Origin of the sequence: Roseospira goensis (assembly GCF_014197795.1) — a bacterium.
GTDB lineage: Bacteria > Pseudomonadota > Alphaproteobacteria > Rhodospirillales > Rhodospirillaceae > Rhodospira > Rhodospira goensis.
The window spans coordinates 80,545-136,470 of sequence record NZ_JACIGI010000005.1 but is presented as its reverse complement, the minus strand read 5'-3'; the positions used below and the strand labels follow the sequence as shown (position 1 = coordinate 136,470).

Genomic DNA, 55,926 nt, shown 5'->3' with positions numbered 1-55,926 from the left:
CCGCCGGCCAGCGGTCTCGCCCAGGTGCGCCTTCAGGTGAAGGCGTTGAAGGCCACCAGGGTGAAGGTGTCCTTGACCCCCTTGATGGTCTGGACGTGCTCGGTCACGAAGCGACCGACGTCGTAGTCCTTGGGCAGGTAGAACTTGGCCAGCAGGTCGTACTGCCCGGAAATGCTGTCCACCTCCGAGACCTCCTCCAGACCGTCCACCAGGGCGGCGGCCACGTCATAGGCGTGGCCCAGGTCGCATTTGAGGAACACGAAGATCTTCTGCATCGCCTCTGGCCCTGTCTCGCTGTCTGAAAAGGGGCGGCCCGCCGACAAGACGGAGCCGGACCCGGCCGCGCGGGCGGCACCGGCCGGACCGGTCAGACCTTGGGCGCGGCCCGGGAGTCCGTCAAGTCCCGCGTCGTCCGCCGCTGGCCCAGGCCGAGCCGGCCTAGCGTGTCGTGGAACAGCTCGGCGTACGGATCGGCCAGCGCGTCGACGACCGAGAAGTGATGGCGGCCGGGCAGTGTCAGCCAGGTCTCGTTGACACCCAGCGCGGCCCAGCGTTGCGCCAGTCGCGCCGCCTGGCCGTGGAACGCCTCGTGCTCCAGCTCGCCCACCGCCAGGGTCAGCGAGCCCCCGGGTACCGGGTCGCGGAACAGCGGGCTGTTGCGCTCGGCGGCCGGGCCGTCCAGGCCGAGCTTCTCGTTGATGCTGGTGCGCACCAGGGGGCGCAGGTCGAACAGACCGCTGAGGGCAACCCCGCCCTTGACGGCATCGACGGGCATGGCCGCATCCACGTCCGGCCAGCGCGTGCACATCAACTCGGCCACCAGGTGGCCGCCGGCCGAATGGCCCGCGACGATGAAGCGGCGCCGGTCCAGGCCCAGCGGCGTCGCCTCGTGCCAGAGCATCTGCACGGCCTCGCGCACGGCCGCGACGATGACCGGCAACGACGCCTCGGGACACAACGGGTAGTTGACGACCGCCACCGCCGCCCCGGCCTCGATCAGCCGCGGGGCGAGGAAGCTGAACGAACTCTTGTCCATGGACTGCCAGTAGCCGCCGTGCAGGAAGATCAGCAGCGGCCGCGGCAGCATGCCCAGGGCGCCGCCGAACAGGTCCAGGGTCCGGCGTGACCCGTCCCCGTAGCGCAGATCGCGGCGCAGGCTCTCGCCGGCCTCGGTGCGCACCGCGGCGCTGTGCTCGGCCCAGCGGGCGAAGATGGCGGGATGGTCCGGCACGGCGGCGCGGCAGTTGTAGGCCGCCTCCAACGCGGGGTCGATCGCCGGCGTGCCGGGCTCGGTCATGGTCACCCGCCTCCGAACAGGGGTCCCCCACATTGGCCGCGGTGCCGCAGCGCGTGGTCCGCCAGCACGCAGGCCACCATGGCCTCGGCCACCGGCACCGCGCGGATGCCCACGCAGGGATCATGGCGGCCCTTGGTCACGATCTCCGTGGCCGCGCCCTCCAGGTCCACGGTGCGGCGCGGCGTCAGGATCGAGCTGGTCGGCTTGACCGCGAAGCGCGCGACCACCGTCTGACCGGTGGAAATCCCGCCCAGGATACCACCCGCATGGTTGCTGGTGAAGCGCGGCCGGCCGTCCGGGCCGGGGTCCATCTCGTCCGCGTTCTCGACCCCTGTCAGGGCGGCGGCCCCGAACCCGGCGCCGATCTCCACCCCCTTGACCGCATTGATGCTCATCAGGGCCGCACACAAATCCTGGTCCAGCTTGCCGTACAGGGGCGCACCCCACCCCGGCGGGACGCCCTCGGCCTCCACCTGCACCACCGCGCCCACCGAGCTGCCGGCCTTGCGCACCGCGTCGAGACGCTCGGCCCAGCGCGCGGCGGTGGCGGCGTCGGGGCAGAAGAAGGGGTTGCGGTCGACCTCCGCCCAGTCCCAGTCCGGGCGCGGCACCGTCAGGCGGTCGTCCCCCACCTGGACCAGGGCGGCCCGCACGACGACGCCCGCCCCCAGCACCTTGCGGGCGATGGCACCAGCCGCCACCCGACACGCGGTCTCGCGCGCCGAAGAGCGGCCGCCGCCCCGATAGTCCCGGATGCCGTACTTGGCCTCATAGGCATAGTCGGCATGACCGGGCCGGAACTTGGCGGCGATGTCGGAATAGTCCTTGCTGCGCTGGTCGGTGTTCTCGATCAGCACGGCGATGGGCGTGCCCGTCGTCAGGCCGTCGAACACGCCCGAGAGGATCCGCGCCGCGTCCGCCTCGCGCCGCTGGGTGGTGTGGCGGGACTGGCCCGGCCGGCGCCGGTCCAGGTCGCGTTGCAGGTCGGCCTCGTCGAGCGGCAGCCGCGGCGGCGTGCCGTCCACCACGCAGCCGATGGCCGGGCCGTGGCTCTCGCCGAAGGTCGTGACCCGGAACAGCAGGCCGAACCCGTTGTGCGACATGGGCTCAGGCTCCCGCCGTGTCCTTCGGCTTGAACCCGCCCAGCAGGTCGATGATCTGCGGCGCGGAGTCGGGCGCCACCATGCCGACCGTGTGGTAGCCGCTGTCGACGTGGTGAATCTCGCCGGTCACCCCGGAGGCCAGATCGGACAGCAGGTAGACGGCGGCGTTGCCGACCTCGTCTGTGGTGATGTTGCGCCGCAATGGGGCGTTGTACTCGTTCCACTTGAGGATGAAGCGGAAGTCGCCGATGCCCGAGGCCGCCAGGGTGCGGATGGGGCCGGCCGAGATCGCGTTGACCCGGATGCCCTCCGGCCCCAGGTCGTTGGCCAGGTAGCGAACGCTGGCCTCCAGCGCGGCCTTGGCCACGCCCATGACATTGTAGTGCGGCATCACCTGTTCGGCGCCGTAGTAGCTCATGGTCAGCAGGCTGCCGCCGGCCGCCATCAGCGGCCGGGCGCGCCGGCACACCTCCGTGAACGAGTAACAGGAGATGTGCATCGTCTGGGCGAAGTTCTCGGCCGAGGTGTCCAGGTACAGGCCCTTGAGTTCATCCTTGTCCGAGTAGGCGATGGCGTGAATCACGAAATCGAGCGAGCCCCACTCCGTGCGCAGGCGGTCGAACGCCGCGTCCATGCTCGCCGCGTCGGTGACGTCGCAGTCCAGCAGCGTCGACACGCCGATCTGGTCGGCCAACGGCTTGACGCGCTTGAGCAACGGATCGCCCTGATAGGTGAAGGCCAACTCGGCGCCGTGGGCCGCGCAGGCCTTGGCGATGCCCCAGGCGATGGAGCGGTCGTTGGCGACACCCATGACGAGGCCGCGCTTGCCGGCCAGGATGGGAGGGGAAGCCGTCATGCTCATCCTCTTGTTCTTCTGCTCTCGCTGCGGTGAAATCGGCGGGCCGGAACCAGCCCGGGACCAGCCCGGGACCAGCGACGGCCACGGCGCCCGCACCGCGCTACGGTTGCGGGTTGCGGCTGCGGCGGCCAGCGTCGGTCAGCGGCGGCGCCGCGGCACCGTCGACCGACAGGTCCGGGTGACACAGGGTCGGGCGCGACGGCCACAGGTTTTGTGGCGGCGCCCGAGGCTCCACACCCTAGTGCAAATCCTGCACGGAGGGAATCGCTTCGTACCAGCCGGCCCGCGCGAGCCGGCGGCAGCAGAGGACGGGATCCCATGACTCCATCCGCGCCCGCCCCGCCCGACCCCGGAGGCCCGCGAGACCGGCTGGTTCGCCTGCGCGCGGCGGGCGCGCTGCTGGGCCGGATGGTGCTGGACCGCACCGGCCAGGACGACGTGATGCGGGTCGCGGCCTCGCTCAGCTACACCTCGCTGCTGGCGCTGGTACCGCTGCTGGCCATCGCGCTGGCGATGCTGACGGCGTTCCCGGTGTTCGAGGAGGTGCGCGGCACCCTGCTCGACACCCTGTTCGAGGTGCTGTTGCCCTACGCCGACGACACCGTGCGCGCCAAGGTGGAGCAGTTTGTGCAGGCGGCCGGCGGCCTGACGGCGCTGGGCGTGGTCGGCATCGCGGTCACCGCCGTGCTGCTGCTGGTGACCATCGAGGCCGCCTTGAACGGCATCTTCGGGGTGCGCACGACGCGGGCGGTGCCGGGCCGGCTGCTGGTGTACTGGGCCGTCGTGACGCTGGGGCCGCTGCTGCTGGGGGCCAGCGCGTCGCTGTCCGGCTACCTGCACGGCCTGCGCGAACTGGCGACCGACGGCCCGGCGCTGCTGACCGGCCTGGGCGGCCTGCTGGCGCAGGCGGTGCCGTGGGTGCTGGCGGCGGCGGCGTTCAGCCTGCTCTATCTGGTGGTCCCGAACCGGCCGGTGCGGCCGCTGGACGCGCTGGCCGGCGGGATCGTGGCGGCGGCCCTGGTGGCGGGGCTGCGGGCCGGCTTCCTGATCTATGTCACCAACACCGGCGCCTACCAGACCTTGTACGGCGCGCTGGCCGTGATCCCGGTGTTCCTGGTCTGGATGTACCTGTCGTGGCTGGCGGTGCTGGCCGGCGCCGTCATCGCCGCCGTGCTGCCGTCGTGGCGCATGCGGCGGGCGGAGGGCGAGGCGCCGGGCCGGCGCGACCTGATCGCGGCGTTGCGGGTGCTGGCGGTGTTGCAGGATGCGGCCACCCACGGTCCGGGCGCCGGGCCGGCGGGCGGCGAGCGCACCGGCGTGGGTGTCGGCCGGCGCCGGCTGCTGGCCGTGACCGGCCTGCCCGAGGAACGGCTGCGCCGGATCCTGGGCGACCTGACCCGGGCCGGTCTGGTGGCGCGGGCCGAGGGCGGGCGCTGGTTGCTGGCGCGCGATCTGGACGCGGTGACGCTGGACGACCTGCTCGGCCTGCTGCACCTGCGCCTGCCCGAGGCGGGCGGCATCGGCACCGTCGGCGCCGGCTGGGCGGAGGCGATCGGGCGGCGCCTGGACACCGCGCGCGCGGCCGAGCGCGAGACCCTGGCGGTGCCCCTGAAGCCGCTGTTGACCGGCGCACTGTAAGGCGGCGGCGGCGGATCGCTCAGGCGGGATCGCGCAGGGTGACCCAGGCCGGGGTATGGTCGGACGCCTTCGCCTCGCCGCGCGGGACGCGATCGACGCCGGCGTCCTCCAGCCGGTCGGCGGCCAGCGGCGACAGCAGCAGGTGGTCGATGCGCAGGCCGTTGTCCTTCTGCCAGGCGCCGCCCTGGTAGTCCCAGAAGGTGTAAACACCCGGTCGCGGATGCCTCACCGCGATCGCGTCGGTGTAGCCCAGGTGCAGCAGGGCGCGGAATCGCTCCCGGCTTTCCGGACGGCACAGGGCGTCGTCGCGCCAGCCCTCGGGGTCGTAGACGTCGCCGTCGGTCGGACAGACGTTGTAGTCGCCGCCGAGCACCACCGCCTCGTCGTGATCGCGCAGCGCGGCCGCATGGGCGCGCAGGCGCTCCATCCAGGCCAGCTTGTAGGCGAACTTGGGCGAGTCGCTCGGATTGCCGTTGGGCAGATAGAGCGACGCCACCCGCAGGGGCGCGCGACCGCCCACCACCGCCTCGATGTAGCGCGCCTGCTCGTCCTCGCCGTCGTCGGGGCGGTCGGGCAGCCCCCGGGAGACGTCCTCCAGCCCGATTCGCGACAGGATGGCGACCCCGTTATAGGTTTTCTGGCCATGGACGGCGCAGGCATAGCCGAGATCCTCGATCTCCGACGCGGGGAACCCCGCGTCCACCGTCTTGATCTCCTGCAACAGGGCGACGTCGGGCCGCGCCCGCTCCAGCCAGCGCAGGACGGCGGGCAGGCGCGCCTTGATGGAGTTGACGTTCCAGGTCGCGATGGTTGGCATGGGCGCCCATGTACGAGAGGATTGCCGGGAACAGGCGGCCGGGCGGACCGGTTTGCGACCGTCGTCACGGTGCCCGACGCCGCGGCGCGGTATCATCGGGGAGCAGATCGTCCGGCGCAAGGGGACCGCGCGATGGATGCCTTGACCCGAGTCCATGACCACCGCACCGCCGCCCGGCCCCGGCGCGCGGCGCCTCTGGGCGCGCTCCTGCTGGGGCTGGCGCTGCTGCCACCGGCCCTCGTCCCGGCGACACCGGCCGCGGCGGCGCGCTGCCCCGGCGAGGACCGCCCTGTGCAGGTGCGCCTCGACACCCGCTTCGACACCGCCCGCCTCGACCATACCCGCGGCCGCGACACCATCAACCGCCTGCACCAGAAGACCCTGGAGGGCGAGGCCACGATCCCGACCCACGGCAGCGCGGTGGGGCTGACGACCACCCGGTCCGAATTCCGCTTCAACACGCGGACCCAGTACTACCGGCGCAGCGACGGGCGCTACTGCGTCTACCTGCGCGCGGTCGAAGCCGAGTTGAACCAGGTGGACACGATGGTCTATGTCTCGCGGGAGTTCCCGAAAGGGTCGTGCAACTACAACGTAACGTACCAGCACGAGAAGAAGCACGTCGGCATCTACTACTTCACCCAGAAGGACTATGCCCCCCGCATCCGCGCCGCCCTGGCCCGGTTGGTGCGCAACGTCAACCCGCGCATCGTGCGCAGCCCGGCGGACGCGCGCACCGTGCATGCCGCCGAGATCAACGCCGGCATCGCCCCGCTCCTGGCCGAGATGGAAGCCGAGCGCAAGCGCCGCAACGCGCTGCTGGACACGCCCGAGAACTACGCCGCCGAACGCGCCAAGTGCCCGACCTGGTGAGCGCGCGACCGCGCCGGTCTGCGGCTGCCGTTTGCCAACCCTGGCCGTTTGGGATAGTCGGAGGGGGCCGGTGCGCGCGACGGCCCGCCGGCCCTCCCCGCTCGTTGCCGTGCCGTCGCCGGCGAGGCCCCGTGCATGACCCCCGAGTTGTTCCGCCAGCGCCGCAAGACCGATCTGCGCGCCCTGCCCCCCGGCATCGCGCCCTGGATCGCCCCGTCGGGAGAGATGCCCGACGACGAACCGGCCGGGGCCGAACTGCTGCCGTGGCTGATGGATCCGACGCGCACGCCGGCCCCGCTGTACGCCAGCGCCGACACGGCGCGGGCGGCACAGAGTCATGGCGTCACCCGCCTGGCGCTGGAGAGCCTGCTGCGCGACGGCCAGATCGCCGCCCTTCCCGACGGCCCCCTGCCGATGGATATCCGCAACGCCGAGGACTACCGGTTCCAGGATCTCTACCCCCGGCCGCCCCGCTGGCAGACCCGCCGCATCCTGGACTTCCATCCCGGGTGCGGGCGACAACTCAACATCTGGTGCCAGGAGGTGCCGGGGCTGGTGTACTGCGCTCTGGAGTCGGACGAGGCGGCCTATGTCGCGCAGGCCGACTACTTTCGCCGCGCCAACGTGCTCCCGGTGAACGATTACGTGGCCGAGCCGCGCGCCTTCGCCGTCCGCGAAACGGCCGGGGTCTACCATCTGCCGACCTGGCGCTTCGACCTGCTGCCGCCGGGGTTCTTCGACGTCATCATCTGCGTGGACGTGCTGCCGCACCTGGCGCCGCGCCTGGTGCGGCACATGCTGCCGCTGTTCCACCGCTGCCTGGCGACCGGCGGCGGACTGTACATCCGCGACGACGCCGACGCCGGCTTCGACCAGGATCTGGACCGCACCCTGAGCCAACTCGGCTTCGTGCTGGAGTTCCGGCCCTACCTGTTTCCGGGCGAGGATATCCACGGCTTGCCGCGGCTGTGGCGCAAGGTGGACCCGCGCCGGCCGGCCGCCGGGCGGCCCGTCGGGGGGTAGCCTGCGGCGGTCCCACGCCGGAGGGTGGGACCGAGACAGCTTAGGAGTCTTGCGCCCACGCTCCCGCGTGGGCGCCTCGTGGGCGTGCTGTCCCACGCCGCAGCGTGGGACCGAGACAGCATAGGAGTCTTGCGCCCACGCTCCCGCGTGGGCGCCTCGTGGGCGCGCGGTCCCACGCCGGAGCGTGGGACCGAGACAGCTTAGGAGTCTTGCGCCCCCGCTCCCGCGTGGGCGCCTCGTGGGCGCGCGGTCCCACGCCGGAGCGTGGGACCGAGACAGCATAGGAGTCTTGCGCCCACGCTCCCGCGTGGGCGCCTCGTGGGTGCGCGGTCCCACGCCGGAGCGTGGGACCGAGAAACGAAGGGCTCTCGCGCCCCCGCTCCCACGTGGGCGTCTGGGGTGCGTGCGGTCCCACGCGGGAGCGTGGGACCGAGACAGCATAGGAGTCTTGCGCCCCCGCTCCTGCGGGGGCGCCTCGTGGGCGCGCGGTCCCACGCCGGAGCGTGGGACCGAGAAACGAAGGGCTCTCGCGCCCCGCGCCTGCGGGGCGCGTCCGAGGCCCCGTCAGCGCCGCAGCCCCTCGCGCACGATGGCCTGAAGGGCGCGGGTGTCGTTCGGGGCCTCCACCATGCGCTCGGACCGGTCGTACAGGTCCGCCAGCCGCGCCGGCAGCGGCGGGCGGATGCCGGTGGCGCGCTCGACCGCGTCCGGGAACTTGGCCGGGTGGGCGGTCGCCAGCGACACCGTCACGCCGCCCTCGTCGCGGCGCCCGGCCACCTGGCCGGCGACGATGCCGATCGCGGTGTGCGGGTCGACCAGTTCGCCGGTGGTCTGGTGGATGACCCGAATGGCCTCGGTGGTCTCCTCGTCGGTCAGGCGGTGGCCCCGGAACAGCCCCAGAAGCTCCTGGTGCAGGTCATCGGGAATGTCGTAGGCCCCGCTCTGGCGGAACTGCTGCATGGCGGCGCGCACCTCGGCGGCATCGCGGCCGTGGATGTCGTACAGCAGACGTTCGAAGTTGCTGGAGATCTGGATGTCCATGCTCGGGCTGAGCGTGGGCACCACCGTCTCCTGACTCATGGTTCCGGTCTCCAGGAACCGGGTCAGGATGTCGTTGCGGTTGGAGCCGATCACCAGCCGGTCCACCGGCAGCCCCATCTGGCGCGCCACGTAGCCCGCGAACACGTTGCCGAAGTTGCCCGTCGGGACACTGAAGCCAAGCGAGCGATCGGGCGCGCCCAGGGCGACGCCGGCCCAGGCGTAGTACACCACCTGGGCCACGATGCGTGCCCAGTTGATGGAGTTGACCGCCGACAGGCCCACGTCGTCGCGGAAGTCAGCGTCGGCGAACAGCGACTTCACCAGCGTCTGGCAGTCGTCGAAGGTGCCGTTGACCGCGATGTTGTGGACGTTGGGGGCGTCCACCGTGGTCATCTGGCGGCGCTGCACCTCCGACACGCGGCCCTTGGGGTGCAGCACGAAGACGTCGATGGCGTCGCGGTCGCGGCACGCCTCGATGGCCGCCGACCCGGTGTCACCCGAGGTCGCGGCGACGATGGTCACGCGCCGGCCGGCCCGGGTCAGCAGCAGTTCGAACAGCGGCCCCAGGACCTGCATGGCGTGATCCTTGAACGCCAGCGTCGGGCCGTGGAACAGCTCCATCAGCCAGTCATGCGGCCCGATCTGGTGCAGCGGGGCGACGGCGGGATGGTCGAAGCGCGCATAGGCCGCCTCCAGCAGGTCGGCCAGCTCGTCCTCGGTCAGGGCGGCGCCGACGAACCGGCGGATGATGCGGTGGGCCACCTCGGCGTGCGAGCGCCCGCGCAGGTCACGCCATTCGTCCTCGTCGAGCGAGGGCCAGGCCTCGGGCACATAGAGGCCGCCGTCGGCCGCCAGACCGGTCAGGACCACCTCGTCGAAGCCGAGGATCGGGGCATTGCCCCGGGTGCTCACGTAACGCACGGCGACCGTACTCCTTCGGATCGGGATCAGGAAAAAGACCCTTTGGACCCTACGCCGTGGCGGGAAGGCGGGCAACAGGGTGGGACCGGGAAGCATGCGGCGCACCCCCCTTGCGCCGCGCCGGTCGCCGCCGTATAACCCCGGCTCCCGCGCCGCCCGCCCGGTCGGCGCGCGCTCGTCGTTGGGCACCCCTGGAGGCCCGCGACGCGCCTTACGACAGTCACTCAGGAGAACCCCCATGTCCGATATCAGCACGCTGCCGGTGCAGGGGCGCGAGCGGGCCGGTAAGGGCGCTGCCCGCGCGGTGCGCCGCGCCGGCCTGGTGCCCGGCGTCATTTATGGCGACAAGCAGGAACCGGTCCTGATCCAGATGGATCCGCGCCCGCTGTGGGCCGAGCTGTACCGGGGCGGCTTCTATGCCCGCCAGTACCAGCTCGACCTCGACGGCCAGTCCCACCGCGTCATGGCCCAGGACGTTCAGTTCCATCCGGTCTCCGATGCCATCCTGCACGTCGACTTCCTGCGCATCAGCGCCACCTCGCGGGTGACCGCCGAGGTGCCGGTGCGGTTCCTCAACGAGGAGCGCTGCCCGGGCCTGAAGCGCGGCGGCGTGCTCAACGTGGTGCGCCACGACGTCGAGCTGGTGGGCACGCCGGACGTGCTGCCCGACCACCTGGAGGTCGACCTCATCGGCTTCGACGTCGGCGACTCCATCCACATCAGCGCGGTCAAGCTGCCCGAGGGGGTCACCCCGGTGATCGCCGACCGCGACTTCACCATCGCCACCGTCACCGCGCCCTCCGGCATGAAGGCCGAGGCCGGCGCGGCCGAGGAGAGCGAGGAGTCCTGATCGCCGGGCGGGCGGCCCACCGCGGCCGCCCGCGCTGCCGAGGGGTGCGCGTGTCATGCTGCTGTTCGTCGGCCTGGGCAACCCGGGCGCCGACTACGCCCGCCACCGCCACAACATCGGCTTCATGGCCGTCGACGCCATCGCCGCCCGCCATGGCTTTTCGCCGTTCCGGTCCAAGTTCCAGGGCCAGCTCGCGGACGGCCGCCTGGGCGGCGAAAAGGTGCTGCTGCTCAAGCCGCAGACCTACATGAACCTGTCCGGCCAGGCCGCCGGCCAGGCGGCGCGCTTCCACAAGCTGGAACCGGCCCAGGTGGTCGTATTCCACGACGAACTGGACCTCGCGCCCGGCAAGGTGAAGGTCAAGACCGGCGGCGGCGCGGCCGGACACAACGGCCTGCGTTCGCTCGATTCCCATTTGGGCAACGGCTACCGCCGGGTGCGGCTGGGCATCGGCCACCCCGGCGACAAGGCCCGGGTGCACGGCTGGGTGCTGTCGGACTTTGCCAAGGCCGATCGCGCCTGGCTGGCGCCGCTGCTGGACGCCGTGGCGGATCACGCCGCGCTGCTGGCCGAGGGCCGTGACTCCGACTTCATGAGCAAGGTGGCCCAAGCCACCCGCCCGCCCAAGCCTGCCCCGTCGGCCAAGGGGCCGGCGCCGGGGACCGATCCGGTCAAAGGCGCCGACCCTGTGGACGCCGGCGCGCGCCCCGACGACCGGTCGGCGGCCCCGGGCGCGCCGGGCTCCGCCGCCCGAGGCACCGACAGCCGCACGTCCCTGGGCGAGGCGCTGCGCAAGGCCCTGGGCCAGGGCTGACGCGACCGCGACGCCGCGCGGGCCTTGAGGAGCGGGACGGGTCCGGTCGGGGAGCGGGAAGCCTCAGGACTCCAGCGCGAGTGCCTCCGGGATGAAGGACTCGTAGACGAACTTCTCCTCCCGCTCATGGAAATAGACGACACGGGCCATCAGTTCGCCGCGCCCGCTGCGCTCCGAGCCCACCACGGTCATGCGCGGCCCGCCCGAGCGAAGCTGCACCACCTGCCCCTTGCGGAACCCTTCGGCCTCCTTGCGGCCCTCTTCGCTCACCTGTCGCTCCTCCGTCGTGCGCCCGCTTCGCTGTGTCCGGGCCTTGCGCCAGAGCGATAGCGCGCGCCAGCCCATCGGCGCAAGAGGGGCGCGCAAGGGCCCGCGGCGCCGCGCCAGCCGCGCGCACCCCACGTCCGGGGTCGGGCGCCCGACCCCCTTTCCCCGTGCAGCGCAACACGCTAGACAGGGCGCCGGTTCGTGCCCCCGGGTAAGGAGAGCGCGTTTGAGCACCCCGTCCGACGTCCGTCGCGCCACCGTGCGCACTATCGCTGCCCGCAAGGGCGGTGACCCGGTGGTCTGCCTGACCGCCTACACCGCCCCCATGGCCGGACTCCTGGATCCCCACGTGGACCTGCTGTTGGTGGGGGACTCCCTGGGGATGGTTGTCTACGGGCTGCCGACCACCCTCGGCGTCACCGTCGACATGATGATCGCCCACGGCCAGGCGGTGATGCGCGGCTCGCAGCGGGCCTGCGTCATCGTCGACCTGCCGTTCGGCAGCTACCAGGAGAGCCCCCAGCAGGCGTTCCGCACCGCCGCCCGGGTGATGGCCGAGACCGGCTGTGCCGGCGTCAAGCTGGAGGGCGGGCGCGAGATGGCCGAGACCGTGGCCTTTCTGGTGGGGCGCGGCATCCCGGTGCTGGGCCACGTCGGCCTGAAGCCGCAATCGGTCAACGCCGCGGGCGGCTTCCGCGCCCACGGCCGCGATCCCGCCGAGGCCGAAGCCATCGTCGAGGACGCCCGCGCCGTCGCCGCCGCCGGGGCCTTCGCCCTGGTGCTGGAGGGCACGGTGGAGCCGCTGGCGCGCACGGTCACGGCGGCCGTGCCCTGCCCCGTGATCGGCATCGGTGCCTCGCCCGCCTGCGACGGCCAGGTGCTGGTGAGTGACGACCTGCTCGGCCTGTTCGGTGCCTTCACACCGCGCTTCGTCAAGCGCTACGCCGAGCTGGGCGCCCAGGTCTCGGAGGCCGCCGCCGCCTACGCCGCCGAGGTGACCGCGCGCCGCTTCCCCGGGCCGGAACACTGTTTCAAGGGGCCGGCGACCGCCCCGAGCCGCGATGCCGGCGATGACTGACGCCGCGCCCGCAGCCGTGTCGCGCCCGGTGCTGGCGACCGTCGCCAGCCTGCGCGACCAGGTCGCCGGCTGGCGCCGCGCGGGCCGGTCGGTGGCCCTCGTGCCCACCATGGGCGCGCTGCACGACGGCCACCTGTCGCTGGTGCGGCTGGCGGCCGCGCGCTGCGACCGGGTGGTGGTGTCGATCTTCGTCAACCCGACCCAGTTCGGCCCCACCGAGGACTTCGCCCGCTACCCGCGCCCGTTCGCGGCCGATTGCGCGGCCGTCGCCAGCGCCGGTGGCCACGCGGTCTATGCCCCGCCGGTCGAGGAGATGTACCCCGCCGGCATGGCGACCACCGTCACCGTCGGCGGCGTCTCCGAGGGGTTGTGCGGCGCGACCCGCCCCGGCCACTTCCAGGGCGTGGCGACGGTGGTCAGCAAGCTGCTGCTGCAGGCGCTGCCCGATATCGCCGTGTTCGGCGAGAAGGACTATCAGCAGCTCCAGGTCATCCGGCGGCTGGTGCGCGACCTCGACGTCCCGGTGGAGATCGTCGGCGGCCCGACGGTGCGTGAGGCCGACGGGCTGGCGCTGTCGTCGCGCAACCGCTACCTGGCGCCGGACGAACGCGCGGTGGCGCCGCGCCTGCACGCCGAGTTGTGCGGGGTGGCCGCGGCGCTGGCCGAGGGCACACCGGCGGCCGCGGCCTGCACCGAGGCGGTGGCGGCGCTGCACGCCGCCGGCTTCGCCCGCGTCGACTATGTCGAGGTCCGCGCGGCCGACGGCCTCGCCCCGATCACCGGCACGCCCGACGGCCCCGCCCGGGTGCTGGGCGCCGCCGTCCTGGGTCAGACCCGCCTGATCGACAGCGTGCCGGTGTGACCCCGCACCCCGGCGGCGGCCCTTGCGTCAGGCCGCCGGGCGTGCCATCCCCCGCCCCATGACCCTGCATCTCATCAAGCTGTGTGTCGGCATCGAGAGCCCCGACCAGCTCCGCGCGTTTCAGCACGGCCGGCGGCTCGCGGTCGAGGGCGCGCTGGTCCACACCACTCGCATGATCCCGCGGCGCGCCGACGAGATCGTGCCCGGCGGCTCGCTGTACTGGGTGATGAAGGGCGCGATCCGCTGCCGCCGGCCGATCCGCAGGCTGGAGCCGGTGACCGATCCGGAGACCGGCCGCTCGGCCTGCCGCATCCATTTCGACCCGGAGATCATCGACACCGAGGCCTGGCCGTGGCGGCCGTTCCAGGGCTGGCGCTACCTGGCGCCCGACAAGGCGCCACCCGACCGGCCGTCCGCCGGCGCGGCGGCGGACGACGATGTCGCCGCCATGCCCGAGGCAATGCGGCGCGAGTTGCGTGACCTGGGCCTGATCTGACTCTGAGCGCCGGGGCTACGCCGCCAGCCAGGGGAACTGCTGCGCGCGCTGCTGCTCGAACGCCGTAATCGCATCCGCCTTCTCCAGCGTCAGGCCGATGTCGTCGAGGCCGTTGAGCAGGCAGTGCTTGCGGAACGGGTCGATGTCGAAGCGGATGACGCCGCCGTCCGGCCCGCGGATCTCCTGCGCCTCCAGATCCACCGTGACGGTGGCGTTGGCGCCGCGCTTGGCGTCGTCCATCAGCCGGTCGACGTCCGCCTGCGGCAGCCGGATGGGCAGGATGCCGTTCTTGAAGCAGTTGTTGTAGAAGATGTCGGCGAAGCTGGGGGCGATGATGCAGCGGATGCCGAAGTCCAGCAGCGCCCACGGCGCATGCTCGCGCGACGAGCCGCAGCCGAAGTTGTCGCCCGCGACAAGGATGGACGCGCCACGCCAGGCCGGCTGGTTCAGCACGAAGTCGGGGTTCTCGGCACCCGAGTCATCATACCGCATCTCGTAGAACACACTTTTGCCAAGACCCGTGCGCTTGATGGTCTTCAGGAACTGCTTCGGGATGATCATGTCGGTATCGACGTTGACGATCGGCAGCGGCGCGGCGACGCCGGTCAGGGTGGTGAAGCGCTCCATGAGGGTCCTCTCGTGAACGGGGGGGCTGCCCCTCTTGTAGCGCGCGCGCGCCGGGTCGCAAAGCCCATGGCGACGGGGAGCGTGCTCGCCGTCGTCCTCGTGACCGTTGTCGCCCTGGCGCTGAATGCCTTGTATCCCCCCGACCTGCACCGGCTGGCGCCGACGGTCACGGTCACCGACCGCGACGGCCGGGTGCTGCGCGGGTTCCTCAGCCCGGACGAAACCTGGCGCCTGCCCACCACCCCGGCCGACGTCGATCCGCTCTACCTCGCCATGCTGATGGCGTTCGAGGACAGCCGCTTCCGCTGGCATCCCGGCGTGGATCCGCTGGCGGTGGTGCGGGCGACGGGGCAGATGCTGTGGCATGGCGCGGTGGTCTCCGGCGCGTCCACCCTGTCCATGCAGGCCGCCCGCCTGCTGGAGCCGCGGCCGCGCACGCTGCCGTCGAAGCTGATCGAGATGGCGCGCGCCCTGCAACTGACCGCCCATCTGGGACGCGACGGCGTGCTGTCGGCCTACCTCACCCTGGCGCCGTTCGGCGGCAACCTGGAGGGCGTGCGCGCCGCCAGCCTGGCGTGGTGGGGCAAGGCGCCGCGCCGGCTCACCCCGGGGCAGGCGGCGTTGCTGGTGGCGCTGCCGCAGACCCCCGCCGCGCTGCGCCCGGACCGCCACCCGGAGGCGGCGCGGGCGGCGCGGGCCAAGGTGCTGCGCCGCATGGTCGGCGCCGGGGTGCTAACGGCGGCGCAGGCGCGCGAGGCCGAGGCCGAGCCGCTGCCGGCGGTGCGCCAGCCGATGCCCTTCCTGGCCGCGCATCTGGCCCGGCGGCTGGCCGATGACCGGGCGCCCGGCGACTCCGCGGTGATCCGGACCACCCTGGACGCGCCGCTGCAAGGGCGGGTCGAGGCCCTGGTGCGCGCCCACGCCATGGCCCTGGGCGACCGGGTGTCCGTGGCCGCCCTGGTGGTGGAGGCGGACACCGGCGCGGCGCGGGCCTGGGTGGGTTCGCCCGGCCTGCTGGACACCGCCCGGCGCGGCGCCGTCGACATGACCCGGGCGCCGCGCTCGCCCGGCTCGGCGCTGAAGCCGCTGATCTACGGCATGGCCTTCGAGGACGGCCTGCTGCACCCCCTGACCGAGATCGACGACCGTCCGATGGCCTTCGGCCAGGGCTACACCCCGGCCAACTTCGGCTTCGCCCACCACGGCCGGGTGACGGCGGCGGAGGCGCTGCGCCGCTCGCTCAACGTGCCGGCGGTGGCGGTGCTGGACCGGGTCGGGCCGCTGCGCTTCGCCGCCCGCTTGACCACGGCCGGGGTCACGCCGCGCCGGCGGGGCGGGCTGGGGCGGCCCGGCCTGCCGCTGGCGCTGGGCGGGCTGGGGGTCACGCTGGAGGAACTGACCGGGTTGTACGCCGCGCTCGCCACCGACGGCACCCGGCGGACCGTCTGGGCGCGCGCCGACACGCCGCCGCCGGCCGCGACCGCCCGCGTGCTGTCCCCGGGGGCGGCCTGGCAGGTGCGGGCGATCCTGGCCCAGGCCCCGCCGGCCGCCGGCTTCGCCCCCGACGACGCCACCCGCGGCGGGCGCACGGTCGCGTTCAAGACCGGCACCTCGTACGGGTTCCGCGACGCCTGGGCGGTGGGCCTGGACGGCGACCACGTGATCGGTGTGTGGGTGGGCCGCGCCGACGGCACCCCGGTGCCCGGCCACCTGGGGCGCGATACCGCCGCGCCGCTGATGCGGGCGCTGTTCGATCTGCTGCCCCCGCCGCGCCACCCGGTGCCCGGTCCCGCGCCGGCCGGCCTGCTGGGGGCGCTGCGCACGGCGGACCTGCCGCCGCCGCTGCGCCGCCTGGCCCCGCCGGACGGGGGCGGCCGCACCGCGGGATCGGCGGACGGGGCGGGGGTCGATCCGTTGCGCTTGCGTTTCCCGCCCGACGGCGCGACCCTCGACTGGGATCAGGCCGCGCGGGGCCTGGTGCTGGAGGCGGCGGGGGGACAGCGGCCCTACGCCTGGCTGGTCAACGGCCGGCCGCTGGAGACGGCCCCGTGGCACCGCGGCGCCCAGTGGCAGCCGGACGGGCGCGGTGCCGCCCGGGTCACGGTGGTGGACAGCACCGGCCGCGCCGCCAGCGCCGCGGTCTGGCTGGAGTGAGGCCGGCCACACCGAAGGGGGAGAGCCATATGATGCGGCACGCGGTCCCGAGGGGGCTCGCCATCGCGGGCCTGATGCTGCTGGTCGGGGTCGCCATGGCGGACCCGGCCCCGGCCGCAGAGACCGCCTGGTCGCGCCAGACCACACCGGCGCCCGGTGCGGCGCGGGTCATCGGCGGCTACACCGAAGGCTGCATCGCCGGTGCCGTGGCGCTGCCGCTGGACGGCCCCGGCTATACCGTGCTGCGGCCGCAGCGGCTGCGCTATTTCGGCCATCCGAGCCTGATCGCGGTGATCCGGGACCTGGGCGCCCGGGCCGACGCCGAGGGCTGGGGCACCCTGCTGGTGGGCGACCTGTCGCAGCCGCGCGGCGGCCCCATGAGCTACGGCCACGCCAGCCACGAGGCCGGGCTGGACGCCGATATCTGGCTGCGTCTGCTGCCGCCGGGTCAGCGCCTGAGCCCGGCCGAGCGGCGCGATCCCACCCCCGTCTCGATGGTGCGCGCGGGGGCGACCGCCGCCGACCGCGACCGCTGGTCGCCCACCCACGGCGCGCTGATCCGCGCCGCCGCCCGGGACCCCCGGGTCGCGCGCCTGTTCGTCAATCCGGCGATCAAGGCCACGCTGTGCGACGCCTTCCCGCCGGACCGGGCCGGCAACGCCCGCTGGCTGCGCAAAGTGCGGCCCTGGTACGGCCACGATTCGCACGTGCATCTTCGGCTGCACTGCCCGACCGACAGTCCGGCGTGCGTCCCGCAGGACCCGCCCCCGCCCGGCGCGGGCTGCGAGCCGGCCGGGTTCGCCTGGTGGTATGAACGGATCGCCGCCCGCCTGGCCGAACAGGCGCGACAGGCGGTCCCGGCGGCCGCCCCTGTTGCACGACCGCCGCAGTCCGTTCCGCCGGCGTGCGCCGCCCTTGTGCCGGCTCGCTAAGGACCCGGGCTGCCCTTATCTTGAGTCGACCAGCCGCGGGCCGGCCGGGACGGCGGCGGAACGTCCCGGGTCCGACGGCGTGCTTTCGCGGCAACATGGTCGAGGGCAGCATGGGCAACGACGGGTCGGGGGCGGGCACGGAGCCCCGCGGGCGCGCGGGCACGGGGGCATGGGCGGTGGCGGCGCCGTGGGGCCGTGGCCTGCGAAGGGGGTTCGCCGGCCTGATCGCGGCCGGCCTGCTGGCCGGGTGCGTCACCGCGCCGGACGGCGGACCGAACGCCGGCACGCCCGGCGGCCTGAGCGCCCTGGTCACCACGCCACGGCTGGCGGCCGCGTTCGAGGTCGGCACCAACACCGCCGCCGGCACCACCGCCGAAACCGCCGCCGAAACCGCCGCCGGCACGACGGCCGACACCCCCAGCGAGGCGCCCGCCGCCGCACTGGCGCGGCTGGTCGAGAGCAACGCCGCCGTTCTGGCGCCGCAGACCGCCTTCGCCCGGGCCTTCTACGACCGCAGGGACTTCCGCCCGGCCTGGACCGACACCACCGGCTGGACGCCGCGCGGCCGTCAGGTGCACGCCGTGCTGGCCACGGCGTGGGCGGACGGCCTCGCCGACATCGCCGCGCCGGCCGCGCCCCCGACGGACGGGCGCCTGGCGCCGGCCGCCCTCGCCCGCCACGATGCGGCGCTGACGGCGGCGCTGGCGGACTACGCCCACGCCGCGCTCGCGCAGCGGCCGGCCTGGGCGCCCAAGGTCGCCAACGGCGTCCTGGGCGCCCTGGAAGCCATTGCCGCCGATGACCCCGCGGCCGACCGGCCCGGCCGCCTGTTCCGCCTGCTCGGAGAGGACGACCGCCAGGCCCGGCTGCGGCACGGACTGTTGCGCTACGCCGCCCTGGCGGCGGCCGGCGGCTGGCCGACGGTGGCGGCGGATAGTCCCACGCTGGAGCCGGGCGAGCCGCATGCCGAGGTAATCACCCTGCGCGCCCGCCTGGCGGCGACCGGCGACCTGGCCATCGGCACGGTGACGGCCACGGCCACGGCGACGGCCATGGCCACGGCCACGCCGGACGGTGCCGGGCCGTCCGATGCCGGGACCCCGGACGCGCCGGTGCTGGACCCGGCCCTGGTCGCGGCGGTCAAGCACTTCCAGGCCCGCCACGGGCTGGCCGTGGACGGCCGGGTCGGGCCGCGCACCCGCGCCGCCCTCGCCGTCCCGGCGGAGACCCGGGTGCGCCAGATGGCGCTCAACCTGCGCCGGCTGCGCGCGCTGCCGCCGGACCCGGGCGGGCGCTCGATCGAGGTCAACATCGCCGGCGCGGTCCTGGAGGGCCGCGAGGACGGCGTCACCACCTTCCGCACCGACGTGATCGTCGGCATGCGTGACCGCCCCACGCCGGAGCTGCACAGCGCCATCGACCGGCTGGTGCTGAATCCCACCTGGACGGTGCCGACCAGCATCGCGCGCAAGGACATCCTGCCCAAGCTGCGCCGGGACCCCGCGTATCTGGCCCGCAACAATTTCCGGGTCTTCGACGGCTGGAGCCGCGACGCCGCCGAGCTGGACCCGGCCACCATCGACTGGACCGCGGACGACGTGAACATCCGCACCCTGCGGCTGCGCCAGGCGCCCGGCCCCGGCAACGCGTTGGGCGAGATCAAGTTCATGTTCCCCAACCGCCACGGCGTCTATCTGCACAGCACGCCGAGCCGGGGGCTGTTCGCGCGTTCGACCCGCACCTTCAGTTCGGGCTGCGTGCGGGTGCGCGACCCGCTCGATCTGGCGACCTTCCTGCTCGACGCACCCGAGACCTGGACGCCGGAGACGTTGAAGGCCCGCATTGCCGCCGGCGGCACCCGGACCGTGCGGCCGCCGCAGTCGGTGCCGCTGGCGATGATCTACCTGACCGCCTGGGTGGATGCCGACGGCACGGCGCAGTTCCGGCGCGACGTCTACGGCCTCGACACGCGCGCGCTGGAAACGCTGGCGCGGGCGTTCTGACGGCGCACGGTGACCGCTGGACTCAAGGCCGTGCGCCCCCTCCTCCCGTCGCCCCCCAGGCCGCATGCCGCGGTCTCGGCCGGCGTCCTCCGGGACCGCGCGGCCGGCCCGAAGACGGGTCGTCCCTGATGGACGGCGACACAGTGTCAACAATCCCATTGACAGCCCGCCCGCCACTTCGCAGGATGACGGCCTGCCCACATTGTGGGCGCTGAAGGTTCGACGATCAAAATACCGGCACTGTTGGCCGGACCGGCATCATGCGCCTCGCGGCCCGCGGTTCGATACTGCGGGCTCGGGGCGTTTTTTGTTTGCGCGTCTGTCGGTCGCGGGCACCGGTGCCCGACCGGGCGGACCATCAACCCAGGGCGCGCGCCCGACCCGAGCGGGGGGCCGCGCCGGACCAGGAGACGGGCCACGGTGACAGGGGACACGCGGACATACCCGGTCGGCCTGCTGTACTCGACCACCGGCACCTACGCCGCCATCGCGCGCGACGCCCTTGACGGCGCCCTGATGGCCGTGGACGAGATCAACGCCGACCCCGCCTTTCCCTTCACCCTGGCTCCGGTGGCCGCCGACCCCGGCGGCGTGACCGAGACCTATCACCGCGACTGCGCGGCCATGCTGCGCGACTCGGGCTGCCGCCACGTCATCGGCACCATCACCTCGCTGAGCCGCAAGGAGGTGCTGCCGATCATCGAGAAGCATGACGCCCTGTTGTGGTACATGTGCCCCTATGAGGGGTTCGAGTGCAGCGAGAGCATCATCTATCTCGGTGCCAGCCCCAACCAGCACATCGTGCCGCTGTTCGCGCATGTGCTGCCGCGCTACGGGCTGCGCGGCTACCTGACCGGCTCGAACTACATCTGGGGCTGGGAAACCAACCGCATCGCCCGCGAGCTGATCATGGCCAGCGGCGGCGAGGTGGTGGCGGAACGCTACCTGCCGATGGGCTCCGAGGACGTTGACCGCCTGATCGCCGAAATCCGCGACAAGCGCCCCGACTTCGTGCTCAACAACCTGATCGGGCCGTCCAGCTACGCCTTCTTCCGCGCCTACGCGGCGCTGGCGGCGGCGGACCCGGCGTTCCGCCCGGACCGGCGCCCGATCGTGAGCTGCAACCTCACGGAATGCGAGCTGGGCCTGGTCGGGCCGGCCGGCCTGGGCCACCTGTCCACCGCCATCTGGTTCGACGACGGCGCCAGCCCGGCGGCACAGGCCTTCGGCCCTCGGGCGCGGGCGCGCTTCGGGCCGGATCGGCGCTGTTCGGCCAACCTGGTGAATGCCCACGCGGCGGTGCGGCTGCTGGCCCACGCCATCCGCGATGGCGGCGACGCCGCCCCGGCGGCGGTGCGCGACTGGGTGTGCAGCCACAGCGTGGACACCGCCCTGGGGCCGCTGGCCGTGGACGCCCGCACCCAGCATACCCCGCAGGTGCCCCACCTCGGCCGCATCGCCGACGGCGGCCGCTTCGAGGTGCTCGCCCGCGCCGCCGCCCCGGTGGAGCCCGACCCCTACCTGACGACCCTGAACGCCGCCCGGCTCACCCAGCCCGGCGGGTTGCCACCGGCGCTGCGCCCGTTCGGCGAGGCGGCGCGGCCGCCCCTGCGCGTGGTGACCCCATGAGCGGCCGGCGCGTCCCGCTGCCGAACTTCCACGGCGCCCGCGCCGTGGTGCTGCACCGGCGCTCGCCGCAGGTCGAGCCGCTGACCCGCCAGCTCGCCCGCATCGGCCTGGAGGTCACGACGGTGTGGCCGGACCTGGGCGCCGACCAGGTGGCGGCGGCCGATGTGGTGTTCTTCGACGGCGACATGTGCTGCGACGGCCAGTTCCCGTGGCCCGCCGGCGATCCGCCGGTGCCGCTGATCGCCCTGGCCGCGTCGGAGGCGCCGGGCCGCCTGGAATGGATGCTGGCGCAGGGGATCTGCGCCCACCTGCCGAAGCCGGTCGGGACCGGCGGCGTGTTCAGCGCCCTGGTGCTGGCCAGCCACGCCTTCGCCCAACGGCGCGCGCTGGCCGACGAGGCCGCAGACCTGCGCGACCGCCTGCGCCGCCGGCCCCAGGTGGCGCGCGCGCTGATGCGGCTGATGGCCGAGGAGGGACTGGACCAGGACGCCGCCTACCGGGCGCTGCGCGCCGCCGCCATGCAGCAGCGGCGCAGCATCGAGGACTATTGTGCGGCGCTGCTGGTGGGGGACGGCGGCGCGTGGGAGCCCGCCCATGGCAGCCAAGCGGAGGGAGGCCGATGAGCGTTCTGGGCGAGCTGGTGCGGCGCAAGCTGGCGCTGTTCGGTCTGGTCGTCATCACGGTGGTGGTCGGCGCGGCCCTGCTGTCCCCGTGGATCACGCCCTATCCGCCCGACCAGCAGATGTTCGACGGTCTCACCCTGGAAGGCGCGCCGCTGCCGCCCAGCGCCCAGTTCTGGCTGGGCACCGACCTGCTCGGCCGCGACCTGCTGTCGCGCCTGATCGAAGGGGCGCGGACCTCGCTGGTCATCGGCGTGGTCGCCAACGGCGCGGCCGTGTTCATCGGCACCCTGGTGGGGGTGACCGCCGGCTTCTTCGGCGGCTGGATCGGCACCATCCTGATGCGCGCCACCGACCTGATGATGGCCTTCCCGGCGCTGCTGCTGGCGATCGTGCTGGCCGCGCTGTTCACGCCGTCGCTGTGGATCGTCGCCCTGGTCATCGCCATGGTGAATTGGGTCCAGGTGGCGCGGGTGATCTACACCGAGACCCGCTCGCTGTCGGAACGCGACTTCATCGAGGCCGAATGGGGCATCGGCGCCGGCCGGGGGCGCATCCTGGTCCGGCACATGATCCCGCACCTGGTCTCCATCATGGTGGTGTGGGGGACCCTGGGCATCGCCACCACGGTGCTGCTGGAGGCCACGCTGTCCTACCTGGGGGTCGGCGTGCAGCCGCCGACGCCGAGCTGGGGCAACATCATCTTCGAGAACCAGACCTATTTCACCAGCGCGCCCTGGCTGGTGTTCTTCCCCGGCATCGCCATCATCCTGCTGGCGCTGTCCTTCAACCTGGTCGGCGACGCCCTGCGCGACATTCTCGACCCGACGCAGAAGGGACGCCACTGACATGGCCGCCTACATCGCCCGGCGGCTGCTCCAGGCCGTCCTGATCCTGATCGGCGTCAGCTTCGTGACGTTCGTGCTGCTCTACCTGGTGCCGGCCGACCCGGCACGGCAGATCGCCGGGCGCAGCGCCACCGCCGAGACCGTCGCCAACATCCGCGCGCAACTGGGCCTGGACCAGCCGTTCTACGTCCAGTACGGCCGCTACTTCATGAACATGATCCAGGGCGACCTGGGCCGCTCCTACCTGCAGAAGACCGAGGTGGCGGCGCTGATCGCGGCGCGCCTGCCGGCGACCCTGCAACTGATGGCCGGCGCCCTCTTCTTCGAACTGCTGCTGGGGCTGACCACCGGAATCCTCGCCGCCCTGAAGCGCGGCACGGCGATCGACAACGCGCTGATGGTGGGGTCGTTCATCGGCGTCTCGGCGCCGCAGTTCGTGGTCGGCATCCTGCTGCTGTACGTGTTCGCGGTACAACTCGGCTGGTTCCCCATCGGCGGCTACGGCACGCTGGCCCACCTGGTGCTGCCGGCCATCACCCTGGGCATCCTGGGCGCCGGCTGGTACTCGCGCATGATGCGCTCGTCGATGCTCGACGTGCTGCGTCAGGACTACATCCGCACCGCCCGCGCCAAGGGGCTGGACCGCGCGCGCGTCGTGGTGCGCCACGCCCTGCCCAACGCCATCCTGCCGGTGATCGCCATGATCGGCATCGACATCGGCCTGTTCATGAGCGGCATCGTGGTCGTCGAGTCCGTGTTCGGCTGGCCCGGCATCGGCCAATTGGCCTGGCAAGCGATCCAGCGCGTCGACATCCCCATCATCATGGGTGTGACCCTGGTCTCGGCGGTGGCCATCGTGCTGGGCAACCTGCTGGCCGACCTGATCGCGCCGTTCATCGACCCCCGCATCAAGCTGCGCTGACTCCCCGCGCGGGAGCGGCCGGCCGGCGGGGACCCCTGTCCCGCCTCACGGGACCACCTGGAGGGAATTTTCCTCCGAACTAGCAACCCTAGCGGAACAGACGAGGTCACCATGACGTTTGGATGGACACACCTGATGGGCGCCACCGCCCTGGTCGCGGCCGGCCTGACCGGCGTCGGGGCCGGCACCCTGAGCCTGACCCCCACGGCCGCGCTGGCCGAGGAGATCAAGCAGGGCGGCACCATGACCGTCACCTACAAGGACGACGTCTCCACGCTCGACCCGGCCATCGGCTACGACTGGCAGAACTGGTCCATGATCAAGAGCCTGTTCGACGGCCTGATGGACTACGACCCCGGCACCACCGACCTGACGACCGACCTGGCGGAGAGCTACACCGTCTCCGAGGACGGCCGGACCTACACCTTCAAGCTGCGCGAAGGGGTGATGTTCCACAACGGCCGCGAGATGACCGCGGCCGACGTCAAGTATTCCCTCGACCGGGTGGTGAACCCCGAGACGCAGAGCCCGGGTGCCGGCTTCTACGACAGCATCGAGGGCTTCGCGGCCGCCAGCGCGGGCGAGGCCGACGGCCTGTCCGGCGTCGAGGTGGTCGACGACTACACCGTCCGCTTCACCCTGTCCCGCCCGGACGCGCCGTTCCTGCACAAGCTGGCGCTCAACTTCGCCCACGTGGTGCCCAAGGAAGCGGTCGAGGAATGGGGCGCCGACTTCGGCAAGCATCCCGTCGGCACCGGCGCGTTCAAGCTGGCGGAATGGACCCTGGGCCAGCGGGTCGTGTTCGAACGCAACCCGGACTACTATCATGAGGGCATCCCGCGCCTCGACCGCATCGTGTTCGAGGTCGGCCAGGAGCCGATCGTGGCCACCCTGCGCCTGCAGCGCGGCGAGGTGGACATCGCCGGTGACGGCATCCCGCCGGCCAAGTTCCTGGAGGTCACCCAGGACCCGCAGTACGCCGACTTCATCGTCAAGGGCAACCAGCTCCACACCGGCTATGTGACGATGAACACCCGCATGGAGCCGTTCGACGATCCGGCGGTGCGCAAGGCCGTCAACATGGCCATCAACAAGGACCGCATCGTCCGCATCATCAACGGCCGCGCCACCCCGGCGAACCAGCCGCTGCCGCCCCTGATGCCGGGCTACGCGGAGGACTACGAGGGCTATCCCTACGATCCCGAGGCGGCCCGGGCGCTGCTGGCCGAGGCCGGCCTGGCCGACGGGTTCCCGACCGAGCTGTTCGTCGCCAACACCGACCCGCAGCCGCGCATCGCCCAGGCCATCCAGCAGGATCTGGCCGAGATCGGCATCCGCGCCTCGATCAAGTCGCTGGCCCAGTCCAACGTCATCGCCGCCGGCGGCGAGGAGGATCAGGCGCCGATGATCTGGTCCGGCGGCATGGCCTGGATCGCGGACTACCCGGATCCGTCCAACTTCTATGGTCCCATCCTGGGCTGCGGCGGCGCCGTGCCGGGCGGCTGGAACTGGGCCTGGTACTGCAACGCCGATCTGGACGCCAAGGCCGCCGAGGCCGACGCCATGGCCGATCCGGCCCAGGCCGATGCCCGCATCCAGATGTGGCGCGACATCTACCTGAGCGTCATGGAAGACGCCCCCTGGGTGCCGGTGTTCAACGAGCAGCGCTACACCCTGCGCTCTCCCGTCCTGGGCGGCGACGACGCCCTGTTCGTCGATCCCGTCCACGTTCCCGTCCACTACGACTATGTGTATCGAACCGATGTGCAATAACGCGCCCGCCTACACCATCCACGGCGTTCATCATCACTGTGGCTGGGACCGCGCCCTCGCCCCGGTGCGGACCGTCTCGCCCGGCACCACGCTGGAGTTCGAGTGCCTGGACGCCTCGGGTGGTCAGCTCACCCGGACGAGCACCGTCGCGGATGTGCCCAACCTGGACTTCGGCCGCATCAATCCGGTCACCGGCCCCGTCTACGTCGACGGGGCCGAGCCGGGCGATGCGCTCAAGGTGACGATCGAGAGCTTCCGGCCCTCCGGCTTCGGCTGGACCGCCAACATCCCCGGCTTCGGGCTGCTGGCGGACCAGTTCGAGACGCCGGGCCTGCACCTGTGGTCCTACGAGGCCGACAGCCTGGCCCCGGCGCTGTTCTCCAAGGTGGCGAAGGTGCCGCTGAAGCCGTTCGCGGGCACCATCGGGCTGGCGCCGGCGGCGCCCGGGCCGCATTCCGTGGTGCCGCCGCGCAACGTCGGCGGCAACATGGACATCCGCGATCTGGCCGCCGGCACCACCCTGTGGCTGCCGGTGGAGGTGGCGGGGGCGCTGTTCTCCATCGGGGACACCCACGCCGCCCAGGGCGACGGCGAGGTCTGCGGCACGGCCATCGAAAGTCCGATGAACGTGGTCGTCACGCTGGAGGTGGAAAAGGGCGCGGCGCCCAAGATGCCGCGCTTCAGCACCCCGGGGCCGGTCACCCGGCACCTGGACGCCGCCGGCTACGAGGTGACCACCGGCGTCGGCCCGGATCTGTTGGAGGGCGCGCGCGCCGCCCTGTCGCAGATGGTGGACTGGCTGGCCAGGACCCAGGGCATGGATCCCCTCGACGCCTACATGCTGTGCTCGGTCTGCGGCGACCTGCGCATCAGCGAGATCGTCGACCAGCCGAACTGGGTGGTGTCGTTCTACTTCCCGCGCGTCGTGCTGTCCTGAACGCGCATCCGGCGGCGGGGGCGCGGACCTCCGCCGCCGGCCCTTTTTCTCTTCCGCATTCTCGTTCTCTTCTCCTGCAACCGTCGGACGGGGCCATGACCAGCGAGCGGCAACAGGACAACGACACGGCGGCGGCGCCGGTGCTGACGGTGCGGGGCCTGCGCACGCAGGTGGCCACACCGCGCGGCCCGAAGATCGTGGTCGACGGCCTGGACCTCGACCTGCACCCCGGCGAGGTGCTGTGCATCGCCGGCGAGAGCGGCAGCGGCAAGTCGATGACCTCGCTGTCCATCATGGGCCTGCTGCCCCAGCCGATGGCGCGGGTGGTCGGCGGCTCGGTCACGCTGGACGGGCGCGAGCTGGTCGGCCTGGGCGAGCGTCAGATGCGCGCCCTGCGCGGCGCCGAGATCTCGATGATCTTCCAGGAACCGATGACCTCGCTGAACCCGGTGCTGACCATCGGCCGCCAGATCACCGAGGCGATCGAGGCCCATCGCCCCTTGGGCCGGGCGGAGGCCCGCACCCGCGCCATCCAGGCGCTGGAAGCGGTACGCATCCCCGAGGCGGCCCGGCGCCTGACGCAGTACCCCCACGAGCTGTCCGGCGGCATGCGCCAGCGCGTGATGATCGCCATGGCGATGGCCTGCGGCCCCAAGGTGCTGATCGCCGACGAGCCCACGACGGCACTCGACGTCACCATCCAGGCCCAGATCCTGGAGTTGATGCGCGACCTGCGGCGCGACTCGAACACCGCCATCATCCTCATCACCCACGACATGGGCGTCGTGGCGGAGATGGCCGACCGCGTCATCGTCATGAACCAGGGCCGGGTGGTGGAGAGCGGCCCGGTGCTGGACATCTTCGAGCGCCCGCAGGCCGCCTACACCCGCGACCTGCTGGCCGCGGTGCCGCGCCTGGGCGCCAACGCCGGCCGCGACGGCCCGGCGCGCGGCCAGCCGGGCCGGCCGGCGGAGGCCGCCCCGGCCGCCCCACCCGCCGAGCCCGCCCCGGTCGTGCGGGTGCGCGACCTCACGGTGCGCTTCGACATCACCGGCGGCCTGCTGCAACGGGTGGTCAACCGCGTGCACGCGGTCGAGGGCGTGTCCTTCGACCTGACCCCGGGCGAGACCCTGGCGATCGTGGGCGAGAGCGGCTGCGGCAAGTCCACCACCGGCAAGGCGCTGATGAACCTGATCCCGTGGCAGGGCGAAATCGTCATCGACGGCACCGCCACCCACGGCCTGAGCCGGCGCGCCATGCGCCCGGTGCGGCGGCATATCCAGATGGTGTTCCAGGACCCCTACGCCTCGCTCGACCCGCGCATGACGGTGGGCGAGCTGGTGGCCGAGCCGCTGGTGATCCATGGCCTGGCCTCGGGCCGCGAGTTGGACGACCGGGTGGCCGAGCTGTTCCGCCGCGTCCGGCTGGAACCGGAGCAGCGCCACCGCTACCCCCACGAGTTCTCCGGCGGTCAGCGCCAGCGGGTGTGCATCGCCCGCGCGCTGGGCCTGTCGCCCCGGGTGATCGTGGCCGACGAGTCGGTCTCCGCGCTCGACGTCTCGGTGCAGGCCCAGGTCCTCGACCTGATGCAGGAGCTTCAGGACGAGTTGGGTCTGTCCTACCTGTTCATCTCCCACGACATGGCGGTGGTGGAGCAGATCAGCCACCGCGTCGCCGTCATGTACATGGGCCGCATCGTCGAGATCGGCCGTCGCCGCGATGTCTTCGACACCCCGCGCCATGCCTATACGCAGAAGCTGTTGCAGGCGGTGCCGCTGCCCGACCCGCGCAACCGGCGCGACCATTTCCGCAAGCTGGACGGCGAGATCCCCAGCCCGGTGCGGCCGCTGGACTACGCCCCGCCGCCGCAGTACTTCATGGACGTCGGCCCCGGTCACCGGGTGGCCGCCGACCCGCTCGGGGCGGCCCCGTGACGCGGGCGTGGCGGGAGCCGGTTCAGCGCCCGATCATCGGGCCGATGCTGCGGCACAGGTGCACCAGGCGCGGCCCCAGGTCCTGTTGCAGCCGCGCCGGCTCCAGCGCGAAGGCCGGGCCGGCGCAGTTCATCGCCATCACCGTGCTGCCGTCCGCCGACAGCAGGGGCACGCCGACCCCGCGTACGTCGCGCTTCCACTCGTGATCGACGTAGCAGAAGCCGCGGTCTTCCACCTCGGCGATGGCGTCCTTGATACGCCCGTCCAGCTCGGGCCAGTCGGCGCCGTGCACGCGCTGGAGATGGAACAGGATCACGTCGCGTTCGGCCTCGTTGAGGCCGGCCAGAAACGCCCGCCCCAGCGCCGTGGTGGCGATGGGAACCCGGCTGCCGATGTCGAGCCGCAGCGTGGTCAGGGCGCTCGAACTGCACTCGTCCACGTAGATCATGCTGAGGCGGTCGCGGCTGGCCAGCGCCACCGACGCGTTGGCGTGATTGGCGAGTTGCTGCATGTAGTCGTGCGCGATCTGGCGCACCCGCATGTTGGACAGCACGGGATAGCCCAGCGCCAGGATGGACGGCGCCGGCTCGTATTTGCCCAGCCGCTTGATGAAGGTGAGATAGCCCAGCTCGGTCAGGGTGTAGGTCAGCCGCGAGACCGTGGCCTTGGGCAGCCCGGTGATCTCGGCCAGTTCGCTGTTGCCCAGCGGTCCCTGGCCGGGCCGGAACGCCCGCAGGATCTCCAGGCCGCGCGCCAGCGCCCAGACGAACTTGCGGTCGCTGGCGTGCCGCGCCCCCAGGTCACCGTCCTCGTAGAGCAAGGGCACGGTGGAGCGCGACGCAGCCCCGGCGGCGCCGTCCCCGTCCGGGGCGGCCGCGGGTGTCGGGGTCTCAGGGGAGCGGGACTTGGCGCCCGTCTTGCGGGCGCGGGGGGCGGTCTTGGCTTTCCGTCTCTCGTGTTCGTCCATACCGATCCCTGGTGATGCGCGTCTGCGGTCCCTGCGGCCGAGCCCGCCCGGTCAAACGATGGCGCGGGAGGAGGCGCCGTCCTCACCCGCCCGGCTGCATGCGGCTCCGGCGGCCGGTCCCGACGACCGGTGGTCCAGGGTAGCGGCCCCGTCCCCCCTTCGCCATGGCGTTCCGCGGGACGACGGAAGCGGCCTGGCATACCGCCCGCGGCGCCCGGGGCGCCCGAGCCGGCGCCGCGGCGGGCGTAGGGGCCGCGTTGTGGTCCGTATCAGTCGGCCACGGCCGGGGCTGTCAGCGCCAGTCCGAGCGCGGCGCGGCGACGCAGCCACGGGCTGGGGCGGTAGCGCGGATCCCCGGTCAGAGCGCGGATCGCCTCGAGGATGGCCAGTACGGTCGCCGGTCCCAGGTCGTCGCCCATCTCCAACGGACCCCGGGGATACCCGAGTCCCAGGCGCACCGCCCGGTCGATATCGCCCGGGGCGGCGATGCCCTGCTGCGCGATGTCGCAGGCGATGTTGACGATGGTCGCCACCACCCGCTGGGCCACGAAGCCGGGGCTGTCGGCGATCACCGACACCGCCGCGCCGCTGGCCGCGAGGGCGGCGTGCGCGGCGTCGCGGGCGGCCGCGGTGGTCGCCGGCGTGGTCATCATGGTGAGGCGGGCCGGGGTGGCGAAGGCCATATCGACCGCGACCGTGCGCGCCGCCGGCACCCCCTGGCGCACCGCCTCGGCGGTGGCATCGGTCCCCACCGGTGTGACCAGGCAGACGCTGTCCGGGCCGGGCACGTCGCCGTCGTCGAGCGGAACATCGGCCCCGGCCAGGGTTGCCCGCAGCGGAGCCGCGAACCGGGGCACGGCCGGGCTCACCCACAGCGGCACCTGACGCAATGGCGGGGCCGACGGCTCGGCCGGGGTCTCGCGGGTGCCGTCGTGATAGCGATAGAAACCCTGGCCGGTCTTGCGGCCGTACAGGCCGGCCGCGACCTGCTGTGCGGCGAGCGGCGTCGGCCGAAAGCGCGGTTCGTCGAAGAACTGGCGGTAGATCTGCTCCATCACGGGAAACGACACGTCGATCCCGGTCAGGTCGAGCAGTTCGAACGGTCCCATGCGGAACCCGGCGCAGTCGCGCAGGATGCGATCCACGGTGACCGGGTCGGCGACACCCTCCTGCACCACCCGCAGCCCCTCGGTGTACAGCCCGCGCCCGGCGTGGTTGACCAGGAAGCCGGGGGTGTCGAGGACATGCACCGCCGTGTGACCCCAAGCTTCGGCCAGCCGCGCCAGGGCGTCGGTGACCGCCGGCGCGGTGCGGCTGCCCCGGATCACCTCGACCACCGTCATCAGTGGCACCGGGTTGAAGAAGTGCAGGCCCGCCACCCGCTCCGGCCGCCGACACCCCGCGGCAATGGCCGTCACCGACAGCGACGAGGTGTTGGTGGCCAGGATGGCGTCATCCGCCAGGATGCCCTCTAGGTCCGTGAACAGCGCTGTCTTCACCTCCAGGCGCTCGGCGGCCGCCTCGATCACCACCGCCGCCGGCGCCAGTGCCTCCAGGCTGGGGGCGGCGTGGAGTCGATCGGTCGCGGCCTCGGCGTCCGCCGGCGTCATGCGGCCCTTGGTCGCGGCGCTGGCGAAGCGCGCGGCCACGAAGGCCCGCGCCGCCGACACCACCTCCGGGGCCACATCGTACAACAGCACCGGCGTGCCGGCGGCGGCGGCGATCTGGGCGATGCCGCGCCCCATCGTGCCGGCGCCGACGATGGCGACGGGGCGGGCGGGATCGGCGAGGGACGCGGTCATGGCGCGGGCTCTCCCTGAAGGCAGCGGTGGAGACGGCGGGCGGAGCCTGCCATGCGCTTTGCGGAAATACAATCCGCTTAGCGAAACAGTCACCGTTGTGGTCGCATGCGGGCTATGTCATAACACGAACCGTCCCGCCCGTGCCCCCGTCCCCAGGAGGTCCCATGGCGCTTCCGGAGTCGTTCCGCCACAGCCTGCGCCTGCCGGTCGTCGGCGCCCCGATGTTCCTGGTCTCGCGGCCGGCGCTGGTGATCGCGCAGTGCCGGGCCGGCATCGCCGGGGCGTTCCCGGCCCTCAACGCCCGTCCGGCGGAAACCCTGGACCCCTGGCTGACCGAGATCCGGACCGCCCTCGACGCCACCCCCGGGGCGGCGCCGTTTGGGGTCAACCTGATCGTCCACCGCACCAATCCACGCCTGGAGACCGACCTGGCGACCGTGGTGCGCCACCGCGTGCCCTTCGTCATCACCTCGATCGGGGCGCCGGACGCCATCGTCGACGCCATCCACGGCTACGGCGGGCTGGTGTTCCACGATGTCACCACGCTGCGCCACGCCCGGCGCGCCATCCGCGCCGGGGTCGACGGCTTGATTCTGGTCGCCGCGGGGGCCGGCGGCCATGCCGGCACGCTGAGCCCGTTCGCGCTGCTGCCCGAGGTGCGCGCCCTGTTCGACGGCACCCTGATCCTGGCCGGGGCCATCGGCGACGGCGCCGCCATCCGCGCCGCCCGGATGCTGGGTGCCGATCTGGCCTATATGGGGACACGCTTCATCGCCACGCAGGAGTCGGCGGCGGGCGACGCCTACAAGCGCATGATCGTCGACTCCGCCGCCGCCGATGTGGTCTACACCCCGGCCTTCACCGGCGTGGCCGGCAACTATCTGCGCGGCTCGATCGCCAATGCCGGGCTCGATCCCGACGCGCTGCCGCCGCCGGGCGCGCTGGCGGTGGGCGACCACGGCAAGCGGCCCAAGCAGTGGACGGAGATCTGGGGCGCCGGCCAGGGTGTCGGGAGCATCACCGATGTCCCCACCGTGGCCGCGCTGGTCGACCGCCTGGCGGCCGAGTACGCCGAGGCCGGGCGCGCCGCCGCCACCGACCCGTTCGACACCACCCCCGGGGCCGCCCCCGCCCGGGCACCGTATGCCGGCCGCGTCAGCGGACCCTGAGGACGCGACACCCGCCGCCAGGTCGCCCGCCCGCCGGTCGTGCCGAGTCTGTCGCGCCGGCCGCTCAGAGGCCCAGCCCCTGCTCGGCCTCGCGGATCATGGCGCGGGCGATGACAAGCTGCTGGATCTGGGTGGTGCCCTCGTAGATGCGGAACAGGCGGGCATCGCGGTACAGGCGCTCGACCGGGGTGTCGGCCATGTAGCCGGCGCCGCCGTGGATCTGCACCGCCCGGTCGGCGACGCGGCCGACCATCTCGCTGGCGAACATCTTGGCGCAGGCGGCCTCCTTGGAGACGCGCGCGCCGGCGTCGTGGCGGCGCGCGGCGTCCAGGGTCATGCAGCGCGCGGCGTACAGCTCCGCCTGGCTGTCCGCCAGCATGGCCTGGACGAGCTGGAACGCGGCCACCGGCTGGCCGAACTGACGCCGCTCCATGGCATAGCCCAGAGCCTCGTCCAGCAGCCGCCGGGCGGCGCCGACGCACACCGCCGCGAGGTGGATGCGGCCGCGGTCCAGCACCTTCATGGCGGTCCGGAAGCCCTGGCCGGCCTTCTCCGGGCCGCCGATGATGGCCTCGGCCGGCACCCGCACGTCGTCCAGGATGACGTCGGCCGTATGGGCGCCGCGCTGGCCCATCTTGCGATCGCACGGCCCGATGCTGAGGCCGGGCCGGCCGGCCTCGACCAGGAACGCCGAGATGCCGTCGGCCCCCGGCCGGTCGGGCTCGCTGCGCGCCATCACGGTCAGCAGCCCGGCTTCGGGCGCGTTGGTGATGTAACGCTTGGTGCCGCGCAGCAGGTAGTCGCCACCGTCCCGGCGCGCCACGGTGCGCAGCGCCGCCGCATCCGAGCCGACGTCGGGTTCGGTCAGGCAGAAGGCGGCGATCAGGTCACCGGCGGCGATGGCGGGCAGGTAGGCCCGCTTCTGCGACTCGGTGCCGTCGATGACGATGCCCTGCGAGCCGATCCCGTTGTTGGTCCCCAGCATGGAGCGGAACGCCACCGAGGCCCGGCATAACGCGAACAGGATTTCGGCCTCCGCCTCCAGGGGCAGGCCGAGTCCGCCGTAGGCCTCCGGCACCGACATGCCGAACAGGCCCATCTCCTGCAGCAGCGCGCGGATGTCGTCGGGGATGCGGTCGGTCTCGACCACCGTCTGTTCGGCGGGCATGAGCCGTTCGGTCACGACGCGATGGACGGTCTCGGTCAGGGACCGGACGAGGGCGGTGTCCATGGGTATGCGGTCCTCCGGTCGGACGCCAGGGGGGGAGGGACGCGGTCGGGCGCCCGCGATCGAGGCGTCGCCGCCGCCTTTTGCAGAATTGCATTTTGCCAGACGGAATTCAAACGTCGATCGAACCGTTTCCGGCGCGGGGGCTACGCCCGTCCATCCCGACCGCGACCACGCGGAGGGGCACCCGCCGATGTCCGTTGCGCACAGGGCTTGCCACGGAGCGCGCATTTCGGGCATTGTGATTCCATTCTGAGGCTCCTCGTTCTGCTTAGTGAAATGGGGTTCTGCATGCGGCGTGTCGCGGTCATCGGTGTCGGCCAGACCAGCTACGGCCTGAGCCCCGAACGCACCCTGAAATCCCTGTTCGCGGAGGCCGCCCGCGCCGCCTTCGCCGACGTCCCGGGCGGACTCGATCCCGGGGCGGTCGACGAGGCCTATATCGGCAGCCTGTCCACCGGCGGCTCCCAGCTCGGCAACTTCGCCCCGCTGATGCTGGAGTCGGCGGGCATGACCGGCGTGTCCGGCCGCCACGTCGAGAGCGCCTGCGCCTCGTCCGGCTTCGCCTTCCGCGATGCCTACCTCGCCGTGGCCTCGGGGGCGGCCCGCATCGCCGCCGCCGGCGGCATCGAGAAGATGTCCGACCTGCCGCGGGAGCGGACCCGGTCCTGGCTCGGCGTCTCCGGCGACGTCGAGTGGGAGCGCCTGGCCGGCACCAACTTCCCCGGCATCTACGCCATGATGGCCCGCCGCCACATGCACGAGCACGGCACCACCAAGGCCCAGATCACCGCCGTCGGGGTCAAGAACCGCGCCAACGCGGTTGCCAATCCGACGGCGCAGGTGCGCAAGGCCATCACCCTCGATCAGGCCCTGGCCATGCCGATGCTGGCGGACCCGTTCTGCCTGGCGGACGCCTGCGGCATCACCGACGGGGCCTCGATGGTGCTGCTGTGCGACTGGGAGACCGCCCGCGCCTTCACCGACACCCCCGTCGAGGTGGTCGGCAGCGGCGCCGGCACCGATTTCGTCGCCATCCACGACCGCCCCTCCCTCACCCGCCTGCCGGCGGCGCGCAAGGCGGCCTGTCAGGCCTACGCCCAGGCCGGCCTCGGCCCGGCGGACATCGACCTGGCGGAGGTGCACGACTGCTTCACCATCGGCGAGATCCTGGCCTACGCCGACCTGGGGTTCTGCGACGAGGCCGAGGCCGGCCGGCTGGTCGCGGACGGCGTGACGGCCCGCGACGGCCCCCGGCCGGTCAACGTCTCCGGCGGCCTGATCGGCAAGGGTCATCCCATCGGGGCCACCGGCACCGGCCAGATCTACGAGCTGGTGCACCAGTTGCGCGGCACGGCCCGGGAGCCGAGCCGTCAGATCGCCGCGCCGCGCTACGGCCTGGCGCACAACGTGGGCGGCTCCGGCGGCAGCGTCGCCGTGCACATCCTGAAAGCCGCCGACTGAGGGGACGCACCATGACCGCAGCACCCGTCGGCCTGTCCGCCTATGCGGCCCGCCTGCCGCGCCTGCGCCTGCCGGCCGCGGCCTATCGCGATGCCTGGGGCACCTGCGCCGCGCGCGGCCTGGAGCGCAAGGCCGTCTGCGCCTACGACGAGGACGCCGTCACCCTGGCGGTGGCGGCGGCCCGCGCCGCCCTGACCCACAGCGCCGCGCCCGCCCCTTTCGACGCCCTGATTCTGGGCGCCACCAGCCTGCCCTACGACGAGAAGCCCTCCGCCGCCACCGTGCTGTCGGCGCTGACCGCCCGGCGCGACGTGCGCGTGGTGGAGATCGGCGGCAGCCCCCAGGCCGGCCTCCAGGCCCTGCTGGTGGCGTGGGAGTACTGCGCCGCCCATCCGGGGCGCTCCGCCCTGGCGGTCGCGGCCGATGCCCCGGCGGCGCCGGCCGACGTGCCGCACGAGCATGCCCTCGGCGCCGGCGCGGCGGCCTTCCTGGTGGGGCCGGACACCGCGGCCGCCACCCTGTGCCATTGCGCCGCGGTGACCCTGGAGACCTTCGGCGCCCGGCTGCGCCGGCGCGGCGAGGCCACCCTGCGCGACCTGGAACTGCGCACCGACACCGTGGCGCCGGCCCTGGCGGACCTGCGCGCGGCGGTCGCGGACTGGGGGCCGCCGGATCGGCTGGCCGTCGGCGGCGACGCCGCGGCGGCGCGGCGCGCCGGGGGTGTGTTCGGTCTCTCCGCGCCGGCGCTGTCCGCCCCCTGGGCGCGGATCGGGGACTGTGGCGCCGCCCTGGCCCCGCTGGCGCTGTGTGACGCGCTCGACCGGGCGGCGCCGGGCGAGCGGGTGATGGCCGTCGCCTTCGGGGCCGGCGCCCTGGCCCTGGACCTGACGGCGGGGCCGGGCCTGGCCAGCGGGCGCGCCGACACGGACTCCGTGGCCGTCCTGGCCGACGGCGGCGAAGAGATCGGCTACGTCGCCTACCTGCGCCACCGCCGCATGCTGTCCAGTCGTCTGGGAGGCACCGCATGAGCGCCTACATCTCGCTGCCCATGTTCGGGGCCGGCACCGGACAGCGCCTGCGCCTGGAGGCCGGGCGCTGCCGGTCCTGCGCGGCGCTCGTCTACCCCCAGCGGCCCCAGTGCCCGGGCTGCGGCGATGACGCCTTCGATACCGCGCCGCTATCGGGCACCGGGACCCTGTACACCTACACGGTCATCGCCGGCGGCGGGGCACCCGCCGAGTTCGACGACCAGCAGACCATGACCGGCCCCCTCACCGTCGGCGTGGTGGCGCTGACCGAGGGGCCGCACGTGATCGCCCAGATCGCCGACGCCGACCCGGAGACGCTGGAAATCGGCATGCCCCTGCGCGCCGTGGTGCGTCGCCTGTTCGACCAGGAGGGCGTGGTGCGCTATGGGACCAAGTTCGTGCCCGCCGCCGACGCCTGACCACCCCGTCCCGTTCTCCCGTTCAAAGGGCTCCCCCCAATGACCGGTGCCGTCCCCTTTCCCCGCGACGCCATCAACGCCATGCTGGAGCGGCTGCGCGGGCACCCGTTCCATGGCCCGCGCCTGCCGGCGCGGGTCACCGACGCCGCCGATTTCGCCGCCACGGTGCCGCTGATGCGCCGCGAGGACCTGCTGGCGGAACTGCGCAAGCCCGGACTCGGCGCCTTCGCCTGCCCGCACGCGGTGCGCATGAACTTCTCGCCCATGGGCGGTGGGCTGGCGCCGATCCTGCACACCGCGGGCGATCTGGCGGCGCTGACGGCGGCCTGCCGCACCCACCTGGACGCCTGCGGGATCGGGCCCGGCGACGTCTGCGCCGTCACCTTCGGCTACCACCTGTTCGTCGCCGGCCTGTTCTACCAGACCCAGATGGAGACCTGCGGGGTGACCTGCCTGCCGCTCGGCCCCGGCGAGGCGGCGCGCACCGCCGGCCTGTGCGCCGAGGCCGGGGTGACGGTGCTGGCCGGCAACCCCAGCTTCGCGCTCACCCTGCGCGAGGCCGGGATGCCGCCACCGCGGGTGTTCTTCGCCGGCGGCGAGCCGTTCACCGGCAACCGCCCCCTGTACGCGGCGGTGCGCGCGGCGATGCCGGACACCCTGCTGATCGACTCGTTCTCGCTGTCGGAGGTGCTGCCGGTGGCCCGCACCGTCCCCGGCGGCACCGGCGTCCATGTGTTCGACGAGTTGGTCTATGCCGAGGTGATCGACCCCGACAGCGCAACCCCGTTGCCGCCGGGCACGCGCGGCGAACTGGTGCTGACCCATCTGGTCAAGGAGGCCCAGCCGCTGGTGCGCTACCGCACCGGCGACCTGACGGTGCTCACCCACACCGCGCCGCTGCATGGCCGCACGGTGAACCTGCCCCGGGTGGTGTTCGGACGCACCGACAGCATGGTCAAGGCCAGGGGCGTGAAGCTGTACCCGTCGGAGCTGCGCAGCGTGCTGCTCGGCGTGCCCGGCGTGACCGGTGGTCATCGGCTGACGGTGCGCACGGTGGACGGACGCGACCACCTGACCCTGAGCGTGGCCGGCACCCTGGACGACGCCACCGCCGAGGCCGTGCGGCGGGCCTTCAAGAGCCAAACCCTGGTCTCGCTGGACGCCCTGGAGACCGTGGACACGCTGCCGGACGGCCCGGCGATCGCGGACGCGCGCTGAGCGCCGACTACCCCCCACGCGCCGGGACTCCGCACCCCGCCCGGCCCCTTCGCCCTTCGGGAGGAGCCCCCGTCATGACCGCACCCCTGCCCTGGCGTCTGGTGGTGGATCGCAACGCCTATACCGACTTCTCGGTGTCGGTCTCGCCCGCCGTCGAACGGGCGGTGGCGCGCGGCAGCGTTCCGCCCACCGTCTATCTCAACATCTTCGACCGCGACAGCCTCACCATCGGCGTCAACGAGGACCCCACCCAGGTGCTCGACCTGGCGTTCTGCGACGCCCATGGCATCGAGGTGCGCCGCCGGGTCAACGGCGGCGGCGCCATCTACGCCGGCGCCGGCTCCATCTTCGTCTGCTTCTATCTGCCCACCGCCCTGCCCGGGGTGCCGGACACCGCCCGGGCGGCCTTCCCCCAGGTGCTGGGCGCGGTGGCCGAGACCCTGCGGCGGCGCTATGGCGTGCCGGCGCGCTACCGCCCCCTCAACGACGTCGAGGTCGAGGGCCGCAAGCTGATGCCGACCTCGCTGAAGATCGAGGACGGCGTCATGACCCTGCGTGTGCTCATCAACGTCACACCGGTCGACACCGCGGTGGCGGCCCGCGCCATCCCGCTGCCGCCGGAGAAGACCCGGGACAAGGTGCACAAGGACATGGCGAGCCGCACCACCTGCCTGGAGCGCGAGGCGGGCCGGACGTTCACCGAGGCCGAGCTGGAGCGCCTCACCCGCGAGGTCACCGAGGACGCCTTCGGGGTCGCGGACCTGCGACGTCAGCCGCTGTCCGACGCCGAGCGCGCCGACGCCGCCGACCTGCGCGCCCGCCTGACCGCCGATGCCTGGTTGTACGGCAAGACCGAGGCGCGGCGCTTCGGCGACCTGACCGGGGCCGCCGTGGGACGCGGCCGGGTCAAGGCCGTCGGCGGCCTGATCTGGACCGCCCTCAAGGTCCGCGACGGCACCGTCGCCGCCGCCCTCGTCAACGGCGACTGGCACCCGCGCCCGACCGACAGCGTGGCCTGGCTGGAACAGGCGCTGGCCGGCTGCCCGGCGACCACCGAGGCCCTCCGCGCCCGCGTGGCCGCGTTCCTGGCCCGCGACGACGTCGAGTTCGCCGGCATCGAGGCCGAGGACCTGGCGGCCGCCTTCGACAGGGCGCTGGCCGACCTGTGCCCGGCGACGCCGGGCTGACCACACCTCCCCCCCACCCATTCCCAAAGGAGAGACCCGCCATGACCGAGGTGGTGGTGCTGGAGCGGCCCCGCGCGGGCGTCGCCGTGCTGCGGCTGAACCGGCCGGAGGCCCGCAACGCGCTGTCGATGCCCGTGCGCGAGGCGCTGGCGCGGCACCTGACGGATCTGGCCGGCGACGACGGCGTGCGGGCCGTGGTGCTGACCGGCGGCCCCGACGTGTTCGCCGCCGGCGCCGACATCAAGGCGATGGCCACCGCCGGCCCGGCCGAGATGATGCGCCGCGGGGTCGAGCGCCTGTGGGCGCCGATCAAGGACTTTCCCAAGCCCCTGATCGCCGCCGTCAACGGCTGGGCGCTGGGCGGCGGGTGCGAACTGGCGATGCACGCCGACATCATCATTGCCGGGGCCAGCGCCCGGTTCGGCCAACCGGAGATCAAGGTCGGCATCATGCCGGGCGCCGGCGGCACCCAGCGGCTGGTGCGCGCGGTCGGCCGGTACAAGGCCATGAAGCTGTTGCTCACCGGCGAGCCGGTGGACGCCGCCGAGGCCGAGGCCATGGGCCTGGTCTCCGAGGTGGTGCCCGACGCCGAGACGCTGGGGCGGGCGCTGGACCTGGCCGCCGCCATCGCCGCGCTGCCGGCCCTGGCGGTCTGCAAGATCAAGGAGGTGGTGCGGGCCGGCGCCGATCTGCCGCTGGACGCCGCCCTGGTCCTGGAGCGTCAGGCCCTGCACCTGCTGTTCGACACCGCCGACCAGAAGGAGGGCATGGCCGCCTTCATCGAGAAGCGCAAGCCGGCCTTCAACCAAACACCGGCGCCCTCGCCGGCGCCCTCGTAGGGGGGATGGCGGGGCCGCACCCGGCCCCGCCGCCGTCCGTCAGGCCATCGCCCCCAGTGACGCGCCGCCGCAGACGTACAGCGTCTGCCCGGTGATGAAGCCGGCCTCGGGGGCGGCGAAAAAGGCCACCGCGCGCGCCACCTCGGCCGGCTCGCCCAGGCGGCCGAGCGGGATCGCCTCCATCAGGCGGCGGGTCTGCGGCGCGTCCGGCGGATTGCTGGCGCGGAACAGCGCGGTGGCGATGGGGCCCGGGGCGACGGCGTTGCAGGTGATGCCGTGCGGGGCCAGTTCCTGCGCCCAGGTGCGCACCAGGCCGATCATGCCGGCCTTGGTGGCGGCGTAGGCGGTGCGGTTCGGCTTGCCCAGGGCGGCGCGGCTGGCGATGCCGACGATGCGCCCGGAGCCGGCCTGCCGCATCGCCGGCACGGTGGCGCGCGCCGCGAGGATGGCCGAGTTGAGGTTGACGTCGGCCAGCCGGCGCAGGTCCGTCCAGGCGGTCTCGTCCAGGCTGGCGTTGATGCACTGGCCGACGTTGGCGACCAGGAGGCCGAAGGACCGCGTGGCCGTCACCTCGGCCAGCACCGCCTCGGCCGCCGCCGGGTCGGCGAAATCGACCGCCACGGTCTCGACGCCCGGCGGCGGATCCGGCACCGGGTCGCGGTCCAGGTTCAGCACCCGGTAGCCGTCGGCCGCCAGGCGGTCGACGATGGCCCGGCCGATACCGGCGGACCCGCCGGTCACCAGGGCCTGGCGGGCGAGGTCGGGCGCCTCGCCGGCGGGCGTGGCGGACGGGGACGGGAGCGGGGACGGAATGGAGGATGGGGGACCGGACATGACAGGCTCCTGCGGGAGGGGAGGAAGGACACGGACGCATGACCGTCGCGGCCGGTGAGCGCGGGCACCGCGGACGGGACCGGCTGGCCGGCGGCCTGATCGTCGTGGTCTGGGCCGGTGTGCTGGTGCAGGCCCTGGCCGGCACCTCCGCACCCGGACCGGTGGCCGTGACGCTGGTCGCGCTGGCCGCCTATCTGCTGACCCAGGCCGGCTGCCTGAGCCGCACCGCCTGGGCGCACCTGTCGGTCGGCGCGGCCGTGGCGCTGACGACGGTCGTTCTTCTCGACGATCCCGGCCCGACCCTGGTCACCGGCCTGGGCCGCGCCGCCTTCCTGGCCGCCCTGTTCGCGGCCCTGGGGACCCTGCGCGAGGCGGCGCGCGCCTCGCCGATGGTGCACGAGACCGGCCGCATGCTGACCCAGCAGCCGCCGGGCCGGCGCTACGTGGCGATCACGGCGGGGGGCACGCTGTTCGGGGCGATCCTCAACTTCGGCGCCATCGGGCTGCTGGGCGGCATGATCCAGGACGCCAACACGGTCCAGGCCGCGCGCGGCGAGGCCCGCATCCGCGCCATCCGCGAGCGGCGCATGATGCTGGCGCTGCTGCGCGGTTTCTCGGTGCTCATGTTCTGGTGCCCGCTGACGGTGGCCTACGCCATTGTCGGCGAGACCCTGGCCGGCGCCCATTGGACCGGCCTGATGACCCTGGGTCTGGGCATGGCGGTGATCGTCATGGCGATCGGCTGGACCCTCGACCGCCTGACCATGCCGCGCCCCCGCGCCGTCGGCCCGCGGGCGCCGTTTCGGTGGCGCCGGTTGGGGCCGCTGCTGGGCCTCCTGCTGCTGGTGTTCGGACCCGCCGTCGCGGTCGAACAGCTCACCGCCGGCCGCCTGATCCATGGTGTCATCCTGGTGGTGCCGGTGCTGGCCACGGCGTGGCTGACCCTGGCCCGGGGACCGGCGGGAGCGGCGCGGCGGCTGGGCCGTTACCTGGCGACGGCGGTTCCCAACCAGCGGGCCGAAATCGCCGTGCTCGGCAACGCCGCCTTCATGGGGGCGGCGATCGCCGGCGTGTTGCCGGCCGTCGGGCTGCACGATCCGTTCGCCGGCCTGACCGGCCTCGGCATGCCGACGGTGCTGGTGCCGGCCGTCGTGCCCTGGCTGGTGGTGGCGGCGGGCCAGGCCGGCGCCAACCCGCTGCTCACCGTCACCGTGCTGGTGGCGCTGATCGGCGATCCTGCGGCCCTGGGGGTCAGCCCAACCGTGCTGGGGCTCGGGCTGGTGATGGGCTGGGGGCTGACGGTGGGCTCGTCGCCGGCCACCGCGGCGACCATGATGATCGGGCGCATGACCGACCGCAGCGCCGCCGCCGTCGGGCGGGGCTGGAACGGCGGTCACACCCTGGTCAGCCTGACCGCCGTCTCGCTCGCCCTGGCCGGCCTGCATCTGGCGTGGCCGTAGACCCGGCGCCGCCGGGCGGCGCGCGCTCAGGCGCCGGCGGCGGTCGCCAGGTCGCACGGCGCGCCGTCCAGCAGCACGGCGGCCGCCGCCGCCTCGGCCGCGTCATCGGCCGGCGCCAGCGGATCGGGGGCCGTCAGCCGGTGATCGAGCACCAGCCGCGCCAGCAGCAGCCGGCGGGCATCGCCCGTGCGGGCGTGCAGCGCCGCCCCCTCCAGGGCCAGCACCGCCGCCGCGGCGGCATGGTACAGGCCGCTGGCCGCCTGCCGCGCCAGCCGCTCCCCGGCCGGACCGCCGTCCCGCGCCTCCTCGACCAGCGCCACGGCGCGGTCGAGGCCGTCGGTCAGGCGCGCCAGCAGCGGCGCCGGCACCGCCTCGGCCGCCAGCCTCTGCTTGAGACCGCCGGACAGGGCGCGATGGGCCTCCACCGTGCGCGCCGCCCGCAGCACGTCCAGCGCGACGATGTTGCTGGTGCCCTCCCACACCGAGCCCAGCAGGGCGTCGCGCACCAGGCGCGGGTTGACCCACTCCTCGATGTAGCCGGCGCCGCCGCGCACCTCCAGGGAATCGGCGGTCACGGTGCGGGCGTCGCGACAGGCGCGGAACTTCAGCAGCGGGGTGAGCGCCCGCAGCAGGCGCCCGGCCTCGCCGTCGCCGGCGTCGGCGCGGGCCATGACGGCGGCGGTGAACAGGCTCAGCGACAGTGCCTGTTCGGTCGGCAGCAGCAGCTTGAGAAGCTGGCGCCGCATCAGCGGCATGTCGGCCAGCCGGCGGCCGAAGGCGACGCGCTGCTCGGCCACGTACAACGCCTCGTGCCAGGCCCGGCGCATCAGGCCGGCGGCGCGCACGCCGTTGGACAGCCGCGAGGCGTTGATCATCTCGGCCATCTGCTTGAAGCCCTGGCCGAGGTCCCCGACCAGATAGGCGACGGCACCGTCCATCCGGATCTCGCCGGAGGCCATGGAGCGGGTGCCCAGCTTGTCCTTCAGGCGCACGATCCGGTAGGCGTTGATGCGCTCCGGACCGGCCGCGTCGGCGGGCACGGTGCGCGGCATCAGGAACAGGCCCAGGCCGCGCGTCCCGGGCGGCGCGCCCACGGGCCGCGCCAGCACCATGGTCCAGGCCGCGTCCGGGTTGGAGCAGAACCACTTGTCGCCGGACAGCCGCCAGCCCCCGGCGCCGTCGCGCTCGGCCACCACGGTGGCGGCGCCGACGTCCGAGCCGGCGCCCTGTTCGGTGATGAACATGGCGCCCTGCGCCAGGCTGTCCAGGTCGGTGGCGACCAGGCCGTCGAAGGCGCGGGCGATCAGGGCGGGATCGCCGAACCGGACCAGGGTGCGGGTGAGCGCGTCGGTCATGCTGAGCGGGCAGCACAGGCCGAACTCCGCCTGCACGAACAGATAGGTCAAGGCGTACTTGGCGGCCGGCGGCATCGGCGCCGGCCAGCCGAGAACACCGCCGCGATGCGACAGGGCGGCGAGGCCGAACTCGCCGAAGGCGATCCGTTCCAGCGCCACGTAGGCCGGGTGCTTCTCGACCCACGGGCGGTCGCGGCCCTGACGGTCGCGCGGGTGCAGCACCGGCGGATGCCGGTCGGCGGCATGCGCCAGGTCATCCAGCCGGGTGGTGATCATGGCGCCGAGCCGGGCCAGGTGCGGCTCCAGGTGGGCCAGCAGGTCGGCCGGCAGATAGAGCGGCAACAGGTCCCGCAGCGCGCCGTCGCGCGCATACAGATCCAGGCCGCGGGTGTCGGGCAGGATATCCGGGTCGGCGGCGTCGGCCGGGGCACCGGACGCGGGGGCGGCGGCGGCGATCGTGGGGGCGGTCATGCGGGGTCCTCCGCGGTGGCGCGCGCGTCGGCGCTGCGCAGCACCCCGGCGGCCTCCAGCGCGGCGATGTCGGCGGCCGACCAGCCGCGCTCGGCCAGCACGGCGCGGCTGTCCTGCCCCAGCGCGGCGGGCGGGCGGCGCACCGCGCCCGGGGTGCGGTCCATCTTGATCGGCACGCCGGTGCCCCGGTAGGCACCGACCTCCTCCACCATGCGGCGATGCTGGGTGTGGGGGTCGTCCAGCACCTCGGTCAGGTCGCGCACCGTGCCGGCCGGCACCCCCAGGCGCAGCAGGTCGGCGCACAGCGCGTCGGCGTCGTGCGGCGCCAGCAGCGCCACGAGAGCGGCGCGCAGGGCGTCACGGTTCTCGACCCGATCGGCGTTGGTGCGGAAGCGCGCCTCCTCGGCCAGCTCCGGGCGGCCGAGAAACCGGCACAGGGCGGCGAACTGCCGGTTGTTGCCCACCGCCAGGAAGATCGGCCGGGTGCGGGTGGGAAACTGATCGTACGGCGCGATGTTGGGATGGGCGTTGCCGGTGCGCCGGACCGGCCGGCCGGTCATCAGGGTGTTGGCCGCCTGCGGATGCAGCAGCGCGATGGAGCTGTCGTAGAGGGCGACGTCCAGCTTCTGGCCCCGGCCGCTGCGCGTGCGCTCCAGCAGGGCCATCAGGATGGCGATGGCGGCGGTCATGCCGGTGCCCAGGTCGACGATCGGCGTGCCCATGCGCAGCGGGCCGGTGTCCGCGTTGCCGTTGACGCTCATGGTGCCGGACAGCGCCTGCACCACCGCGTCGTAGCCGGGCAGGCCGCCCAGGGGGCCGTCGTCGCCGAAGCCGGTGATGTGGCAGTAGACCAGCCCCGGGAACCGCGCCGACAGCCCGTCGTCCCAGCCGAGGCCCCACTTCTCCAGCGTGCCGGACTTAAAGTTGTGAATCAGCACGTCGGCGCCGTCGAGCAGCCGGAGCAGCACGGCGCGGCCCTCCTCCCGCGCCAGATCCAGGGAGACAAACCGCTTATTGCGGTTGGCGCCGGAGAAATAGGCCGACAGGCCGTCGCGGAAGGGCGGTCCCCAGGCGCGGGTTTCGTCGCCGGCTGGCGGCTCGATCTTGATCACCTCGGCGCCGTGGTCGGCCAGGATCTGGGTGCAGTACGGGCCGCCCAGCACGCGCGTCAGGTCGATCACGGTGGTGCCGGCGAGGGCGCCGAACGGCGAAGCGGTCTCGGTCATGGCGTCGAACACCCTGCGGTCAGACGGTCAGTGCGAAGGGGTGGCGCCGAACAGGTCGGCGGCGAAGCGGGGATAGGTCTCGGCCACCTCGGCAGCCACGGGGCCGCGCAGCAGCGCCAGCGTGGAAGCGGTCGGGACCGGGGTCTCGGGAACGCTGTCGGGCAGGTCGACATCGAACCCGGTGTTGTCCAGGACCTCCTCGACCGTGTGGCCGGGGTGGACCGAGCGCAGACGGAAGCGGCCGCGCGCGCGGTCGAAGGCCATCACGCACAGCCCCGTGACCAGGGCATGCGGCCCGCCCGGGCGCCAGACCCCGGGCGCGGTGGCGCCGGGCGCCGAGATGTAGTCCACCTTCGGCACGAAGATGCGGCGGTCGTGCTCCTCGCGGAACAGGATCACCCGCGGCACCACGAAGTACAGGTAGGCCGACCCGAAGGCCCCGGAGAAGCGGGCCTTGGGGCGCTGCGGGTCGCCCAGGCAGGTCAGGTTGATGTTGGCCGCGCCGTCGATCTGCACGCCGCTGAGGAAGAAGGCGTCGATGCGGCCCTGCCCGGCGCAGTCGAACAGCTCGCGGCCGCCGTCGGTGAAATAGGTGTGGCGCCGGCTGCCCAGCAGGGTCACCCGGCAGGCCCCATCGGACCGCGCCCGCGCCAGCAGCGCGGCGCTGCCGGGCAGGGGCGAGACGGCCCCGACGGCCACGTTGCGGCAGCCCTGGAGCAGGTCGGACAGGGCGTGGATCAGGACCTCGCGCGGATGCGGGGGCGTCGGGACGGTGTCGATGGGACGGGGGTCCGCGCTCATGCCGCTTGTCTCCCGCGCACGGCGGCCAGCCCGGCCGGCAGATCACCCACGGCCACGGCCCGCGCCCAGTCGGCCACCACCGCCGGTTCGGGGTCGTACAGGTCCTGGAGTCCCAACGGGCGTGCGCCGCCCGGTGCCCGCGCCACCGCCGTGACGTATAGCGCCGGCAGCACCCCGGCCGCGGTCGCCTCCTCCGCCAGCAGGTCGGTGTCCACGATCTCCTCGACCGTCACCAGGGTGGCGCGGGCGGCATGCGCCAGGGTGACCAGTTCGCGCCGCCGCCCGACCCAGACGTTGCCGTCGCGATCGGCGCGCGGGGCGTGGAACAGCGCCACGTCGGGCCGAATCGCCGGCACCACGACGATGCGCCGGTCCTCCGGCGCTTCCGGGAAGGGATTGTCGACGATGCGCCAGTCCGGCCGGTGACGCAGGAGGTCGGAGCCGATGATGCCGCGCACCGCCTGGAACGGCACGCCGGCCTCGGCGGCGCGGAACCCGGCGTGCAGCGCCGGGCAGGTGGCATCGAGGATGCGCAGCGTGCCCGCCTTGGCGGCGCGCCCGAAGGCCGGCGGCAACCCCGCCTCGCCCAGCGTCACCGCCGCCGTCTCGATGGTGTCCACGCAACCGGCGGCGATCAGCATGTCGGCCTGAAGCCCGCTGCTGGGCAGGCAGACCAGATGCAGGCCGCGCCGGCCGGCCTCGACAAGCGCCAGGGTGGCGGTCACCGCCACCCCGCCATAGTCGGGCGGCACCGCCAGCTTGGCGCCGTCCGGGATGCGGGCGACGAGATCGCCGACGTCGCGGCACACGGTCATGGCCTCCTCCCTGTTCCCGGGTTCCCGGGGTGGTCGTCTTGCGGTCGCTGGGTCCGCGGGGCCGCCGGGCTTGGCCTTCCAGCAGCCGGGGCGCACCACACCGGCGGCCGCCGCGCCGGAGCCGATCGGAACGCCGTGCACCGGCCCGCGACTCCCCCTAAAACGATACTTGCATCCGGGATACTCGCGAGTCACTCTACCACCATCGAAACCAAATTTCAAAACGCGGGTTCAGCGTTTCATCCTGCGGAACAACAGGTTTCGAATGACGGGAAGACCAAGGCCGGGTCGGGCCCTCACCGCGACCGGGACCGGGACGGGCGTCGCGCCAGCACGCCGCGCGGGGGTGGTCCCCGGCGCGACGGAGGGCGATCCGCCCCGCCCGCGACGGCGGGACCGGCCGGGCCGTTCGGGTCACGACCCAGCATCTCTCGGGAGGAAAAGCGACATGATCGTTCGGAACGGGCCGGCCCTGGCCGGCGGGGCGCTGGTGGCCGCGGCGTTGGCCGTGGGGCTGGCGGTGGGGGGTGCCGCGCGCGCCCAGGAGGCCACTGTCCCCGACACCATGATGTGGAGCGCCTACGACGTCGGCTCCAGCGGCTACACCGAGGCCTCCGCGGTCGCCGACGCCATGATCAAGACCTACGGCACCCGCATTCGCATCATGCCCTCCGGGACCTCCATCGGCCGCCTGCTGCCCCTGAAGACGGGGCGGGTGCAGTACGGTTGGCTGGCCAACGAGGTCTACTTCGCCACGGAAGCCGTCTTCGACTTCGCCAGCAACGAATGGGGTCCGCAGGACCTGCGGGTGCTGATGGGCCGACCGGCCGGCTTCGGGCTCGGCTGCGCCGCCGACGCCGGCATCGAGTCCATCGCGGACGTCGCCGGCAAGCGGGTCTCGCGCATCGAGGCCAACCCGTCGGTCAACATCAAGGTCGCGGCCATCCTGGCCTTCGCCGGCCTGACCTGGGACGACGTCGAGGTGGTCGAGATGCCCTCCTACGGCGCCGCCCTGCGCGGCGTGGTCGAGGGCACCAACGATTGCGCCGGCGGCGTGCCGACGGCCGGCACCTTCCGCGAACTGGAGGCGTCCAGCCGCGGCATCACCTGGCCCGACATGCCCGCCGACAACACCGAGGCCTGGGAGCGCCTGCGCGCGGTCGCGCCGTTCTTCGCGCCGACCGCCGAGACCGTCGGCGCCGGCCTGTCGGAAGAGACCCCGGCCCAGCTCATCGCCTACCGCTATCCGATGATCACCACCTACGCCGACACGTCCGAGGAGGACGCCTACAACTTCGTCAAGGCCATGGACGAGACCTTCGACCTCTACAAGAACGCCAACCCGGTGATGCCGCGGTGGACGGTGGAGTCCGCCGGCACCACGCCGGCCGACGCCCCGTTCCATCCCGGCGCCATCCGCTACCTGACGGAGATCGGGGTGTGGACCGACGCCGATGCGGCCTGGAACGCGCAGCGCCTGGCCCGCATGGAGCAGGTCCGCGCGGCCTGGGATGCCGCCCAGGAGCAGGCCCTGGACCAGACCATTCCGGCCAAGGAGTGGCCCGCGTTCTGGGAGAGCTATCGCCAGCAGCACCTGAACTGAGGCACCGACGGACCCGGGCGGAGCGGGCCGGGGCGGACCGGCCCCGCCGCCGTGCCCGGCCGTCGCCTGGCCTGGCGGCCCGGCACCGCGGCATGGCGCCGGGCCGTCCCGATCGCCGGGTCCCGGGCGCTCCCATGGCACCGGGGCCGCCGACCGCCGCGGCTGGGCCGCCGGGGGGACGGCGACCGGCGCTCCCGCAGCGATGTTCCCGGTCGGCGCCCCCGGGGCGGACGCCGGCCGCAGGGACGAGAGGGCGATCCCATGAGCACGCAAGACACGACGGCGCCGACCCTGGAGTGGGGCTGGCGCGGGGACGGACGCCTGTCCGGGGCCGCATGGTTCGCCGCCCTGGTTCTGTCCACGGCCGGATTCCTGGTGGTCGTCAACCAGATCTTCAACCTTGGCGCATTCGGATTCCGTCCCATCAGCACCGGATACTACTACCTGCTGATCGCCCTGTTCCTGGCGGTGGCCTTCCTGTCGTTCCCCGGCGCCCGCCGCGACGCCCACCACGTGCGCTGGTACGACTGGCTGCTGGCCGGGCTCACGCTGGCCGTCGGCGGCTACCTGGCCTGGAACGCGACCAACATCATCAGCCGCGGCTGGGACCTGCTGGCCCCCGATCTGCCGACCGCGGTGGCCGGCGCGCTGGTGCTGCTGGCGCTGGAGGGCGTGCGCCGTTGCGGCGGCCTGCCGTTGCTCATCATCTGTGCCGTGTTCGCGGTCTATCCCCTGTTCGCCGGGTCGATGCCCGGGGTGCTGTGGGGCAGCCAGTACACCCTGGCGGAGACGGCGCGCGCCCATGCCATGGGGGTCGAAAGCATCATCGGCATTCCCATGCGCGTGGTCTCCGACCTGCTGATCGGGTTCATCCTGTTCGGGGTGGCGCTGGTCGCGTCCGGCGGCGGCGAGTTCTTCATGCGCCTGGCGACGGCGCTGTTGGGCGGCACCCGGGGCGGGCCGGCCAAGGTCGCGATCCTGTCCAGCGGCTTTTTCGGCAGCCTGTCGGGCAGCGTGATCTCCAACGTGATCTCGACCGGCGCGATGACCATTCCGACCATGAAGCGCTGCGGCTATCCGGCCTCGTACGCGGGCGCGGTGGAGGCCTGCGCGTCCACCGGGGGGGCGCTGATGCCGCCGGTGATGGGCGCCGTGGCCTTCATCATGGCCAGCTTCCTGAACGTGCCCTACGTCGACATCATGGTGGCGGCCGCGGTGCCGGCGATCCTGTTCTACCTGATCCTGCTGTTGCAGGCCGATGCCTTTGCCGCCCGCACCGGGCTGACCGGGCTGCCGCGCGACCAGATCCCCTCGCTGGTCGCGACCCTGCGCGCCGGCTGGATCTACCTGTTCAGCCTGGGCCTGCTGGTCACCCTGCTGATCGGCTTCAGCATCGAGAGCAAGGCGCCGTTCTACGCCTCCGCCCTGCTGGTGGTAACCGCCATGCTGCTGCAACGGGGCACGGGACGGATCAAGGTGGTCGCCAACATGATGGTCGAGGTGGGCAAGAATATCTCCCACCTGATCGGCATCCTGGCCGGCATCGGCCTGATCGTGGGCGCGCTGTCGATCACCGGGGTGGGCAACGCCTTCTCTCGTGAGCTGGTGCAGTACGCCGGCGACAACGTGTTCCTGATGCTGGTGCTGGGGGCGCTCACCAGCTTCATCCTCGGCATGGGGATGACGGTCAGCGCCTGCTACATCTTCCTGGCCATCGTGCTCGCTCCCGCCCTGATCCAGTCCGGCCTGGACCGCATGGCGAGCCACATGTTCATTCTGTACTGGGGCATGCTGTCCTACATCACGCCGCCGGTGGCCCTGGCCGCGGTGGCGGCGGCCGGCATCGCCAACGCGCCGGCGATGGCCACCGGCATGAAGGCCATGCGGCTGGGGCTGGTGCTGTTCATCCTGCCGTTTCTGTTCGTCTACAACCCGGCGCTGATCCTGAACGGCACGACCGTGGACGTGGCGGTGTCGGTCGCGACCGCAGCGGTGGCGGTATGGATGCTGTCGTCGGCCTTTGAACGCTACCTGTACTTCGCCGGGACGCTGCGGGCCTGGCACGCGGTGGTGCTGCTGGCGGGCGGACTGGCGCTGATGATGCCGGAGCACCGCACCGACGCCATCGGGCTGCTCGCGCTGCTGATGGTCTACGGGGAGCGCCTGATGGTGCACCGGCGCCACCGCCGGCCGGCGGCCTGACGCGCCGTCCGGCGCCCGCCCCCTCCATCCGCACCCGCAGGGAGACCCCCGACCGCATGCGGCCCATCGACTATCTCTACCGCGGCGCCCGGCGCCACCCCGAGGCACCGGCGGTCATCACGCCGTCGGAGACCCTGTCCACCCGCGCCCTGGCGGCCCGCGTGGATGCCCTGGCGGCGGGGCTCCAGGCCCTCGACCCGACGCCGGGCGGCCGCGTCGGCGTGTGCGCCCGGGTGACGGTCGAGCACATGCTGGCCCTGCTGGCGGTGATGGCGGCCGGCAAGGTCTGGGTGCCGCTGAACCCGCGCGACAGCCGCCCCGACCTGGACGCCAAGATCGCCGCCACCCGGCCCGGGCTGCTGATCGCGGACGCGCCCTGTCTGGACCGCTTCACCGTGCCCGTGGGCACCCCGCTGATCGTGGGCGAACCGCCACCGGGCACCGCTCCAGGTACCACCAGCGCCGGCGCCGGCGCCGACACGGTGGCGGGCCTGATCGCGCGCCACCGCGGCGCCCGCCCGGTCGAACATCCCTACAGCCTGGCCGACACCCAGGCCATCAAGTTCACCGGCGGCACCAGCGGCCGCCCCAAGGGCGTGATGCAGCCGATGCGGGCGTGGCTGACCGGGGCGGCATCGGCGGTACACACCCTGGGCCTGACGGCGGCGGACCGCTATCTGATGGCCACCCCGATCACCCACGCCGCCAGCACCTACGTGTGTCCGCTGCTGGCGGCGGGCGGCGCGCTGGTGTTCCTGGAGGAGCAACCGACGGCCGAGACCATCGTCGCCGCCCTGGCGGCGGGATCGGCCACCCTGACCTTCGTGCCGCCGACCCTGCTCTACGCCATGATGGCGGCGGTCGGTCCCGGCGGCGCCCGCTTCCCGGCGCTGCGCCACCTGATCTACGGGGGCGCCCCCATGCCGCCGGCGCGCATCCGCGAGGCCCAGGCCCTGTTCGGTCCGGTGATCGCGACCAGCTACGGCCAGACCGAGGCCCCGCAGATGATTGCCATCAACACCGGGCCGGAGATGGCCGACCCCGCCAACGTGGCGGCGGCCGGCCGTCCCACCCTGCTGACGCGGGTCGGCATCATGGATCCGGACGGGCGCCTGCTGCCGCCGGGCGAGACCGGCGAAATCGTGGTCCAGGGCGGCCTGGTGATGACCGGCTACCTCGACATGCCGGACGAGACCGCGCGCACGATCGTGGATGGCTGGCTGCACACCGGCGACATCGGCCTGCTGGACGAGCGCGACTATCTGGTCATCAAGGACCGGCTGCGCGACGTCATCATCACCGGCGGCTTCAACGTCTACCCGCTCGACGTCGAGGACGCGCTGAACCGCCACCCGGACATCGCGGAGGCCTGCGTCTTCGGACTCCCGGACGACCGATGGGGCGAACGCGTGGTGGCCGCGGTCTGCCCGCGCCCCGGCGCCGCCCCGTCCGAGGCGGCGGTGATCGCCTGGGCCAAGGACCGGCTGGGGTCGGTCAAGGCCCCCAAGGAGGTCCATATCCTGCCCGACCTGCCGCGCAGTCCGGTGGGCAAGGTGCTGAAGCGCGCGGTGCGGGCGCGGGTGGCGGCGCCGACGGTCGACTGAGCAGGCGAGCGCACGGCGCCGCGGCGAACCGCCGCCGCCGGCGTCACGCCGCCTCGACGAACCCCGCCACCACGGTCTTGCGACCCGCCTTCTCGAAGTCCACGGCCAGCTTGCCGCCGTCGTTGGACAGCACCCGGCCGTAGCCGAACTTCTGGTGGAACACGCGCTGGCCGACGGCGAGGTCGCTGCCCTCGCCGGTGCGGTCGCGGGCCTTCCACGACCCGGTGCCCGGCGCCAGCCGGCCGCTCCCGTTGCCGGCCCCGTTGCCGGCCCCGGCGCCCGCGCCGGTCAGCGTGCGGCGCGGATGGCGCGTGCCCCAGCCGCCGGGTTCCTCGGCGAAGCCGGCGGTGACCGCGCCATACAGGCCGGTATCGCTGGCCTTCTCGACGCAGGCGTCGGGCAGTTCGTCGACGAAGCGGCTCGGCAGCGACGCCTGCCAGTTGTTGAAGATGCGCCGGTTGGCGGCGAACGAGATGAAGGCGCGCCGGCGCGCCCGCGTCAGGCCGACGTAGGCGAGGCGGCGCTCCTCCTCCAGCGAGGCCTGTCCGCCCTCTTCCAGCGCGCGGCGGTGGGGGAACACGTCCTCCTCCCAGCCGGGCAGGAACACGGTGTCGAACTCCAGCCCCTTGGCGGCGTGCAGGGTCATCAGGGTGACCCGGGCGGTCGCCCCCTTACCCTCGTTCTCCATCACCAGCGCGACGTGTTCGAGGAACGCGTCCAGGGTCTCGAACTCGGCCACCGCGCCCACCAGTTCCTCCAGGTTCTCGACCCGGCCGGGGGCGTCGGGGCTCTTGTCGGCCTTCCACATGGCGGCGTAGCCGCTCTCCTCCAGCACCGTCGCGCACAGTTCCGACGGCGGCAGCGTGGGGACCCGTTCGCGCCAGCGCGCCAGATCGGCGACGAAGCCGGCCAGGGCCTTGCGGGCGCGCGGCTTCAGGTCGTCGCCGTCGGCCAGGTCGGCGGCGGCGACCAGCAGCGACACCCCGCGATCACGGGCGCAGCGTTGCAGGGTCTGCAGGCTGGCCTCGCCCAGGCCGCGCTTGGGCGTGTTGACGATGCGCTCGAACGCCAGGTCGTCGTCCGGCTGGGCGATCAGGCGCAGGTACGCCAGGGCGTCGCGCACCTCCAGGCGTTCGTAGAAGCGCGGCCCGCCGACCACCTGGTAGGGCACGCCGCAGGCCATCAAGCGTTCCTCGAAGGCGCGCATCTGGAAGCTGGCGCGCACCAGGATGGCGATCGCGCCGCCATCGCCGGCGCCGCCGTTCGGGCCGTTGGCGCCCTGCCCCAGGGCCTCGATCTCCTCGACCACCCAGCGCGCCTCGGCCTCGCCGTCCCACAGCCCGCGCACCTTGACCGGGGCGGCGTCGGGGTCGGCGGCGGCGGCCCCGGCGGCCTTCAGGTCCTTGCCCAGGCGGTCGCTGTTGTGCCGGATCAGGCCGGAGGCGGCGTCCAGAATCATCGACGTGGAGCGGTAGTTGCGCTCCAGGCGGATGACGGCGGCGCCGGGATAGTCGGTCTCGAAGCGCAGGATGTTGCCGACCTCGGCGCCGCGCCAGGAATAGATGGACTGGTCGTCGTCGCCGACGCAGCACAGGTTGCGGTGCCCGGCGGCCAGCAGGCGCAGCCACAGGTACTGGGCCACATTGGTGTCCTGATACTCGTCCACCAGGATGTAGTCGAAGCGGCGCTGGTACTGCCCGGCGATGTCCGGGTGGCCCTGCAGGATGCCCAGGGTGTGCAGCAGCAGATCGCCGAAGTCGCAGGCGTTCAGCTCCAGAAGGCGGGCCTGGTAGCGGCCGTAGAGGTCGCGCGCCCGGCGGCCGGCGGCGGTCTTGACGTCGTCGGCGGGCACCCGGTCCGGCGTCAGGCCGCGATCCTTCCAGCGCTGGAGGATGCCCATCAACACCTTGGGCGGCTCGCGCTTGGTGTCGATGTTGGCGTCGGCCATGAGCTGCTTGAGCAGGCGGAGCTGGTCGTCGGCGTCCAGGATGGTGAAGCCGTCGCGCAGGCCCACCAGATCGGCGTGGCGGCGCAGGATCTTGAGGCTGAGGGCATGGAAGGTGCCCAGCCACACGCTTTCTGCCACCGGACCGATCATGGCGCCGAGTCGCTCGCGCATCTCCCGCGCCGCCCGGTTGGTGAAGGTCACCGCCAGAACGCGCCACGGCTGGGTCAGCCGCTGCTCGAGAATGTGCGCGATACGCGTGGTCAGCACCCGGGTCTTGCCGGTGCCGGCGCCCGACAGCACCAGCACCGGGCCGTCGGTGGTTTCCACCGCCCGGCGCTGCTCCGGGTTCAGGTCGGTCAGCCACGGCGGCGCCGGCGCCCCGGCCGTGGGGGGCGCGGCCGCCGGCTCGTCGTCGGGCGCATCGGTCAGCGCGAAGGGATCGGTCATGGCGCTCCCCCTGAACAGGTGGCGGGACGGGTGGCGGGCGGGACCTTGGGGGGCCGGGGCGGGGGGACACGCCGGCCCCGCCGACCGGGACTCGGACCCGGCCGACCCGTCCACAGCCGGCCCCACGCGTGCCGTCGCTTGGCGATATCTGGTGTGTTGGTCGTCATGCTCCACCATATCCGCGCCCGCCCCGCCGGGCAACCACGTGGCGGCGGGCACGCAAATTGACTCGGCGTCGCCCCCACCCTAGCGTGAGGACCCGCGGGCAGGAACGCCGGCGAGACGGCCCCGAACAGCCCGGCGCGGCCCCGACCGGCGTCGGGACGGCGACGCGGTGTGCGCGTCGGGCGGGCGGACCCAGATCCCGGAACCATGCCATGTCCCACTCCGACAGTTCCCAGCATCCCGGTACCGTGCTGCGCAAGCGGTTCATGGTCCCCTACGGGCTCGACAGCGACCGCCTGGCCGCCGACCTCGGCGTGCCGGCCAACCGGCTGGAGGACGTGCTGGCCGGGCAGCGGTCGATCACCGCCGACCTGGCGCTGCGTCTGGGGCGGTACTTCGGCACCGCGCCGCTGTACTGGATGAACCTGCAAAGCCGCTTCGACCTGCACGTCACCGGCACCGTGATGGCCGACGATATCGCCCGCGAGGTGCGGCCGTTCCAGAAGCGGGTGGCCTGAGAGGGGGCGCCGTCCCCCGCCGCCTGCCGCCGCCCGCCGCCGATCATTCCGCCGCCGTGACCGCGTCCGCCGCCCTGTCCGTCACCGCCGCCGCCAGGTCGCGGGCCAGACCCGCGGTGTCCAGGCCTTTGAGGCCGATCACCACCAGCCGGCCGGCGCGGTCCTCATCGGCGCGCCAGGGCCGGTCATAGCGCGCCTGCACGCGCGGCCCCACCCCCTGGACCAGCAGCCGCATGGGCTTGCCCGGCACGTCCAGCGCCCCCTTGATGCGCAGCGCCCGGTGCGCGGTGACCACCGGCGCCAGCGCCGCCGCCACCGCCTCGGGTCCGGCATGGTCCGCGCCCACCGCCGGGATGGGCACGGCCACGCTCTCGAAATCGTCGTGGTCGTGGTCGTCGGGGCCGTCGTGATGGGTCGGGCGGCCGTCGAGGTCGTCCTGGGCCGCCATGCCCAGGCCCAGCATGACCGCCGGATCGACCTCGCCGTGACGGGTCGGCACCACCGGCACGCCGGCCCGGGCGCCCGCCCGCACCTGCTCCAGCACCGCGGGCAGCGCCGCGGCGGCGATCAGGTCGGCCTTGTTGACCAGCACCATGTCCGCGCACAGGAGCTGGTCGGTGAACACCTCCTCCAGCGGGTTGTCGTGGTCGAGGGCGGCGTCGGCGGCGCGCAGGGCCTGCACCGCCGCCGGATCGGCGGCGAACAGGCCGGCGGCCACCGCCGGGCCGTCGACCACCGCCACCACGCCGTCGACGGTCACCCGCGAGCGGATCTCCGGCCAGGTGAAGGCCCGCACCAGCGGCTTCGGCAGCGCCAGGCCCGAGGTCTCGATCACGAT

At 73.3% G+C, this 55,926-nt stretch carries 48 protein-coding genes (1 of these 48 only partly in view); 30 read left to right on the top strand and 18 right to left on the bottom strand.

The annotated features are described in order from the left end of the window. Nucleotides 1-32: 32 nt before the first annotated feature. The 4 genes from GGD88_RS04610 to fabI all read right to left on the bottom strand — a co-directional run bounded on the left by GGD88_RS04610 (nt 33) and on the right by fabI (nt 3,256). Entirely contained in the window at nt 33-275 is a 243-nt protein-coding gene (locus GGD88_RS04610) for an Lrp/AsnC ligand binding domain-containing protein (RefSeq protein WP_184432200.1), read from the bottom strand. A gap of 92 nt (nt 276-367) precedes the next feature. Continuing rightward, entirely contained in the window at nt 368-1,297 is a 930-nt protein-coding gene (locus GGD88_RS04605; protein ID WP_184432197.1) for an alpha/beta hydrolase, read from the bottom strand. 2 nt (nt 1,298-1,299) lie between these two features. Next, nucleotides 1,300-2,400 carry a chorismate synthase gene (gene aroC, locus GGD88_RS04600; protein WP_184432195.1) on the bottom strand — a complete coding sequence of 367 codons (1,101 nt, stop codon included), beginning with the start codon at nt 2,398-2,400 and terminating at the stop codon, nt 1,300-1,302. Nucleotides 2,401-2,404: 4 nt separating this feature from the next. Next, complete coding sequence (gene fabI / locus GGD88_RS04595) at nt 2,405-3,256, bottom strand: enoyl-ACP reductase FabI (protein WP_184432193.1); 852 nt, start codon at nt 3,254-3,256, stop codon at nt 2,405-2,407. A 321-nt stretch (nt 3,257-3,577) separates the two neighbouring features. Here fabI and GGD88_RS04590 point away from each other — a divergent pair, with 321 nt between their 5' ends. Continuing rightward, nucleotides 3,578-4,897: a YihY family inner membrane protein gene (locus GGD88_RS04590; RefSeq protein ID WP_184432191.1), complete on the top strand. Its 1,320-nt coding sequence runs from the start codon at nt 3,578-3,580 to the stop codon at nt 4,895-4,897. A 19-nt stretch (nt 4,898-4,916) separates the two neighbouring features. Here the strand turns inward: GGD88_RS04590 and GGD88_RS04585 are convergent, their stop codons facing one another. Beyond that, nucleotides 4,917-5,714 carry an exodeoxyribonuclease III gene (locus GGD88_RS04585; RefSeq protein WP_184432189.1) on the bottom strand — a complete coding sequence of 266 codons (798 nt, stop codon included), beginning with the start codon at nt 5,712-5,714 and terminating at the stop codon, nt 4,917-4,919. A 132-nt stretch (nt 5,715-5,846) separates the two neighbouring features. Here GGD88_RS04585 and GGD88_RS04580 point away from each other — a divergent pair, with 132 nt between their 5' ends. Then, nucleotides 5,847-6,587, top strand: coding sequence for a hypothetical protein (locus tag GGD88_RS04580; protein WP_184432187.1), 741 nt, complete (start codon nt 5,847-5,849; stop codon nt 6,585-6,587). A gap of 135 nt (nt 6,588-6,722) precedes the next feature. Beyond that, nucleotides 6,723-7,610 (top strand): class I SAM-dependent methyltransferase, encoded by an 888-nt coding sequence (locus GGD88_RS04575; RefSeq protein WP_184432185.1) that lies wholly within the window; start codon nt 6,723-6,725, stop codon nt 7,608-7,610. A 564-nt stretch (nt 7,611-8,174) separates the two neighbouring features. Here the strand turns inward: GGD88_RS04575 and thrC are convergent. After that, nucleotides 8,175-9,572 carry a threonine synthase gene (gene thrC / locus GGD88_RS04570; protein WP_184432183.1) on the bottom strand — a complete coding sequence of 466 codons (1,398 nt, stop codon included), beginning with the start codon at nt 9,570-9,572 and terminating at the stop codon, nt 8,175-8,177. A 238-nt stretch (nt 9,573-9,810) separates the two neighbouring features. Between thrC and GGD88_RS04565 the strand changes: the two genes are divergently transcribed. After that, nucleotides 9,811-10,422, top strand: a complete 612-nt coding sequence (locus tag GGD88_RS04565) for a 50S ribosomal protein L25/general stress protein Ctc (protein ID WP_184432181.1) — start codon at nt 9,811-9,813, stop codon at nt 10,420-10,422. A 55-nt stretch (nt 10,423-10,477) separates the two neighbouring features. Further along, entirely contained in the window at nt 10,478-11,236 is a 759-nt protein-coding gene (pth, locus tag GGD88_RS04560) for an aminoacyl-tRNA hydrolase (protein ID WP_184432179.1), read from the top strand. 63 nt (nt 11,237-11,299) lie between these two features. On the opposite strand, the gene GGD88_RS18675 is transcribed toward pth, so the two are convergent. Next, a complete protein-coding gene (locus GGD88_RS18675; RefSeq protein ID WP_343056264.1) occupies nt 11,300-11,506 on the bottom strand; it encodes a DUF2158 domain-containing protein in 207 nt (68 codons plus the stop codon). Between the two features lie 223 nt (nt 11,507-11,729). Between GGD88_RS18675 and panB the strand changes: the two genes are divergently transcribed. Genes panB through GGD88_RS04540 form a run of 3 tightly spaced genes read left to right on the top strand, consistent with a single transcriptional unit; the run spans nt 11,730 to nt 13,939 of the window. Continuing rightward, nucleotides 11,730-12,581: a 3-methyl-2-oxobutanoate hydroxymethyltransferase gene (gene panB, locus GGD88_RS04550; RefSeq protein WP_246423563.1), complete on the top strand. Its 852-nt coding sequence runs from the start codon at nt 11,730-11,732 to the stop codon at nt 12,579-12,581. Continuing rightward, entirely contained in the window at nt 12,574-13,443 is an 870-nt protein-coding gene (gene panC / locus GGD88_RS04545) for a pantoate--beta-alanine ligase (RefSeq protein ID WP_221237002.1), read from the top strand. The genes panB and panC overlap by 8 nt, the downstream gene beginning before the upstream one ends. Nucleotides 13,444-13,501: 58 nt before the next feature. Then, on the top strand, nt 13,502-13,939 hold the full coding sequence (locus tag GGD88_RS04540) for a DUF1489 family protein (protein ID WP_184432171.1): 438 nt from the start codon (nt 13,502-13,504) through the stop codon (nt 13,937-13,939). Nucleotides 13,940-13,954: 15 nt separating this feature from the next. On the opposite strand, the gene leuD is transcribed toward GGD88_RS04540, so the two are convergent. Beyond that, nucleotides 13,955-14,566, bottom strand: coding sequence for a 3-isopropylmalate dehydratase small subunit (gene leuD / locus GGD88_RS04535; RefSeq protein WP_184432168.1), 612 nt, complete (start codon nt 14,564-14,566; stop codon nt 13,955-13,957). A gap of 66 nt (nt 14,567-14,632) precedes the next feature. Here leuD and pbpC point away from each other — a divergent pair, with 66 nt between their 5' ends. The 10 genes from pbpC (at nt 14,633) to GGD88_RS04485 (ending at nt 28,318) form a co-directional block, all read left to right on the top strand. After that, nucleotides 14,633-16,720, top strand: coding sequence for a penicillin-binding protein 1C (gene pbpC, locus GGD88_RS04530; protein WP_184432166.1), 2,088 nt, complete (start codon nt 14,633-14,635; stop codon nt 16,718-16,720). A 29-nt stretch (nt 16,721-16,749) separates the two neighbouring features. Then, nucleotides 16,750-17,652, top strand: coding sequence for a penicillin-insensitive murein endopeptidase (mepA, locus tag GGD88_RS04525; protein WP_246423562.1), 903 nt, complete (start codon nt 16,750-16,752; stop codon nt 17,650-17,652). Between the two features lie 110 nt (nt 17,653-17,762). Then, on the top strand, nt 17,763-19,655 hold the full coding sequence (locus GGD88_RS04520; RefSeq protein WP_184432164.1) for a L,D-transpeptidase family protein: 1,893 nt from the start codon (nt 17,763-17,765) through the stop codon (nt 19,653-19,655). 420 nt (nt 19,656-20,075) lie between these two features. Then, nucleotides 20,076-21,284, top strand: coding sequence for a transporter substrate-binding protein (locus GGD88_RS04515; protein ID WP_184432162.1), 1,209 nt, complete (start codon nt 20,076-20,078; stop codon nt 21,282-21,284). Beyond that, the gene (locus tag GGD88_RS04510) at nt 21,281-21,907 is read left to right on the top strand and encodes an ANTAR domain-containing response regulator (protein WP_184432160.1); all 627 of its coding nucleotides are present in this window, start codon (nt 21,281-21,283) and stop codon (nt 21,905-21,907) included. The genes GGD88_RS04515 and GGD88_RS04510 overlap by 4 nt, the downstream gene beginning before the upstream one ends. Beyond that, nucleotides 21,904-22,752, top strand: a complete 849-nt coding sequence (locus GGD88_RS04505) for an ABC transporter permease (RefSeq protein ID WP_184432158.1) — start codon at nt 21,904-21,906, stop codon at nt 22,750-22,752. Before GGD88_RS04510 ends, GGD88_RS04505 begins: the two co-directional genes overlap by 4 nt. Before the next feature lies 1 nt (nt 22,753). Continuing rightward, nucleotides 22,754-23,674, top strand: a complete 921-nt coding sequence (locus tag GGD88_RS04500; protein ID WP_184432156.1) for an ABC transporter permease — start codon at nt 22,754-22,756, stop codon at nt 23,672-23,674. Nucleotides 23,675-23,785: 111 nt separating this feature from the next. Beyond that, entirely contained in the window at nt 23,786-25,447 is a 1,662-nt protein-coding gene (locus tag GGD88_RS04495; protein WP_246423560.1) for an ABC transporter substrate-binding protein, read from the top strand. Next, the gene (locus tag GGD88_RS04490; RefSeq protein ID WP_184432154.1) at nt 25,437-26,384 is read left to right on the top strand and encodes an acetamidase/formamidase family protein; all 948 of its coding nucleotides are present in this window, start codon (nt 25,437-25,439) and stop codon (nt 26,382-26,384) included. The genes GGD88_RS04495 and GGD88_RS04490 overlap by 11 nt, the downstream gene beginning before the upstream one ends. Before the next feature lie 95 nt (nt 26,385-26,479). Next, nucleotides 26,480-28,318 carry an ABC transporter ATP-binding protein gene (locus tag GGD88_RS04485; protein ID WP_184432152.1) on the top strand — a complete coding sequence of 613 codons (1,839 nt, stop codon included), beginning with the start codon at nt 26,480-26,482 and terminating at the stop codon, nt 28,316-28,318. 22 nt (nt 28,319-28,340) lie between these two features. Here GGD88_RS04485 and GGD88_RS04480 read toward each other — a convergent pair whose 3' ends face one another. Both GGD88_RS04480 and GGD88_RS04475 read right to left on the bottom strand, forming a co-directional pair. Further along, on the bottom strand, nt 28,341-29,285 hold the full coding sequence (locus GGD88_RS04480; protein WP_184432150.1) for an IclR family transcriptional regulator: 945 nt from the start codon (nt 29,283-29,285) through the stop codon (nt 28,341-28,343). A gap of 269 nt (nt 29,286-29,554) precedes the next feature. After that, nucleotides 29,555-31,087 (bottom strand): 3-hydroxyacyl-CoA dehydrogenase, encoded by a 1,533-nt coding sequence (locus GGD88_RS04475; RefSeq protein ID WP_184432148.1) that lies wholly within the window; start codon nt 31,085-31,087, stop codon nt 29,555-29,557. Nucleotides 31,088-31,251: 164 nt separating this feature from the next. Between GGD88_RS04475 and GGD88_RS04470 the strand changes: the two genes are divergently transcribed. Then, nucleotides 31,252-32,256 carry an NAD(P)H-dependent flavin oxidoreductase gene (locus GGD88_RS04470; RefSeq protein WP_184432146.1) on the top strand — a complete coding sequence of 335 codons (1,005 nt, stop codon included), beginning with the start codon at nt 31,252-31,254 and terminating at the stop codon, nt 32,254-32,256. Between the two features lie 64 nt (nt 32,257-32,320). On the opposite strand, the gene GGD88_RS04465 is transcribed toward GGD88_RS04470, so the two are convergent. Then, nucleotides 32,321-33,487: an acyl-CoA dehydrogenase family protein gene (locus tag GGD88_RS04465; protein WP_184432144.1), complete on the bottom strand. Its 1,167-nt coding sequence runs from the start codon at nt 33,485-33,487 to the stop codon at nt 32,321-32,323. 288 nt (nt 33,488-33,775) lie between these two features. Here GGD88_RS04465 and GGD88_RS04460 point away from each other — a divergent pair, with 288 nt between their 5' ends. The 6 genes from GGD88_RS04460 (at nt 33,776) to GGD88_RS04435 (ending at nt 39,639) form a co-directional block, all read left to right on the top strand. Next, the gene (locus tag GGD88_RS04460) at nt 33,776-34,948 is read left to right on the top strand and encodes a thiolase C-terminal domain-containing protein (protein WP_184432142.1); all 1,173 of its coding nucleotides are present in this window, start codon (nt 33,776-33,778) and stop codon (nt 34,946-34,948) included. An 11-nt stretch (nt 34,949-34,959) separates the two neighbouring features. Beyond that, a complete protein-coding gene (locus GGD88_RS04455) occupies nt 34,960-35,976 on the top strand; it encodes a hypothetical protein (protein WP_184432140.1) in 1,017 nt (338 codons plus the stop codon). Next, nucleotides 35,973-36,395 carry a Zn-ribbon domain-containing OB-fold protein gene (locus tag GGD88_RS04450; protein WP_184432138.1) on the top strand — a complete coding sequence of 141 codons (423 nt, stop codon included), beginning with the start codon at nt 35,973-35,975 and terminating at the stop codon, nt 36,393-36,395. The genes GGD88_RS04455 and GGD88_RS04450 overlap by 4 nt, the downstream gene beginning before the upstream one ends. 39 nt (nt 36,396-36,434) lie before the next feature. Continuing rightward, a complete protein-coding gene (locus GGD88_RS04445; RefSeq protein ID WP_184432136.1) occupies nt 36,435-37,613 on the top strand; it encodes a phenylacetate--CoA ligase family protein in 1,179 nt (392 codons plus the stop codon). A gap of 74 nt (nt 37,614-37,687) precedes the next feature. After that, the gene (locus tag GGD88_RS04440; RefSeq protein ID WP_184432134.1) at nt 37,688-38,800 is read left to right on the top strand and encodes a lipoate--protein ligase family protein; all 1,113 of its coding nucleotides are present in this window, start codon (nt 37,688-37,690) and stop codon (nt 38,798-38,800) included. Nucleotides 38,801-38,841: 41 nt separating this feature from the next. Then, nucleotides 38,842-39,639: an enoyl-CoA hydratase-related protein gene (locus tag GGD88_RS04435; RefSeq protein WP_184432132.1), complete on the top strand. Its 798-nt coding sequence runs from the start codon at nt 38,842-38,844 to the stop codon at nt 39,637-39,639. A gap of 39 nt (nt 39,640-39,678) precedes the next feature. Here the strand turns inward: GGD88_RS04435 and GGD88_RS04430 are convergent, their stop codons facing one another. After that, nucleotides 39,679-40,473, bottom strand: coding sequence for an SDR family oxidoreductase (locus GGD88_RS04430; protein WP_184432130.1), 795 nt, complete (start codon nt 40,471-40,473; stop codon nt 39,679-39,681). Nucleotides 40,474-40,511: 38 nt separating this feature from the next. Here GGD88_RS04430 and GGD88_RS04425 point away from each other — a divergent pair, with 38 nt between their 5' ends. Next, complete coding sequence (locus GGD88_RS04425; RefSeq protein WP_184432128.1) at nt 40,512-41,933, top strand: hypothetical protein; 1,422 nt, start codon at nt 40,512-40,514, stop codon at nt 41,931-41,933. A 26-nt stretch (nt 41,934-41,959) separates the two neighbouring features. Here the strand turns inward: GGD88_RS04425 and GGD88_RS04420 are convergent, their stop codons facing one another. Genes GGD88_RS04420 through GGD88_RS04405 form a run of 4 tightly spaced genes read right to left on the bottom strand, consistent with a single transcriptional unit; the run spans nt 41,960 to nt 46,601 of the window. Beyond that, complete coding sequence (locus tag GGD88_RS04420) at nt 41,960-43,759, bottom strand: acyl-CoA dehydrogenase family protein (RefSeq protein ID WP_184432126.1); 1,800 nt, start codon at nt 43,757-43,759, stop codon at nt 41,960-41,962. Next, complete coding sequence (locus GGD88_RS04415) at nt 43,756-44,985, bottom strand: CaiB/BaiF CoA transferase family protein (protein WP_184432125.1); 1,230 nt, start codon at nt 44,983-44,985, stop codon at nt 43,756-43,758. The genes GGD88_RS04420 and GGD88_RS04415 overlap by 4 nt, the downstream gene beginning before the upstream one ends. 27 nt (nt 44,986-45,012) lie before the next feature. Further along, nucleotides 45,013-45,786, bottom strand: coding sequence for a CoA-transferase (locus GGD88_RS04410; RefSeq protein ID WP_184432123.1), 774 nt, complete (start codon nt 45,784-45,786; stop codon nt 45,013-45,015). After that, the gene (locus tag GGD88_RS04405) at nt 45,783-46,601 is read right to left on the bottom strand and encodes a CoA transferase subunit A (protein ID WP_184432122.1); all 819 of its coding nucleotides are present in this window, start codon (nt 46,599-46,601) and stop codon (nt 45,783-45,785) included. Before GGD88_RS04405 ends, GGD88_RS04410 begins: the two co-directional genes overlap by 4 nt. Nucleotides 46,602-47,049: 448 nt before the next feature. Between GGD88_RS04405 and GGD88_RS04400 the strand changes: the two genes are divergently transcribed. The 3 genes from GGD88_RS04400 to GGD88_RS04390 all read left to right on the top strand — a co-directional run bounded on the left by GGD88_RS04400 (nt 47,050) and on the right by GGD88_RS04390 (nt 52,010). Next, the gene (locus tag GGD88_RS04400) at nt 47,050-48,204 is read left to right on the top strand and encodes a TAXI family TRAP transporter solute-binding subunit (protein ID WP_184432120.1); all 1,155 of its coding nucleotides are present in this window, start codon (nt 47,050-47,052) and stop codon (nt 48,202-48,204) included. A 261-nt stretch (nt 48,205-48,465) separates the two neighbouring features. Beyond that, nucleotides 48,466-50,406 (top strand): TRAP transporter permease, encoded by a 1,941-nt coding sequence (locus GGD88_RS04395; protein WP_184432118.1) that lies wholly within the window; start codon nt 48,466-48,468, stop codon nt 50,404-50,406. 56 nt (nt 50,407-50,462) lie between these two features. Beyond that, nucleotides 50,463-52,010 carry a class I adenylate-forming enzyme family protein gene (locus GGD88_RS04390; protein ID WP_184432116.1) on the top strand — a complete coding sequence of 516 codons (1,548 nt, stop codon included), beginning with the start codon at nt 50,463-50,465 and terminating at the stop codon, nt 52,008-52,010. A 43-nt stretch (nt 52,011-52,053) separates the two neighbouring features. On the opposite strand, the gene GGD88_RS04385 is transcribed toward GGD88_RS04390, so the two are convergent. Next, nucleotides 52,054-54,405 carry an ATP-dependent helicase gene (locus GGD88_RS04385; protein WP_184432114.1) on the bottom strand — a complete coding sequence of 784 codons (2,352 nt, stop codon included), beginning with the start codon at nt 54,403-54,405 and terminating at the stop codon, nt 52,054-52,056. A 377-nt stretch (nt 54,406-54,782) separates the two neighbouring features. Here GGD88_RS04385 and GGD88_RS04380 point away from each other — a divergent pair, with 377 nt between their 5' ends. Next, nucleotides 54,783-55,088 (top strand): HigA family addiction module antitoxin, encoded by a 306-nt coding sequence (locus GGD88_RS04380; RefSeq protein ID WP_184432112.1) that lies wholly within the window; start codon nt 54,783-54,785, stop codon nt 55,086-55,088. Between the two features lie 43 nt (nt 55,089-55,131). Here the strand turns inward: GGD88_RS04380 and cobW are convergent, their stop codons facing one another. Then, nucleotides 55,132-55,926, bottom strand: partial view of a cobalamin biosynthesis protein CobW gene (gene cobW, locus GGD88_RS04375; protein ID WP_184432110.1) — the 3' portion only. It continues 294 nt past the right edge of the window; only the last 795 of its 1,089 coding nucleotides appear in the window; its start codon lies off the right edge, out of view — the gene reads right to left on this strand; it ends in the stop codon at nt 55,132-55,134.

Excerpts from the sequence above, each read along its gene's own strand:
- GGD88_RS04610 (WP_184432200.1), bottom strand. The coding sequence starts at position 275 with ATGCAGAAGATCTTCGTGTTCCTCAAATGCGACCTGGGCCACGCCTAT.
- GGD88_RS04605 (WP_184432197.1), bottom strand. The coding sequence starts at position 1,297 with ATGACCGAGCCCGGCACGCCGGCGATCGACCCCGCGTTGGAGGCGGCC.
- aroC (WP_184432195.1), bottom strand. The coding sequence starts at position 2,400 with ATGTCGCACAACGGGTTCGGCCTGCTGTTCCGGGTCACGACCTTCGGC.
- fabI (WP_184432193.1), bottom strand. The coding sequence starts at position 3,256 with ATGACGGCTTCCCCTCCCATCCTGGCCGGCAAGCGCGGCCTCGTCATG.
- GGD88_RS04590 (WP_184432191.1), top strand. The coding sequence starts at position 3,578 with ATGACTCCATCCGCGCCCGCCCCGCCCGACCCCGGAGGCCCGCGAGAC.
- GGD88_RS04585 (WP_184432189.1), bottom strand. The coding sequence starts at position 5,714 with ATGCCAACCATCGCGACCTGGAACGTCAACTCCATCAAGGCGCGCCTG.
- GGD88_RS04580 (WP_184432187.1), top strand. The coding sequence starts at position 5,847 with ATGGATGCCTTGACCCGAGTCCATGACCACCGCACCGCCGCCCGGCCC.
- GGD88_RS04575 (WP_184432185.1), top strand. The coding sequence starts at position 6,723 with ATGACCCCCGAGTTGTTCCGCCAGCGCCGCAAGACCGATCTGCGCGCC.
- GGD88_RS04565 (WP_184432181.1), top strand. The coding sequence starts at position 9,811 with ATGTCCGATATCAGCACGCTGCCGGTGCAGGGGCGCGAGCGGGCCGGT.
- pth (WP_184432179.1), top strand. The coding sequence starts at position 10,478 with ATGCTGCTGTTCGTCGGCCTGGGCAACCCGGGCGCCGACTACGCCCGC.
- panC (WP_221237002.1), top strand. The coding sequence starts at position 12,574 with ATGACTGACGCCGCGCCCGCAGCCGTGTCGCGCCCGGTGCTGGCGACC.
- GGD88_RS04540 (WP_184432171.1), top strand. The coding sequence starts at position 13,502 with ATGACCCTGCATCTCATCAAGCTGTGTGTCGGCATCGAGAGCCCCGAC.
- leuD (WP_184432168.1), bottom strand. The coding sequence starts at position 14,566 with ATGGAGCGCTTCACCACCCTGACCGGCGTCGCCGCGCCGCTGCCGATC.
- pbpC (WP_184432166.1), top strand. The coding sequence starts at position 14,633 with ATGGCGACGGGGAGCGTGCTCGCCGTCGTCCTCGTGACCGTTGTCGCC.
- mepA (WP_246423562.1), top strand. The coding sequence starts at position 16,750 with ATGATGCGGCACGCGGTCCCGAGGGGGCTCGCCATCGCGGGCCTGATG.
- GGD88_RS04520 (WP_184432164.1), top strand. The coding sequence starts at position 17,763 with ATGGGCAACGACGGGTCGGGGGCGGGCACGGAGCCCCGCGGGCGCGCG.
- GGD88_RS04510 (WP_184432160.1), top strand. The coding sequence starts at position 21,281 with ATGAGCGGCCGGCGCGTCCCGCTGCCGAACTTCCACGGCGCCCGCGCC.
- GGD88_RS04505 (WP_184432158.1), top strand. The coding sequence starts at position 21,904 with ATGAGCGTTCTGGGCGAGCTGGTGCGGCGCAAGCTGGCGCTGTTCGGT.
- GGD88_RS04500 (WP_184432156.1), top strand. The coding sequence starts at position 22,754 with ATGGCCGCCTACATCGCCCGGCGGCTGCTCCAGGCCGTCCTGATCCTG.
- GGD88_RS04495 (WP_246423560.1), top strand. The coding sequence starts at position 23,786 with ATGACGTTTGGATGGACACACCTGATGGGCGCCACCGCCCTGGTCGCG.
- GGD88_RS04490 (WP_184432154.1), top strand. The coding sequence starts at position 25,437 with ATGTGCAATAACGCGCCCGCCTACACCATCCACGGCGTTCATCATCAC.
- GGD88_RS04485 (WP_184432152.1), top strand. The coding sequence starts at position 26,480 with ATGACCAGCGAGCGGCAACAGGACAACGACACGGCGGCGGCGCCGGTG.
- GGD88_RS04480 (WP_184432150.1), bottom strand. The coding sequence starts at position 29,285 with ATGGACGAACACGAGAGACGGAAAGCCAAGACCGCCCCCCGCGCCCGC.
- GGD88_RS04475 (WP_184432148.1), bottom strand. The coding sequence starts at position 31,087 with ATGACCGCGTCCCTCGCCGATCCCGCCCGCCCCGTCGCCATCGTCGGC.
- GGD88_RS04470 (WP_184432146.1), top strand. The coding sequence starts at position 31,252 with ATGGCGCTTCCGGAGTCGTTCCGCCACAGCCTGCGCCTGCCGGTCGTC.
- GGD88_RS04465 (WP_184432144.1), bottom strand. The coding sequence starts at position 33,487 with ATGGACACCGCCCTCGTCCGGTCCCTGACCGAGACCGTCCATCGCGTC.
- GGD88_RS04460 (WP_184432142.1), top strand. The coding sequence starts at position 33,776 with ATGCGGCGTGTCGCGGTCATCGGTGTCGGCCAGACCAGCTACGGCCTG.
- GGD88_RS04455 (WP_184432140.1), top strand. The coding sequence starts at position 34,960 with ATGACCGCAGCACCCGTCGGCCTGTCCGCCTATGCGGCCCGCCTGCCG.
- GGD88_RS04450 (WP_184432138.1), top strand. The coding sequence starts at position 35,973 with ATGAGCGCCTACATCTCGCTGCCCATGTTCGGGGCCGGCACCGGACAG.
- GGD88_RS04445 (WP_184432136.1), top strand. The coding sequence starts at position 36,435 with ATGACCGGTGCCGTCCCCTTTCCCCGCGACGCCATCAACGCCATGCTG.
- GGD88_RS04440 (WP_184432134.1), top strand. The coding sequence starts at position 37,688 with ATGACCGCACCCCTGCCCTGGCGTCTGGTGGTGGATCGCAACGCCTAT.
- GGD88_RS04435 (WP_184432132.1), top strand. The coding sequence starts at position 38,842 with ATGACCGAGGTGGTGGTGCTGGAGCGGCCCCGCGCGGGCGTCGCCGTG.
- GGD88_RS04430 (WP_184432130.1), bottom strand. The coding sequence starts at position 40,473 with ATGTCCGGTCCCCCATCCTCCATTCCGTCCCCGCTCCCGTCCCCGTCC.
- GGD88_RS04425 (WP_184432128.1), top strand. The coding sequence starts at position 40,512 with ATGACCGTCGCGGCCGGTGAGCGCGGGCACCGCGGACGGGACCGGCTG.
- GGD88_RS04420 (WP_184432126.1), bottom strand. The coding sequence starts at position 43,759 with ATGACCGCCCCCACGATCGCCGCCGCCGCCCCCGCGTCCGGTGCCCCG.
- GGD88_RS04415 (WP_184432125.1), bottom strand. The coding sequence starts at position 44,985 with ATGACCGAGACCGCTTCGCCGTTCGGCGCCCTCGCCGGCACCACCGTG.
- GGD88_RS04410 (WP_184432123.1), bottom strand. The coding sequence starts at position 45,786 with ATGAGCGCGGACCCCCGTCCCATCGACACCGTCCCGACGCCCCCGCAT.
- GGD88_RS04405 (WP_184432122.1), bottom strand. The coding sequence starts at position 46,601 with ATGACCGTGTGCCGCGACGTCGGCGATCTCGTCGCCCGCATCCCGGAC.
- GGD88_RS04400 (WP_184432120.1), top strand. The coding sequence starts at position 47,050 with ATGATCGTTCGGAACGGGCCGGCCCTGGCCGGCGGGGCGCTGGTGGCC.
- GGD88_RS04395 (WP_184432118.1), top strand. The coding sequence starts at position 48,466 with ATGAGCACGCAAGACACGACGGCGCCGACCCTGGAGTGGGGCTGGCGC.
- GGD88_RS04390 (WP_184432116.1), top strand. The coding sequence starts at position 50,463 with ATGCGGCCCATCGACTATCTCTACCGCGGCGCCCGGCGCCACCCCGAG.
- GGD88_RS04385 (WP_184432114.1), bottom strand. The coding sequence starts at position 54,405 with ATGACCGATCCCTTCGCGCTGACCGATGCGCCCGACGACGAGCCGGCG.
- GGD88_RS04380 (WP_184432112.1), top strand. The coding sequence starts at position 54,783 with ATGTCCCACTCCGACAGTTCCCAGCATCCCGGTACCGTGCTGCGCAAG.